The organism is Streptomyces sp. NPDC059895 (assembly GCF_042731035.1).
In the GTDB taxonomy this organism is placed as follows: domain Bacteria; phylum Actinomycetota; class Actinomycetes; order Streptomycetales; family Streptomycetaceae; genus Streptomyces.
Genome location: NZ_JBHWKO010000049.1, coordinates 1 through 47,928 on the forward strand (window position 1 = coordinate 1; position 47,928 = coordinate 47,928).

Annotated in this window: 42 protein-coding genes; 18 read left to right on the plus strand and 24 right to left on the minus strand. The window is 74.0% G+C overall.

The window, feature by feature from the left end; genetic code table 11:
* Together ACFV9M_RS35125 and ACFV9M_RS35130 are read right to left on the minus strand one after the other, a co-directional pair.
* The coding region (locus ACFV9M_RS35125; RefSeq protein ID WP_385076561.1) for a maltotransferase domain-containing protein at nucleotides 1-660 on the minus strand (660 nt) is incomplete at its 3' end.
* Between the two features lie 415 nt (nucleotides 661-1,075).
* Nucleotides 1,076-1,372, minus strand: a complete 297-nt coding sequence (locus ACFV9M_RS35130; protein WP_385076558.1) for a DUF5133 domain-containing protein — start codon at nucleotides 1,370-1,372, stop codon at nucleotides 1,076-1,078.
* 295 nt (nucleotides 1,373-1,667) lie between these two features.
* Here ACFV9M_RS35130 and ACFV9M_RS35135 point away from each other — a divergent pair, with 295 nt between their 5' ends.
* Both ACFV9M_RS35135 and glgX read left to right on the plus strand, forming a co-directional pair.
* Nucleotides 1,668-2,180 (plus strand): pep a2, encoded by a 513-nt coding sequence (locus ACFV9M_RS35135; RefSeq protein ID WP_385076556.1) that lies wholly within the window; start codon nucleotides 1,668-1,670, stop codon nucleotides 2,178-2,180.
* Entirely contained in the window at nucleotides 2,177-4,324 is a 2,148-nt protein-coding gene (gene glgX, locus ACFV9M_RS35140) for a glycogen debranching protein GlgX (protein ID WP_385076553.1), read from the plus strand. Before ACFV9M_RS35135 ends, glgX begins: the two co-directional genes overlap by 4 nt.
* Before the next feature lie 165 nt (nucleotides 4,325-4,489).
* Here glgX and ACFV9M_RS35145 read toward each other — a convergent pair whose 3' ends face one another.
* Nucleotides 4,490-5,293: a VOC family protein gene (locus ACFV9M_RS35145; protein ID WP_385076550.1), complete on the minus strand. Its 804-nt coding sequence runs from the start codon at nucleotides 5,291-5,293 to the stop codon at nucleotides 4,490-4,492.
* 109 nt (nucleotides 5,294-5,402) lie between these two features.
* Between ACFV9M_RS35145 and ACFV9M_RS35150 the strand changes: the two genes are divergently transcribed.
* The gene (locus ACFV9M_RS35150) at nucleotides 5,403-5,750 is read left to right on the plus strand and encodes an ANTAR domain-containing protein (RefSeq protein ID WP_385076548.1); all 348 of its coding nucleotides are present in this window, start codon (nucleotides 5,403-5,405) and stop codon (nucleotides 5,748-5,750) included.
* Between the two features lie 31 nt (nucleotides 5,751-5,781).
* Here ACFV9M_RS35150 and ACFV9M_RS35155 read toward each other — a convergent pair whose 3' ends face one another.
* A complete protein-coding gene (locus tag ACFV9M_RS35155) occupies nucleotides 5,782-6,573 on the minus strand; it encodes an RNA polymerase sigma factor SigF (protein WP_385076545.1) in 792 nt (263 codons plus the stop codon).
* 249 nt (nucleotides 6,574-6,822) lie between these two features.
* Here ACFV9M_RS35155 and ACFV9M_RS35160 point away from each other — a divergent pair, with 249 nt between their 5' ends.
* The 4 genes from ACFV9M_RS35160 (at nucleotide 6,823) to ACFV9M_RS35175 (ending at nucleotide 9,667) form a co-directional block, all read left to right on the plus strand.
* Entirely contained in the window at nucleotides 6,823-7,284 is a 462-nt protein-coding gene (locus tag ACFV9M_RS35160; RefSeq protein ID WP_385076542.1) for a MarR family winged helix-turn-helix transcriptional regulator, read from the plus strand.
* On the plus strand, nucleotides 7,281-8,120 hold the full coding sequence (locus ACFV9M_RS35165) for an ATP-binding cassette domain-containing protein (protein ID WP_385076539.1): 840 nt from the start codon (nucleotides 7,281-7,283) through the stop codon (nucleotides 8,118-8,120). Before ACFV9M_RS35160 ends, ACFV9M_RS35165 begins: the two co-directional genes overlap by 4 nt.
* On the plus strand, nucleotides 8,080-8,940 hold the full coding sequence (locus tag ACFV9M_RS35170; protein ID WP_385076536.1) for an ABC transporter permease: 861 nt from the start codon (nucleotides 8,080-8,082) through the stop codon (nucleotides 8,938-8,940). Before ACFV9M_RS35165 ends, ACFV9M_RS35170 begins: the two co-directional genes overlap by 41 nt.
* A gap of 205 nt (nucleotides 8,941-9,145) precedes the next feature.
* Nucleotides 9,146-9,667 carry a hypothetical protein gene (locus ACFV9M_RS35175; protein ID WP_385076534.1) on the plus strand — a complete coding sequence of 174 codons (522 nt, stop codon included), beginning with the start codon at nucleotides 9,146-9,148 and terminating at the stop codon, nucleotides 9,665-9,667.
* 88 nt (nucleotides 9,668-9,755) lie between these two features.
* On the opposite strand, the gene hemC is transcribed toward ACFV9M_RS35175, so the two are convergent.
* The 5 genes from hemC to ACFV9M_RS35200 form a co-directional block, all read right to left on the minus strand.
* Nucleotides 9,756-10,691, minus strand: a complete 936-nt coding sequence (hemC, locus tag ACFV9M_RS35180) for a hydroxymethylbilane synthase (RefSeq protein WP_385076532.1) — start codon at nucleotides 10,689-10,691, stop codon at nucleotides 9,756-9,758.
* A gap of 122 nt (nucleotides 10,692-10,813) precedes the next feature.
* The gene (locus ACFV9M_RS35185) at nucleotides 10,814-11,590 is read right to left on the minus strand and encodes an NPP1 family protein (protein WP_385076529.1); all 777 of its coding nucleotides are present in this window, start codon (nucleotides 11,588-11,590) and stop codon (nucleotides 10,814-10,816) included.
* A 143-nt stretch (nucleotides 11,591-11,733) separates the two neighbouring features.
* Nucleotides 11,734-12,693, minus strand: a complete 960-nt coding sequence (ligD, locus tag ACFV9M_RS35190) for a non-homologous end-joining DNA ligase (protein ID WP_385076564.1) — start codon at nucleotides 12,691-12,693, stop codon at nucleotides 11,734-11,736.
* 222 nt (nucleotides 12,694-12,915) lie between these two features.
* Entirely contained in the window at nucleotides 12,916-13,962 is a 1,047-nt protein-coding gene (locus ACFV9M_RS35195; protein WP_385076527.1) for a YncE family protein, read from the minus strand.
* 106 nt (nucleotides 13,963-14,068) lie between these two features.
* Nucleotides 14,069-15,892, minus strand: a complete 1,824-nt coding sequence (locus ACFV9M_RS35200) for a hypothetical protein (protein WP_385076524.1) — start codon at nucleotides 15,890-15,892, stop codon at nucleotides 14,069-14,071.
* Between the two features lie 137 nt (nucleotides 15,893-16,029).
* On the opposite strand from ACFV9M_RS35200, the gene fes (ACFV9M_RS35205) reads away from it, so the two are divergent.
* Nucleotides 16,030-17,292, plus strand: a complete 1,263-nt coding sequence (gene fes / locus ACFV9M_RS35205) for an enterochelin esterase (RefSeq protein ID WP_385076522.1) — start codon at nucleotides 16,030-16,032, stop codon at nucleotides 17,290-17,292.
* On the opposite strand, the gene ACFV9M_RS35210 is transcribed toward fes (ACFV9M_RS35205), so the two are convergent.
* The 8 genes from ACFV9M_RS35210 to fes (ACFV9M_RS35245) form a co-directional block, all read right to left on the minus strand.
* Nucleotides 17,273-21,223 carry an amino acid adenylation domain-containing protein gene (locus tag ACFV9M_RS35210; RefSeq protein WP_385076520.1) on the minus strand — a complete coding sequence of 1,317 codons (3,951 nt, stop codon included), beginning with the start codon at nucleotides 21,221-21,223 and terminating at the stop codon, nucleotides 17,273-17,275. The two genes, fes (ACFV9M_RS35205) and ACFV9M_RS35210, sit on opposite strands and share 20 nt — an antisense overlap.
* Complete coding sequence (locus tag ACFV9M_RS35215; protein ID WP_385076518.1) at nucleotides 21,220-21,447, minus strand: phosphopantetheine-binding protein; 228 nt, start codon at nucleotides 21,445-21,447, stop codon at nucleotides 21,220-21,222. The genes ACFV9M_RS35210 and ACFV9M_RS35215 overlap by 4 nt, the downstream gene beginning before the upstream one ends.
* Before the next feature lie 3 nt (nucleotides 21,448-21,450).
* The gene (locus tag ACFV9M_RS35220; protein WP_385076515.1) at nucleotides 21,451-22,083 is read right to left on the minus strand and encodes an isochorismatase family protein; all 633 of its coding nucleotides are present in this window, start codon (nucleotides 22,081-22,083) and stop codon (nucleotides 21,451-21,453) included.
* 14 nt (nucleotides 22,084-22,097) lie between these two features.
* Nucleotides 22,098-23,735, minus strand: a complete 1,638-nt coding sequence (locus ACFV9M_RS35225; protein ID WP_385076513.1) for a (2,3-dihydroxybenzoyl)adenylate synthase — start codon at nucleotides 23,733-23,735, stop codon at nucleotides 22,098-22,100.
* On the minus strand, nucleotides 23,732-24,928 hold the full coding sequence (locus tag ACFV9M_RS35230) for an isochorismate synthase (RefSeq protein ID WP_385076510.1): 1,197 nt from the start codon (nucleotides 24,926-24,928) through the stop codon (nucleotides 23,732-23,734). Before ACFV9M_RS35230 ends, ACFV9M_RS35225 begins: the two co-directional genes overlap by 4 nt.
* Nucleotides 24,929-24,971: 43 nt before the next feature.
* A complete protein-coding gene (locus ACFV9M_RS35235; RefSeq protein ID WP_385076508.1) occupies nucleotides 24,972-25,751 on the minus strand; it encodes a 2,3-dihydro-2,3-dihydroxybenzoate dehydrogenase in 780 nt (259 codons plus the stop codon).
* Complete coding sequence (locus tag ACFV9M_RS35240) at nucleotides 25,748-26,725, minus strand: ABC transporter substrate-binding protein (RefSeq protein ID WP_385076505.1); 978 nt, start codon at nucleotides 26,723-26,725, stop codon at nucleotides 25,748-25,750. Before ACFV9M_RS35240 ends, ACFV9M_RS35235 begins: the two co-directional genes overlap by 4 nt.
* Before the next feature lie 68 nt (nucleotides 26,726-26,793).
* Nucleotides 26,794-28,122 carry an enterochelin esterase gene (fes, locus tag ACFV9M_RS35245; protein ID WP_385076502.1) on the minus strand — a complete coding sequence of 443 codons (1,329 nt, stop codon included), beginning with the start codon at nucleotides 28,120-28,122 and terminating at the stop codon, nucleotides 26,794-26,796.
* A 124-nt stretch (nucleotides 28,123-28,246) separates the two neighbouring features.
* Here fes (ACFV9M_RS35245) and ACFV9M_RS35250 point away from each other — a divergent pair, with 124 nt between their 5' ends.
* The 5 genes from ACFV9M_RS35250 to ACFV9M_RS35270 all read left to right on the plus strand — a co-directional run bounded on the left by ACFV9M_RS35250 (nucleotide 28,247) and on the right by ACFV9M_RS35270 (nucleotide 32,389).
* The gene (locus tag ACFV9M_RS35250) at nucleotides 28,247-29,338 is read left to right on the plus strand and encodes a FecCD family ABC transporter permease (RefSeq protein ID WP_385076500.1); all 1,092 of its coding nucleotides are present in this window, start codon (nucleotides 28,247-28,249) and stop codon (nucleotides 29,336-29,338) included.
* On the plus strand, nucleotides 29,335-30,387 hold the full coding sequence (locus ACFV9M_RS35255) for a FecCD family ABC transporter permease (protein ID WP_385076497.1): 1,053 nt from the start codon (nucleotides 29,335-29,337) through the stop codon (nucleotides 30,385-30,387). Before ACFV9M_RS35250 ends, ACFV9M_RS35255 begins: the two co-directional genes overlap by 4 nt.
* Nucleotides 30,388-30,786: 399 nt before the next feature.
* Entirely contained in the window at nucleotides 30,787-31,308 is a 522-nt protein-coding gene (locus ACFV9M_RS35260) for a MarR family winged helix-turn-helix transcriptional regulator (RefSeq protein ID WP_385079895.1), read from the plus strand.
* A gap of 227 nt (nucleotides 31,309-31,535) precedes the next feature.
* Nucleotides 31,536-31,925 (plus strand): hypothetical protein, encoded by a 390-nt coding sequence (locus ACFV9M_RS35265; RefSeq protein ID WP_385079897.1) that lies wholly within the window; start codon nucleotides 31,536-31,538, stop codon nucleotides 31,923-31,925.
* The gene (locus ACFV9M_RS35270; protein WP_385079900.1) at nucleotides 31,922-32,389 is read left to right on the plus strand and encodes a peroxiredoxin; all 468 of its coding nucleotides are present in this window, start codon (nucleotides 31,922-31,924) and stop codon (nucleotides 32,387-32,389) included. Before ACFV9M_RS35265 ends, ACFV9M_RS35270 begins: the two co-directional genes overlap by 4 nt.
* Before the next feature lie 127 nt (nucleotides 32,390-32,516).
* Here the strand turns inward: ACFV9M_RS35270 and ACFV9M_RS35275 are convergent, their stop codons facing one another.
* On the minus strand, nucleotides 32,517-33,347 hold the full coding sequence (locus ACFV9M_RS35275; RefSeq protein WP_385076783.1) for an aldo/keto reductase: 831 nt from the start codon (nucleotides 33,345-33,347) through the stop codon (nucleotides 32,517-32,519).
* A 130-nt stretch (nucleotides 33,348-33,477) separates the two neighbouring features.
* Between ACFV9M_RS35275 and ACFV9M_RS35280 the strand changes: the two genes are divergently transcribed.
* The gene (locus tag ACFV9M_RS35280) at nucleotides 33,478-34,452 is read left to right on the plus strand and encodes a TauD/TfdA dioxygenase family protein (RefSeq protein WP_385076786.1); all 975 of its coding nucleotides are present in this window, start codon (nucleotides 33,478-33,480) and stop codon (nucleotides 34,450-34,452) included.
* A gap of 27 nt (nucleotides 34,453-34,479) precedes the next feature.
* Here the strand turns inward: ACFV9M_RS35280 and ACFV9M_RS35285 are convergent, their stop codons facing one another.
* The 3 genes from ACFV9M_RS35285 to ACFV9M_RS35295 form a co-directional block, all read right to left on the minus strand.
* Nucleotides 34,480-35,514 (minus strand): LLM class flavin-dependent oxidoreductase, encoded by a 1,035-nt coding sequence (locus tag ACFV9M_RS35285; RefSeq protein WP_385076788.1) that lies wholly within the window; start codon nucleotides 35,512-35,514, stop codon nucleotides 34,480-34,482.
* A 22-nt stretch (nucleotides 35,515-35,536) separates the two neighbouring features.
* Nucleotides 35,537-37,042, minus strand: a complete 1,506-nt coding sequence (locus tag ACFV9M_RS35290; RefSeq protein WP_385076791.1) for a metallophosphoesterase family protein — start codon at nucleotides 37,040-37,042, stop codon at nucleotides 35,537-35,539.
* A gap of 109 nt (nucleotides 37,043-37,151) precedes the next feature.
* Complete coding sequence (locus ACFV9M_RS35295; RefSeq protein WP_385076794.1) at nucleotides 37,152-37,979, minus strand: MHYT domain-containing protein; 828 nt, start codon at nucleotides 37,977-37,979, stop codon at nucleotides 37,152-37,154.
* A 315-nt stretch (nucleotides 37,980-38,294) separates the two neighbouring features.
* Here ACFV9M_RS35295 and ACFV9M_RS35300 point away from each other — a divergent pair, with 315 nt between their 5' ends.
* Nucleotides 38,295-40,700 carry a M4 family metallopeptidase gene (locus ACFV9M_RS35300; protein ID WP_385076797.1) on the plus strand — a complete coding sequence of 802 codons (2,406 nt, stop codon included), beginning with the start codon at nucleotides 38,295-38,297 and terminating at the stop codon, nucleotides 40,698-40,700.
* A 62-nt stretch (nucleotides 40,701-40,762) separates the two neighbouring features.
* On the opposite strand, the gene ACFV9M_RS35305 is transcribed toward ACFV9M_RS35300, so the two are convergent.
* The 3 genes from ACFV9M_RS35305 to ACFV9M_RS35315 all read right to left on the minus strand — a co-directional run bounded on the left by ACFV9M_RS35305 (nucleotide 40,763) and on the right by ACFV9M_RS35315 (nucleotide 43,717).
* A complete protein-coding gene (locus tag ACFV9M_RS35305; protein WP_385076800.1) occupies nucleotides 40,763-41,956 on the minus strand; it encodes a glycoside hydrolase family 64 protein in 1,194 nt (397 codons plus the stop codon).
* Between the two features lie 147 nt (nucleotides 41,957-42,103).
* Nucleotides 42,104-42,859, minus strand: a complete 756-nt coding sequence (locus ACFV9M_RS35310; RefSeq protein WP_385076802.1) for a dienelactone hydrolase family protein — start codon at nucleotides 42,857-42,859, stop codon at nucleotides 42,104-42,106.
* A gap of 237 nt (nucleotides 42,860-43,096) precedes the next feature.
* Nucleotides 43,097-43,717 carry an L-threonylcarbamoyladenylate synthase gene (locus ACFV9M_RS35315; protein WP_385076804.1) on the minus strand — a complete coding sequence of 207 codons (621 nt, stop codon included), beginning with the start codon at nucleotides 43,715-43,717 and terminating at the stop codon, nucleotides 43,097-43,099.
* Between the two features lie 137 nt (nucleotides 43,718-43,854).
* On the opposite strand from ACFV9M_RS35315, the gene ACFV9M_RS35320 reads away from it, so the two are divergent.
* The 3 genes from ACFV9M_RS35320 to ACFV9M_RS35330 all read left to right on the plus strand — a co-directional run bounded on the left by ACFV9M_RS35320 (nucleotide 43,855) and on the right by ACFV9M_RS35330 (nucleotide 47,734).
* Nucleotides 43,855-44,328, plus strand: coding sequence for a MarR family winged helix-turn-helix transcriptional regulator (locus tag ACFV9M_RS35320; protein ID WP_385076807.1), 474 nt, complete (start codon nucleotides 43,855-43,857; stop codon nucleotides 44,326-44,328).
* A gap of 109 nt (nucleotides 44,329-44,437) precedes the next feature.
* Complete coding sequence (locus tag ACFV9M_RS35325) at nucleotides 44,438-46,024, plus strand: MFS transporter (protein WP_385076809.1); 1,587 nt, start codon at nucleotides 44,438-44,440, stop codon at nucleotides 46,022-46,024.
* A gap of 186 nt (nucleotides 46,025-46,210) precedes the next feature.
* Nucleotides 46,211-47,734, plus strand: a complete 1,524-nt coding sequence (locus ACFV9M_RS35330; protein WP_385076812.1) for a helix-turn-helix domain-containing protein — start codon at nucleotides 46,211-46,213, stop codon at nucleotides 47,732-47,734.
* Nucleotides 47,735-47,928: the final 194 nt, after the last annotated feature.

A 47,928-nucleotide genomic window follows, 5' to 3' on the forward strand; every position in this document is an offset into this window, starting at 1 on the left:
CGTTCCGTGCGGGCGCTCGGGCGTCCCTTCCGAGCGGGGGAAGAACTCGTACCACGCGCCGTACAGGGCCCGTTCCCGCTCCACCAGCAGCGGCACGGAGGGGCCGGCCGAGACGAACTCCCGGAAGGGGTGGCGGTCCAGGACCTCCCGCACCTTTGGGGCCAGCGCCGCGGCGTGGCGCTCGGCCACCGGCAGTGAGTCGTCGAGCAGTTTGCGCGCGGCCTCCCGCAGCACCGCACGGGCCGGCCCGCGGGGCACCCGGGCGGCGGCCCGCTCGTGGAGCCGGCCGCCCTCCTCCAGGACGAGACCCGTGTCGACGCCCGCCGGGATCTTGATCTGGGCGGTCCGGCGCCAGGTGGTGACCGGGTCGCCCCAGGCCTCCACCGTGTACGTCCAGTGGCCCACCTCGTGGAGCGTCACCTCCGTGCCCCAGCGGTCGGTGCCGGGGGCGAGTTCCCGCATCGGCGTCCACGGTCCACGGCGGCCGTCGGGGCCCTTGAGGACCACGTTCGCGCCGACGGCGTCATGGCCCTCGCGGAACACCGTCGCCGTGATCGGGAACGTCTCCCCGATCACGGACTTGGCCGGTCGCCTGCCGCACTCCACAAGCGGCTGGACGTCCCGCACCGGGATACGGCCGATCGCTCTGGTGGACCTCACGCTGCACCTCCGCTGTACCGAAAACGCGCCATTGAATAGGGCTTCCGTCGCCCGCTGTCGCCCGCTGTCCGCCCGTTGTGGCCTCGCCCGTTGTGGCCTCACCCGCCGACGCGCCGCCCGCCGTCGCGCCGTCGCGCCGCCCGCTGTGCGTCTCGTGCCTGCCGCCGACGCGCCGCCCGCCGTCCTGCCTGCCTGTCGCGCCCGCCCGCCACCGCGGTCCTGCCTGAGCCTGACTGCCCGCCGCCGTGCCGCCTGCCGCCGCCGTGCCGCCTGCCACCTGTCGCCGCCGCCGTGCCGCCTGCCGCCGTCGCGCGCTGCCCGCGGCCGGACCGTCTGCCGCCGTCGCGCGCTGCCCGCGGCCGTACCGTCTGCCGCCGCCGTACGGGCGAAACGCCCTGGTCGGTGCGACGACCTGCTAACGCTCCGCCGCGAGATGCGGCACGGCCCTGGTCGCCGACACCCGTGCGACGCCGTTCCTGCGCTTGCGCCCGCCTCGCCGGGGGAGGGCGTCCGAAGCGCCGCGCAGATACTGCTCGGCGGCGTCCGCGGCCTCCCGGGCGCAACGCTTGCCCATCAGCACGCAGAGGGTGTAACCGCAGTCCTCGAAAGTGGCGCGCACCGCGACGTCACCCGGACAGGCGAGCATCGCGCGCTCCCAGGCGCGGTAACTGCGCAGACGTCTGGCCACTTCGGTCTTGGCTGGTAGCAGCATGGCGCTGTTCACCTTCCGGGAGTTCGAGGGGTACATCGCCCCGCGGCGAGCGGGTCGGCCCTGTACGCAGAGGTGCGAAACCGTCAAACCTCCCGAGGCCTTCACTTATGGTGCACGGCTGACCACCCAACGTCCTGTTGGATCTTGGTAGTGGTGTGCTCGTGTTGCACGAATGGCGTAGCGGTCGCACTGTGGTTGTGACTCAGGAGCGAACAACGCTCACGCTTCGTGTTCGGGGCTCGGTCCGTCCGACCGATGAGGAGGCGAGAGCCTCGCCTGTGAGGAGCCAACGACGATGAAGACCGCAGTGCCCTGCTACTACCACCTCGACGTGGACGTGAGCCCGGAACGGGCCGGACAGGTCAGGCGCATCCTGGCCGCGCACCTCCGGCACTGGAGCCTGGAGAACCTCGTCGAGCCCGTCTGCCGCGGAGCCGAGATGCTCCTGCGGGCCATCGACGAGCACGCCACGGACAAGCACACCTCGATCGAGATGTGGTGGAACGGCCAGCACCTGATCACCGCCGTCGGGGGCCGCGACCGGGACCTGCGCCCCGACCAGGACCTGCGCGGCTGCCTGGAGCACATCGCCGAGACCAGCGACGGCTGGGGCTGCTGCGCCACCGGTGCCGGCAGCGTGGTCATCTGGTTCTCGCAACGGGCCCGCGCCGGCGAGCGCGTCCCCCTGGTGCCCACCGCGCCGGAGCCCAGCCTGCGGGAGGATCTCCAGGTGCCGCGCACCGTGCCCGTGGCGGCCCTCGCCGCCCCCGCGGACGAGGCGGACGGCGTCCTGGAGGGAGCTCGGTGACCTCGCGGACCCACCGCGGCCCAGGGGTGCCCGTGTGGAGCGGGCGCCCCTACCCGCTGGGCGCCGACCACGACGGCGAGGGCACCAACTTCGCCCTGTTCAGCGAGGTCGCCCAGCGTGTCGACCTGGTCCTGGTCGACGACGACGGCGGCACCCGGGGCGTGACGATGAGCGAGGTCGACGGGTTCGTCTGGCACGCCTACCTGCCCGGGGTGGGCCCGGGGCAGCGCTACGGCTACCGGGTGCACGGGCCCTGGGCGCCGGCCTCCGGGCACCGCTGCAACCCGGCCAAGCTGCTCCTCGACCCGTACGCCCGGGCCGTCGACGGCCAGGTCGACAACCACGCCTCCCTCTTCGAACGGGCGGGCGGGCGCCCTGACCCGAGGGACAGCGCCGGGCACACCCTGCTCGGCGTCGTCACCGACCCCTCCTTCGACTGGGGCGACGACCGCCCGCCGCAACGCGCGTACGCCGACACGGTCATCTACGAGGCCCATGCGCGCGGTCTGACCCGCACCCACCCCGACGTCCCGCCCGGGCTGCGCGGCACCTACGCCGGCCTGGCGCACCCCGCGGTGACCGGGCACCTCACCTCGCTCGGCGTGACGGCGATCGAGCTGATGCCGGTGCACCAGTACGTGCAGGACGGCGTCCTGAAGGACCGCGGCCTGTCCAACTACTGGGGGTACAACACCATCGGCTTCTTCGCCCCGCACAACGCCTACGCCGCCCACGGCACCCGGGGGCAGCAGGTCGCCGAGTTCAAGGCGATGGTGAAGGCGCTGCACGCGGCGGGCCTCGAAGTGATCCTCGACGTCGTCTACAACCACACCGCCGAGGGCAACGAGAGGGGCCCCACCCTCTCCTTCCGCGGCATCGACAACGCCTCCTACTACCGCCTGGTGGACGGGGACTGGGCGCACTACTACGACACCACCGGCACCGGCAACAGCCTGCTGATGCGGCACCCCCACGTCCTCCAGCTGATCATGGACTCGCTGCGGTACTGGGTGACCGAGATGCACGTCGACGGCTTCCGCTTCGACCTCGCGGCCACGCTGGCCCGGCAGTTCCACGAGGTGTCCCGGCTGTCGGCGTTCTTCGACCTGATCCAGCAGGATCCCGTGATCAGCCGTGTCAAGCTCATCGCCGAGCCGTGGGACGTCGGCGAGGGCGGCTACCAGGTCGGCAACTTCCCGCCCCTGTGGTCGGAGTGGAACGGCCGCTACCGCGACGCGGTACGGGACTTCTGGCGCGCCGAACCGGGCTCGCTCGCCGAGTTCGCCTCCCGCCTGACCGGCTCCGCCGACCTCTACGCCCACAGCCGGCGCCGTCCGCGCGCCAGCGTCAACTTCGTGACCGCGCACGACGGGTTCACGCTCCGCGACCTCGTCTCGTACAACGACAAGCACAACGAGGCCAACGGCGAGGACAACCGCGACGGCGAGAGCCACAACCGGTCCTGGAACTGCGGGGTGGAGGGCGAGAGCCACGACCCGGAGGTACGGGAGCTGCGCGCCCGCCAGCAGCGCAACCTCCTCGCCACCCTGCTGCTGTCGCAGGGCATCCCGATGCTCTGCCACGGCGACGAACTCGGGCGCACCCAGCGCGGCAACAACAACGCCTACTGCCAGGACAACGAGATCTCCTGGATCGACTGGCGGCTCACGGGGGAGCGGCGCGACCTCGTCGGCTTCACCCGGCGCATGGTGTCCCTGCGCGCCGCCCACCCCGTCCTGCGCCGGCGCCGGTTCTTCCGCGGCGCGACGGCGACGCACGCCGGGCAGCCACTGCCCGACCTGGTGTGGCTGCTGCCGGACGCGCGCGAGATGGCCGACGCCGACTGGCGGCGCTCCGACGCGCACTGCGTCGGCGTCTTCCTCAACGGCGACGCGATCGCCGAACCCGACCCGCAGGGCCGGCCCGTCGTCGACGACTCCTTCCTGCTGCTGCTCAACAGCTACTGGGAACCGGTCGTCTTCCGGCTGCCCGGCCCCCGGTACGGGGAGCGCTGGACAGTGTGCGTCGACACGGTGCAGCCCGACGGCGGCCCGGACGAGACCGAGCACAAGGCGGGCACCGAGGTCACCGTGGAGGCCCGCAGCCTGCTCGTGCTCTCCCGGCCGCCCAGGCGCGCCGAGTAGGCGGGACGGGCAGGCCGAGTAGGCGGGGCGGGCGGCCGGGGCGACGGAGAGCGCCGGGCGCGGCGCCCGCCCCGGCTGTCTGGAGGGTGCCCGCCCCGGCTGTCTGGAGGGTGCCCGCCCCGGCTGTCCGGAGGGTGCCCGCCCCGGCCGTCCGGACGCGGGGTCTCAGCGGTCCCGGTGCGAGGTCACCGTGAACTGGGCGCCGTCGGGGTCCCGCAGCACGGCCTCGTCGAAGGCCTTGCCCAGCACGCTTCCGCCGTGCCGCTCCGCGGCCCGCGCGCAGGCCGCCACGTCCGCGACGGCGAAGTGGACCTGCCAGTGCGGCCGGATCGTCGGGTCGGGTGCCGCCTCCAGCGCGCCCGACTCGATCCGGGCCACGACGTCGCCCCGGCTGCGCAGCACCACCTCGCCGCCCTCGTAGTGGACCTGGCAGCAGCCCGGCCGGTCCGAGGCCCAGTCGAGGATCTCGCCGTAGAACATGGCGGAGTCGAAGGCGTCGCGGGTGTGCAGCCGGATGAAGGTGGGGGCCGCCTGCCGCCAGACCTCCCACTTGCTGTTCAGCGCTCCCTCCCAGACACCGAAGGTCGCGCCGTCCCGGTCGGCGAGGAGCGCCGCCCGGCCGGGCGGCAGGGAGATCGGGCCGACGGCCGCCGTGCCGCCGCGCTCCCGGGCCCGGGAGGCGGCCACGTCCGCGCTCGGCACCGCGAAGTACGGGGTCCAGGCGACCGCCATCTGCCACATCGCCGCGACGGCGGCGACGCCCGCCACCGGGACGCCGCCGACCAGCGCCGTCCGGAAGTGGTCGCCGAGCCTGCCCCGGCGCCACTCCCAGCCGAGGACGGCGGAGTAGAAGTCCTGGGTGGCCTCCAGGTCGCGGCTGGTCAGGCTCACCCAGCAGGGCGCGCCGAACACGGAGTGCGTGGAGACGACCTCCTTCGCACCGGGGCCGGGTTTCGGGTCATCGTTCATGGCACTCGCGTTCCTGATCTGTGAGCGGCGGCCGGAGGGGTCCCTTTTCCAGTGTCCGGCCGCACCCGCTCACGGCGCCTGCCGGGAGAGCCGGTGGCACGATGGAGGGGTGTCACGAGTACCGCACGGAATACCCGACGAAACAGACCGGATCTTCGCGCTCCAGCGGGAGGTCGACCAGCTCAAGGAGGCCGTCGCCTCCCATGCCGTGGTCGACCAGGCGATCGGCGTGGTCGTGGCGCTGGGCCGGATGACGCCGGACGAGGGATGGACCGTCCTGCGCGAGGTCTCCCAGCACACCAACATCAAGCTCCGCACCGTCGCCGAGCTCATCCTCCTGTGGGGGCGCGGCGGGCACCTGCCCGAGGAGATCCGGGCGGAGCTGGAGGAACTGCTCGTCCGGCACGGCCCCGCCCGGGTGCCGGGCGGGGCCGCGCCGGACGGGCCGGTGGGCTGACGTCGGTGTCGGCTCGCCCCAGGGGTGGCCGTCAGTTCGCCTCCGGCACGATTTCCTCGCGCAGCCTGGCGAAGCAGCCGCTGAGCAGCCGCGAGACGTGCATCTGCGAGATACCGAGCTGCTCGGCGATGCAGCTCTGGGTCATCCCGCCGAAGAAGCGCAGGTACAGGATGGTCCGCTCGCGCTCCGGCAGCGCCCGCAGGCTCGGGGTGACCGCCACCCGGTCGACCACCGTGTCGAAGGCGGGGTCGGGGTCGCCGAGCGCGTCCTCCAGGGCGTAGCCGTCGGTGCCGGGCATCTGCGCCTCCAGGGACAGCGCGGTGAAGCACTCCAGCGCCTCCATCCCGGTGCGCACCTCGTCCTCGCTCAGGTGCGTGAACTCGGCGATCTCGGCGATCGTGGGCGGCCGTCCCGAGGTGGTCTGGGAGAGTTCCTTGACGGCATGCCGCACCCGGTTGCGCAGGTCCTGGACCCGGCGCGGCACGTGGAGGGTCCACATGTGGTCCCGGAAGTGCCGTTTGATCTCCCCGGTGATCGTCGGCACGGCGTAGGCCTCGAACGCGCGGCCGCGGTCGGGGTCGTAGTGGTCGACGGCCTTGACGAGTCCCAGGGCCGCCACCTGGTAGAGGTCCTCGAGGGCCTCGCCGCGGCCCCGGAAACGGACGGCGATCCGCTCGGCCATGGGCAGCCACAGGCGGACCAGCTCGTCCCGCAGCGCTCGCCGTTCGGGCCCCTCGGGCAGCTGGGCGAGCCGTACGAAGGACTCGGCCGTGTCCGGGGCGTCGTCGTGGGGGTGCTGCCTGGTTCTGACGGTGGTACGCATCACGCGCGCCTCCCACAGGAAGGTGCCGGTGGATGGACGGACACCGTGGGACACGGGCCTCGGACCCGGCGGTGAGGTCACCCGGGGCGGCCGGCGCGGCAGGGTCCCACGGACGTGCCTCCTGTCCGAAGCACATCCCTGCTCATGCCCGGATTAGGTATTTCTGAAACAGTTGTACGGTTATTGACTGGTTTTGTCTTGACCTGTTCTTGGTGCAGTTGTCTCTGACACAGAGGTAATCTCGGCCGGGTGGACGCGGAGACCGAAACCTTCCCCGAAGAGCTGGCCGACGCGCTCGTCGGCGTCCAGCGGCTGCTCAGACGCCGGCTGCGCGCCGGGCTGACCGTGCCCCGGCTGCGGGGCGCCGAGGTCGAGCTGCTGCGGCTCGTCGAGGCCCGCCCCGGCGTCGGTGTCTCGGACGCGGCCAAGGAGCTCGGCCTGGCGGGCAACTCCGTCTCGACGCTCGTCAACCAACTGGTCCGCGACGGCCACCTGGTGCGGGAGACCGACCCCGCCGACCGGCGGGCCGCGCGCCTGCTGCTCACTCCGTCGTCCGAGGCCCGGCTGCGGGACTGGAAGCGGCGCCGCGCCGCGCTCGTCGGCCGGCATCTCGCCCGTCTGGACGCGTCCGACCGGGCGGCCCTGCGCGCCGCGCTCCCCGCCCTGCGCACACTCGCCGTCCACCTGCACGAGGAGGCCGAGGAATCATGACGACCACCACCCCCGACGCCGTCGCCTGCACCCGGCTCGCCTACGCCTTCGGTGACACCAAGGCCGTCGACGGGCTCGACCTGACCGTCCGGGAGGGCGAGGTCTTCGGCCTGCTCGGCCCGAACGGCGCCGGCAAGACCACGGCGATCCGCTGCGTCACCACCCTGCTGCCGGTGCCCTCCGGCATGGTCCACGTCTTCGGCCACGACGCGGCCAAGGAGCGCATGGCCGTACGACGGCTGCTCGGCTACGTGCCGCAGCAACTGTCCGCCGACGCGAGCCTCACCGGCCGGGAGAACGTCTCCCTGTTCGCCCGGGTCTTCGACGTGCCGCGCCGCGAACGCGCCGAACGGGTCGCCCAGGCCCTGGCCGCCGTCGACCTCACGGACGCCGCCGACCGGCTCGCCGGCACCTACTCCGGTGGCATGATCCGGCGGCTCGAACTGGCCCAGGCACTGGTCAGCGCGCCGAGGCTGCTGATCCTCGACGAGCCGACCATCGGCCTCGACCCGATCGCCCGGACCAGCGTCTGGGAGCACATCACCGCCGTCCGCGAGGCCACCGGCATGACCGTCCTGGTCACCACCCACTACATGGACGAGGCCGACCACTACTGCGACCGGGTCGGCCTGATGCACCACGGCCGCATCCGCGCCCTCGGCACCCCGGCCGAACTGCGCCGCGGACTCGGCGAACGCCGGGGCGCCCAGGCCACGGACCCGCTGCCGACCCTGGAGGACGTCTTCCGTGACGTCGCCGGCAGCGGCCTCGACGACCAGTCAGGAGACTTCCGCGATGTCCGAAGCACCCGCCGCACCGCCCAGCGTGTCGGCTGACCGCGCCCGGGCCCAGGGCATCGGCCTGCTGGTGCGCCCGCCCGAACCCCGGGCGGGCTGGCGGCTGGTGCCGGCCCGCGTCGCCGCGATGTGCGCGGTCGAACTCCAGAAGCTGCGCCACGACCGCACCGAGCTGTACACCCGGGCGGTCCAGCCCGCCCTCTGGCTGCTGATCTTCGGTCAGACCTTCACCCGCATCAAGGCGATCCCCACCGGCGGCATCCCCTACATCGACTACCTGGCGCCCGGCATCATCGCCCAGTCCGCGATGTTCATCGCCATCTTCTACGGCATCCACATCATCTGGGAACGCGACGCGGGCATCCTCAACAAGCTGCTCGTGACGCCGACTCCGCGCTCCGCCCTCATCACCGGCAAGGCGTTCGCGGCCGGGGTGAAGTCGGTGATCCAGGCGGTCGTCGTGATCGTCATCGCCGCCCTGCTGGGCGTCGCGCTGACCTGGAACCCGCTCAGGCTGCTCGGCGTCGCCGCGATCGTCGTCCTCGGATCGGCCTTCTTCGCCTGTCTGTCGATGACCATCGCGGGCATCGTCCTCAGCCGCGACCGCCTGATGGGCTTCGGCCAGGCGATCACCATGCCCCTGTTCTTCGGCTCCAACGCCCTCTACCCCCTCGACGTCATGCCGGGCTGGCTCCAGGCGGTCAGCCGGGTCAACCCCCTCAGCTACGAGGTGGACGCCCTGCGCGGCCTCCTCCTCGGCACGCCGGCGCACCTCGCGCTCGACTTCGGGGTGCTGATCGTGGCGGCCGCCCTCGGCATCACCGCGGCCTCCTCCCTGCTGGGCCGGCTGGCCCGCTGATCTCGCCGGGAGGTGACGGGTGTGACGTGATGTGCGGCACGCCCGCGGGCCGCCCGCGCGCGGCCCTCGGACGGATCGTGCCTGCGCACGGCTTGATCGGCGATCAAAAGGGGTGAACCGCCTGGCCACCGCGCATTCCCGCTCATTTGACAGTGCACAGAGCACACGGATAGGAAGCAGCCCGTAGCAAGTCGAGAGGTGGACCGTGTACGAGCCGAACGTGGTCGGGGACTGGCAGGAGTACGACGAGCACGCCGGTCTGCGGGTCCGCGTCCACCGTCTGGAGCGGGCCGAGCCGCCGCGCGGGCGCGACGACGCGGCCGAGGGACTGACGTACTTCTGTCTGCGGGTGACCGTCGAGAACCGCGGCGAGCGCGGCTTCGGCGTGCACCTCGAGGACGGGCAGCTCGACGTGCGGATCGGCCCCGACGGGGAGAGCGCCTTCGTCGACTGGCGCAACTCGCAGTTCATCGAGGGCTTCGACGTCTACCCGCTGCGCCGCGCCACCGCCGTCCTGTACGCCGCCGGACCGGAGGCCGCGCTCGGCCAGGTGGACATCCAGGTCCAACTGCGCGTCGACGAGGAGTGGGCCGGGCGCCGGATGTGGGCGGGCGGCCTCGGACTGCACGAGGGGACGGCCGGCGCACCGGCCGGCGCGGGCCGGGAGAGCCTGGCCCGCCAGGTGAGCAACTTCCTGCGGGACCAGGCCGAGGAGGGCACCGCCTGACGGCCCGCCCGCCGCGGTGTCCGCGCCGAGGCGGCGCCCGCCTCGGTGGCGCCCGCTCCAGCGGGGGGACGCCTCAGTGGGGGATGCCTCAGTGGGGGATGCCGTCGATGATCTCGCGGGCGCCCTGACGCAGCAGCGCGACGGCCACCGACGTGCCGAGCGTGGCCGGGTCGAGCCGGCCCGCCCACTCGTGGGCGTTCAGCCGGGTCTTGCCGTCCGGGGTGAACACACAGGCGCGCAGGGACAGTTCGCCGCTGCGGTCCACGCGCGCGTACCCGGCGATCGGGCTGTTGCAGTGCCCCTGGAGCACGTGCAGGAACATGCGCTCGGCGGCGGTCTCCCGGTGGGTGGCGGGATCCCCCAGCCCGCTGACGGCGTCGACGAGGGCGGTGTCGCCCTCCCGGCACTGCAGGGCGAGGGCGCCCGCCCCGATCGGCGGCATCATCGTCTCCGGCGAGAGCACCTCGCTGATCACGTCCGTCCGGCCGATGCGCTCCAGCCCGGAGACCGCGAGCAGCAGCGCGTCCGCCTCGCCCGCCGCCAGCTTCGCCAGCCGCCGGTTGGCGTTGCCGCGGAACGGCACGCACTCCAGGTGCGGATGGGTGGCGGCCAGTTGGGCGACCCGGCGCACCGAGGAGGTGCCGACGCGGGTCCCCGGCGGCAGCTCGTCGAGGGTGAGCCCGCCGGGGTGCACCAGGGCGTCGCGGATGTCGTCCCGCTTCAGGAAGGCGGCGAACACCGTCCCCGCGGGCAGCGGCCGGTCCGCCGGGACGTCCTTGACGCAGTGCACCGCGAGATCCGCCTCGCCGGCCAGCAGCGCCGCGTCCACCTCCTTGGTGAACGCCCCCTTGCCCTCGACCTCGGACAGGTCCCCCATCCACTTGTCACCGGTGGTCTTCACGGGGACGACCTCGGTGCGCACACCGGGGTGCAGTACGGCCAACTCGGCGCGGACGCGCTCCACCTGGGCCAGGGCCATGGGCGAGTCGCGGGAGACGATGCGGATGAGTTCCGGGACGGACATGCGGGACACCATAGACCCTCCAGGGGACGTCTCCGTGCCGGACCGCCCCGCTCCGGGCGCCGGGAACCGGTCCCGTGCCCGGGGACCGGTCCTGTGCCTGGGGACCGGTTCCCGGCGCCGGCTCAGGCGTAGGGGTCGAAGGCTAGGCCGGACGGCTCCGCCGACGCCAGGTGGGCGGCGAAATTGGCGTCCTTCAGGCCGAAGTTGGCGCTGCCGAAGTCGTAGGCGCTCAAGGTGTCGCGCAGGCCCGCCGGGTAGCCGTTCCAGCCGACCAGCGGCGGGTACTGCCAGGTGCCCTCGTGGTTCTCCGGCGGCTCGTCGCCGGAGTCGGCCAGCCGGAAGCAGTGGGTGCTGACACCGTCCTTGTGGTACACGACCTTGGCGTGCGTGCCGTCGAAACGGACCCCGGAGGCCGCGGTGACGGTGAACGAGCCGTGGTTGGACGTCGAGACGTACTGCACCTGGTTGTTCTGCACCCAGACCACGACGTGCTCCCAGTCGTGGCGGTGCCCGCCGATGCTGCTGCCCGCCACGGCCTGGTCCTTCTCGAAGTACAGGCCGTAGAGGTAGGCGCACCAGCCGTTGTTGCACTTGTAGCGCGAGTAGCTGTTGGTGTTGTCCAGGTCGGAGGCGTCGCGGCAGCTGCCGTTGAGGGCGCCGGTCGGGTTCAGGCCGCCGTTGACGGTGCCGTCGGGGCCGATCGCGGGGGTGGAGTAACAGCCGTCGGTGTCGTAGTCGAACGCCGGCTGGTAGGTCAGCTCGGCGGCCTCGGCGTTGGCCGGCAGCGCCGTCGGAGGGGCCGCGAAGGCGGCGGTGGGGAAGGCGACGACGAGCGCGGCCGCACCGGCGAGTCCGGTGAGCCATCTCCTGCGGTGGGCCTTGCTGCGGGGTGACGACACTGCGTCCTCCTCGGGGTCCGGGCGCAGCCGAACGGCTGTGGGGGAAAGGGAAGTTCAGCTTCCCTGACCCTCATGTCCACGCCAAGAGGGTGTGGGCGTATCCGCGGTGAAGCGCAGCCCAACACTTGATCGCCGAGACCGCGTCAGGACTCCGGGGCGTCCGGGAGGTCGGCCGCGGACTCCTCGGGGGTGAGGTCGGTGCGCAGCCGCAGCCAGGACGGCTGGCGCAGCAGTCCGGCCCGGGTGCGGGTGCTGAAGCGGACCTCGCCCACCAGCCGGGGCAGCACCCAGTGGGCACCCGGCGCGCGCGGCACCGGCGTGAACGGGCACACGTCGGTCGCCAGCGTCCGCAACAGGGCCGCGAGGCCGGTGCGTTCGGCCTCGCTCCAGCCGGTGCCCACGCTGCCGACGTACCGCAGGTCGCGGCCCGCCCGCTGTCCGGCCAGGAGGGCGCCGGGCAGCCCGGTGAGCCGGCCCTTCCCGGGCAGCCAGCCGCCCACCAGGACGTCCGCGGTGCGCATGTTGCGGATCTTGATCCAGGCCCGGGAGCGCACACCGGGCTCGTACACGGAGTCCAGCCGCTTGCAGACCAGCCCCTCCAGACCGTGCGCGCGGGTGGCGTCGAGGGCCTGCCGTCCGTGCCCGACGAGCGCGCCGGGCGTCGACCAGAACGGCCCGTCCAGGCCCAGCTCCTCCAACCGGGCGCGCCGCCGCAGGTAGGGCAGGCGCACGAGCGAGCGGCCGTCCAGGTGCATCACGTCGAACAGGACCAGGTGGACGGGTGCCGTCGCCGCGAGCCGCGCGGCCCTGCCCGGCGACCCGGCCAGCCCCATCCGGGACTGGAGCGACTGGAAGTCGGCCCGGCCCCGCTGGTCCAGCGCCAGCACCTCCCCGTCCAGGACGGCGGCCGTGCGGCCCAGCGCGGCACCGAGCGGGCGCAGTTCGGGGTAGGCGGCGGTGATGTCCTGCCCCGACCGGGCGCGCAGCACCAGGCTCCCGTCGCCGGCCAGGTAGACCACGGCCCGCTGTCCGTCCTGCTTGGTCTCGTAGGCCCAGCGGGTGTCCTGTGCCGCGGGCGGGAGCGAGCCGGGGGTGGCGAGCATGGGGGCGATCAGCGGCAGGGTCACGGGTGAGGTGTCGACGCGTCCGCCGCGCGCCACGCGCGCCCCTCGGGCCTTTCGCCCGAACGGAGGGGGCCGTCCCCGGCGAGGGCCGCACCAGGGCGGCCCGGGACGAGACCGCCCGGGCCGCCGTGGTGCGGACCCGCCCCCCGCCGTGCGGCGGGGGGCGGAGTGCCCCGGCGTCCGATCCGCCGGGGCTCCTTCTCAGTGCAGGTCGATGACCGTCACCGTGTCGGCGCCGTTCTCACCGGCACCCGACTTGTCGACCACGTAGGCGACGCCGTCGGCGACCTCCACGTGGTTGGGGTTCGCGCCGGTGGCGACCGTCGCCTCGACGACGCCCTTGCCCGGGTCGACGACCGTGGCGGTGGCGGCGGTGCGGTTGACCACGACGACGTCACCCGAGCGGTCGTCGGTGTCGAGCGACAGCGCGCCCGCGCCGGTGGCGATGGTCTTGGTGACCGTGCCCGTGCGCAGGTCGACGACCGAGAGGGTGCCCGCGGTCTGGTCCGCCGTGTAGGCCGTGCGGCCGTTCTTCGACAGCGCGACGGAGATCGGGCCGTCACCGGCCGGGATCAGGCGCGGGGTGTCCGAGTCGCGGGTGACCTCGATGATCCGGTCGTTGTTGAGGTCCGTGGCGTAGACCGTGCCGGTCTTCTCGTCGACGGCGAGACCGGCCGGGCCCGAACCCTCGACCGTGACGCGCTTCTTCTCCGTCAGGGTCTTGGAGTCGAACGCGACGAGTGCGGCGCCGGTGAAGGCGCTGGCCCACACGGTGTTGTGCTCCTCGTCCACCACGATCTCGCGGGCGTGGGCGACGTTCGGCAGGGTGGCGAGGTGCTCGCCGGTCTTCTGGCTGTAGACGGCGACCGTGTTCACGCGGGTGTTGGTCACCCACACGGTGTTGTGCTCGTCGTCCACGGCCACGCCGTACACGCCCTCGAGGGTGCCGGTGGTGGCGTCGGCGACCGGCGGGGTGATCGTCTGCTCGACCGCCAGGGTCTTCGGGTCGACCTTCAGCAGGGCGGTCGGGTTGGCCGCCCGGCCCACGGAGGTGGTCACCCAGAGCGCGTCGTTGCGCTCGGAGTAGGCGGACTGGTACTGGCCGGCCGCGAGCGACACGGTGGTCGCCGTCGGGGCGGCGGCCGACTGCGCCGACGCGGTGCCGGCCAGCGCCACGGAGGAGCCGGCGGTGAGGACGACGGCGATGGCCGCCGAGGTCAGGGCACGACGACGGTCGATGCTGGTCATGATGGATGTACTCCTCAGGAACAGGAACTGGTGGGAGATACGGGCGCCCCGGGAAGCGGGGCGGCCCGGCCGGCACGGGATGCGTGCCGGGGTCTGTGGGGGTCCGTCAGCTGCCGGCCGGTGCCCCGGAGGGGCGGCGGCGTACGACGAACAGCGTGGTGGCCGCGGCTCCGGCGGCCCCGCCCGCGGCGGCGGCGCCCGCCGACCAGGCGATGGTGGCGTAGGAGACCGGGGCCTCGATCGAGGCGGCCGCGGCGAGGGTCTTCTCCGTCGTGCCGGGGGCGGCGGTGGACGAGGTCTGCGCGCCGCCCGCCTCCGCCACGGTGAACTCGACCTTCAGCGAGGTCGGCGGGTTCGGCGCGAGGAAGCGCAGCCAGTGCGCGCCGGGCGCGGTGTCCGCGGGCACCGTGACATCACCCTCGTACGAGCCCTGCGCGTCGGCCGTCCACTGGCCGAGGATGGCCTCGTCGTCGAGCTTGATGGTGACGGTCTGTCCGGCGGGGAACTTCGTCACCCGGAAGTGCAGCGTTCCGCCCGCCTGCACCTCGCTCGCGGTGATCTCCGCCTTCGCGCCCGCCGAGTTGGTGGCGCTGGCGGGCTCGCCGGACGCGGCCGGTACCGGCGTCGCGGAGGTGCCCGCGGTGCCCGTGCCGGAGGTGCCGGTGCCCGAGGTGGTGCCGGAGGAGGCGGTGGGGGCGGCGGTGGAGGAGGTGACCGTGAAGGAGGCCTTCAGGCTGGTCGCCGGGTTCGGGGCGAGGAAGCGCAGCCAGTGGGATCCGGCCGGGGTGTCCGTCGGGACGGTGACGCTGCCCGAGAAGGAGCCGTCCGAGCCGATCCCGCCCTGCCACTGCCCGATGATCTCGCTGTCGTCCAGCTTGACCGTGAGCTGCTGTCCGGCGGGGAAGCCCGTGACCTGGAACGATACCTTACCGCCCGCGGCGACCTGCGAGCCCGCGGTGATGGTCGCGGAGGTGGAGGCGGACGAGGTGCCGCCGCTGCTCGAACCAGAGCCGCTGTCCGCCCCGCTGCTGCCGGTCGAGCCGCTGTCCGAACCGCCGGAGGAACTGCCGCCGGAAGAGCTGCCGCCGGAGGAACTGCCGCCGGAGGAACTGCCGCCCGACGAGCCACCGGAGGAGCCGCCGCTGCCGGTGGAGGCCGCGGTCACCTCGATGTCCGCCTTGAGGCTGGTCGCCGGGTCGGGTGCCAGGAAGCGCAGCCAGTGCGCGCCGGCCGAGGTCGACGCGGGGATCGTCACGGAGCCGCTGAAGGTGCCGTCCGCGGCCACCGCTGTCGCGAACTGCTCGAGGATCGCGCTGTCGTCCAGCTTCACCGTGACGGTCTGTCCCTTGACGAAGCCGGACAGGCTGAACGAGACCTTCGTGCCCGCCGTGACCGAGGCGCCGCCGGTGAGCTTCACCGCCGGTGTCGCCGCGGACGACGACGGCGACGGCGAGGGCGAAGGAGAGGAGGACGGCTCCGGCGAGGACGACGGCGACGGCGACGGCGACGACGCGGAGGTCACCGTGAGGTCCGCGCTGCGCACGCTGGTCCCCGTGGCGAGGAAGCGCAGCCAGTGCCCGGCCCCGGCGCTCGCGTCGGCCGGGACGGTCACCGCCCCCGAGAAGGTGCCGTCGGCGCCGAGGGTGAACTGCTTCAGCAGCGTCTTGTCGTCGAACTTGACGCTGAGCGTCCCGCTCGCCGGGAACCCGGCGACACTGAAGGACACCTCGCCCCCGGCCTGGACGGTGGTGGTGCCGAGCGTCACCGCGGGCGACGCCGCGTCCTCCGCCGCCAGCGACACGGTGTCATGGGCGTCTCCGACCGTGGGGAGGGCCATGGCCAGCCCGCCGATGCCGAGGGCCGTGCCCGCGGTCAGCGCGATCATCCGGCCGCCGAGCCGCCGGGCAGGGGTGGGTCTGTGAGAGGTCATGAGAACTGCTCCTGGCAGATGAGAGATGTGCTGCTGAGGGCGGTGCGCCGCTGAGCGCGGGAACAGGCGAGGTTAGGCTTGCCTAATCGGAAGGTCCGTATCGGAAGCAGTGCCTCACCCCACCGGAGTCCGCCCGTATGTCCTGGTCCGCGCCGCCCGAGGGCGCCCCGCACCACCCGCCCCGACTGCCGCGCCCGCACCCGCTGCCGCGCCTGACGCCACCGGCCGCCGCGCTGCCCGGGCCGGACGGCGTCGAGGAGTTCTGGGAGCGGGTCCGCCGCACCGGCACCCCGCTCGTCGCCCCCGACCCGCAGGGCACCGCCGACCACCGGGCGGTGACGTTCCTGTGGCGCGGGACCCCCGCCACGCGCGCCGTGCAGGTCCTGCCCAACAAGCTCGGCGACCCGCGCGATCCTGCCGGCAACCTGATGGAACGGGTTCCGGGGACGGACGTGTGGCACTGGACGCTCCGTCTGCGCCACGACTGGCGCGGCACCTACGACCTGTACGCCGACGAGGGCGGCGGACCCGAGGCGGGCACCCCCGCCTACTGGCGGTGGCTGCGCACCCGGCGCCGCACCGACCCGTACAACCCCCGCTCGCTGCCGCACCGCTGGGACGGCACCCCCGTGCCGTACGCCGAACTCCCCGCCGCGCCCCGGGCGGTGGACTGGGAACCGCGGCCCGGGGCGGCCCGGGGCACCGTCACCGAGCACCGGGTGCCCAGCGGCCGGCTGGGCGGCACCCGCCGGGTCTGGCTGTACCGGCCTCCCGGCGAGCACGGACCGGCGCGTGACCTTCCGGTCCTGGTGCTCCTGGACGGCGAGCACTGGGAGCCCCGGCTGGGTGTGTCGCGGCTGCTCGACACCCTGATCGCGGACGGCCGCGTCCCGCCGCTGGCCGCCGTGCTGCCGGAGGCGGTGGACGAGCCCACCCGCTGGCGGGAGATGGCCTGCCGCCCCGATTACGTCGCCCACCTCACGGACGAACTGCTGCCGTGGGCGGCCCGGCACCTGCCGCTGACCGACGACCCGGCACGGACCGTGATCGCCGGACAGAGCCTCGGCGGCCTCACCGCCGCCTACGCGGCACTGGCCGCCCCGCACCGCTTCGGCAACGTCCTGGTGCAGTCCGGCTCGTTCTGGTGGCCCGTCGGCCCGGACGCGGAGTGGCTCACCCGCGCCCTCGCCGAGCGGCCCCGGCCGCCGGTGCGTTTCCGGCTGTCCTTCGGCGAGCAGGAGTGGGTGGCGCTGCCCGCCGCGCGCCGGCTCAGGGACACCCTGGCCGCTCTCGGCTGTCACGATTCCTCCTATCGGGAGTTCAACGGCGGTCACGACTATCTCTGCTGGCGCACCGAGATGGCCGACGGACTGGTGGAGCTCATGCGTCCAGCTCCTTGAGGCGCGCGCGGAGATGGACCGCGACCTCGTCCAGCCACCGCTCCGCCATCAGCTGCGGATGGGTGCAGTCCAGGTCGTGGTTGTCGATCGCGCCGCTCACGTGCGGCCGCCACGCCTCCCGCGTCAGCCAGTCCTCGGGGCGCGGGGCGGCGGCCGTGAAGAACAGCACGTCGCCCCGGTAGGCGCGGTGCCGGTGCTCGCGCATCATGCGGGCGTGGTTCGGCACGATGTCGACGATCCTCGACAGCGTCGCGTCGGACAGGCCCGCGAGGGGGCTGCCGCCCCGGCGCAGGGTGGCCAGGACGTCCTCGCGGGTGCGTTCGCCGGTGCGGTCGAAGCCCGCCATGCGCAGCACGGCGGTCAGCGCGTCGCCCTCCTCCGGCGCGGGCCGCTCCCGCCACTGCTCGGCCGGGAACGCGTCGAGCAGCGCGAGGAGTTCGACCTCCTCACCGGCCTCCTGGAGCAGCACGGCCACGGCGTGCGCGAGGATCCCGCCCACCGACCACCCCATCAGCCGGTACGGGCCGCGCGGCCGGATCTCCCGGATCCGCCCGGCGTAGTCGGCGGCCTCCTCCCACAGGGTGGCCGGCAGCGGCTCGTCCCCGGCCAGGCCACGGGCCTGGATGCCGTACAGGGGCTGTCCGGGCCCCAGGCGCGCGGTGAGCCCCGCGTAGCACCAGGCGAGTCCGCCCGCCGGGTGGATCGCGAACAGCGGTGGCCGCCCGCCCTCGGTCCGCAGCGGCAGGACGACGCCCAGGGCGTCCCGCGCGGCCGGTCCCGCCGCGTCGACGCGCGCGGCGAGCGCGGCCGGCGTCGGCGCCTCGAAGAGCGATCCGATGGTCAGCTCGGCCCCGCACTCCTCGCGCACCCGCGCCACCAGCCGCACCGCGAGCAGCGAGGTGCCGCCGAGGTCGAAGAACGCGTCGTCGGGGCCGACCCGCTCGACACCGAGCACCTCGGCGAAGAGCCGGGTCAGCGTCTCCTCCCGCGCGGTCGCCGGGGGACGGCCGTCCGCGCCGCCCGCGAAGACGGGGGCGGGCAGCCGGCCGCGGTCCAGCTTGCCGTTCGGGCTGAGCGGGAACTCCGCCAGGGCCACCACGGCCGCCGGCACCATGTGCTCCGGCAGCTCCCGCGCCAGCGCGGCGCGCACCGCCACCGGGTCGGCGGTTCCGGTGACGTACCCGACCAGCCGGTCCTCGTGGACCAGCGCGCAGGACCCGTCGACGCCCGGCCGGGCCGCCAGCGCGGCCTCGATCTCGCCGAGTTCGATCCGCTGCCCGCGCAGCTTGACCTGGTGGTCGGTGCGGCCGAGGTACTCCACCTCGCCGTCCGGGGTCCAGCGGGCGACGTCGCCCGTGCGGTACATCCGGCCGCCGGGCGGCCCGAACGGGTCGTCCACGAACCGGGACGCGGTCAGCTCGGGCCGGTGCAGGTAGCCGTCCGCCAACTGCACCCCCGCGAGGAACAGTTCCCCCGGCACGCCCGGGGGGCACGGCTGGAGCGCCGCGTCGAGGACGTACAGGCGGGTGTTCCACACCGGCCGGCCGATCGGCACCGCACCGGCGCCCTCGGGGGCGCAGGCGTGGTACGACACGTCGACGGCGGCCTCCGTCGGACCGTACAGGTTGTGCAGCTCGACGCCCGGCAGCGCCCGCCCGAAGGCGTTCGCGGTCTCCCGGGGCAGCGCCTCGCCGCTGCAGAACACCCGGCGCAGCACCTCGCGGCAGCCGCCCGCCTCCGGCGCGCCCAGGAACACCTGGAGCATCGACGGCACGAAGTGGCAGGTGGTCACGGACTGCTCATGGATCAGCCGGGCCAGGCGGTCGGGGTCCTTGTGCGCGCCGGGCTCGGCGACGACCAGCGTCGCGCCCTCCCGCAGCGGCCAGAAGAACTCCCAGACCGACACGTCGAAGGAGGACGGCGTCTTCTGCAGCACCCGGTCGCCGGCGGTGAGCCGGTACTCGTGCTGCATCCACCGCAGCCGGTTGTCGATCGCCCGGTGCGGTACGACGACCCCCTTGGGCCGGCCCGTGGAGCCGGAGGTGTAGATCACGTACGCGGGGTGGGCGGGCGTGAGCGCCCGTGCCGGGGGCACCGCCGGGCAGTCGGAGACGTCGAGGCCGTCCAGCACCACGACCGGCGTCCTCGGGTCCGGCGGGAGCCGGTCCGCGCGGTCGGCGATCGCGCAGACCGGCGCAGCGTCCTCCAGCATGTACGCCAGCCGGGGCGCCGGGTAGTCGGGGTCGAGCGGCAGATAGGCGGCGCCCGCCTTCAAGGCCGCGAGCAGCGCCACCACCAGCTCCACCGAGCGGGGCACCGACACCGCCACCACCGCGCCCGGCCCCGCCCCGAGCCCCTGGAGGTGGTGCGCCAGCCGGTTGGCGCGGGCGTCGAGTTCGGCGTACGTCAGCCGGGTGCCGCCGTACACGAGCGCGGTGGCGTCCGGGGTCCGCGCCGCCTGTGCCTCGATGGGGCCGATCAGTGTGGTCGGCGGCACGGGGTGGTCCGTGCGGTTGAACTCCTCCACCACCAGCGCCCGTTCGGCGGGCGTCGCGATCGGGTGGGCGGCCAGCGGCCCGTGCGGGTCGGCGGCCGTCAGACGCTCCACCAGGTGCAGGAACCGGTCCTGGTGGGCGGCGAGGGAGGCCTCGTCGTACAGGGCGGGGTTGCCGTCGTGGTCGATGCGCAGCCCCCGGCCGTCGGCGCGGTCGTACACGTTGACCGTCAGGTCGTCGACCGGGCCGGCGGACAGGTTGCGGGCGCGGGCCGGGGTGCCCGCGAAGTCCACGCCGTAGTCGAAGGGCATGACGTTGACCAACGGGCCCACCAAGCCGCGCTGTTCGCCGAGCAGGCCCAGGTCGCGGCGGATGTCCTCGTAGCGGTAGCGCTGGTGGCGGCGCACCTCGCGGATGCCGAGCACGACCTGCCGGACGAGGTCGGCGAAGGTCGCCTCGGGGGTGACGGACAGCCGCAGGGGCAGGACGTTCATCACCATGCCGGGCACCCGCAGCGCCACCGAGCCCATGCGGCCCATCAGCGGCAGCCCCAGGACGACGTCCGGCCGCCCGGTCGCCCGCGCGGTGTACAGGGCCTGCGCCGCGATCAGCACGTCCGGCCAGGTGGCCCGCAGCCGTGCCGCGAGGTCGCGCAGCCCGTCGGTGACGTCGGGTGCGAGGTGGGCCGTGCGGCGGTGGAACGTGCGGGACGGCAGTGCGCCGCGGCCCGCGAGGCGGGGCGCCTCGGGGCGGTCGGCGAAGGCCCGCGTCCAGTGGTCGCGGTCGGCGGCGAAGGCTTCCGAGGACCGGTACGCGGTGTCGTCCGCGACCAGGTCGGCGAGGCGGCCGAAGGTACGGGCGGGCGGCTCCTCGCCGCGGACCAGCGCCGAGTACACCTCGGCGGTGCGGCGCACCAGCAGCGAGTAGCCGAAGCCGTCCATCACCAGGTGGTGGATGCGCTGGTACCACAGCCACCGCTCGTCGCCCACCCGGATCAGGGCGTGCCGGAACAGCGGTCCCGCCGCCAGGTCGAACGGCCGGGCGAGGTCGGCGCGCATCCACGCCTGCGCCCGCTCCTCGGCGTCGCCCGTCCCCTCGGCGTGGCCCGTCCCCTCGGCGTGGCCCGTCCCCTCGGCGTCGTCCGTCTTCCCGGTGTCGCGCAGGTCGAGCACGGTGAGCGGCAGTTCGACGTCCGGGACGAGGTGCTGGCGCGGACCGTCGGCCGTGTCCTCGACGCGGACCCGCAGTGCCTCCGCCTCCTCGGCGACCCTGCGCAGGGCCTCCGCGAACGCGCGCGCGTCCAGGGGCCCGTCGAGGTGCAGGCACTCGGCGGTGTTCTGGGCCGGGCTGAGCGGATCCAGGGCCTGCGCGAACCACATGCCCGACTGGGCCGCCGTCAGCGGCAGCACGGCCTCGGTGGGGGCCGGGGCGCTCATACGGCCCCCAGCAGCGCGGTCCAGGCCTCGACGGCGGGCCGCTCGGCGAGGTCCGCGAAGTCCGCGGTGACGGCGTGCTCGCGCCGCCAGCGCTCCAGCAGGGTCATGATGCGGACCGAGTCCAGGCCGTAGTCGAGGAGGTTCTCGTCGACCGGGATGTCCTCGGGCTCCTCGCCGAGCACGTCGGCGACGTCGGCGCGGATCAGTTCGGTGGTGAGGGCCATCGCTCAGACCTCCCCGAAGACCGCGTCGGCGGTGGTCACGACCGCGCAGCGGCCGGCGGCCCAGCGCAGCGCCATGTCGTGGTCGTCGCGGGAGAAGTCCGCGACGGCGTCGGCCACGACGAACGCCCGGATGTCCCGCGACCACGCGTCGCAGGCCGTCATCATGACCCCGATGTGCGCGTACACACCGACGATCACCAGCTGGTCGCGCCCCCAGCCGCGCATCCGCCCCTCGAGGTCGGTGCGCACGAAGGCGCTGTACTTCCACTTGGTCAGCAGCGTGTCGCCCGGCTGCGGCGCCATCGCGGCGGGCACGGCGAGCGCCTGGGGGTCGTCGGCCACGCCCGGGCCCCAGAAGTCGAGCTGGAGCCCGCGCTCCTCGGGGGTCTGGCCGCCGCGCTGGGCCGAGTAGACCACCGGCACACCCAGCCGGCGGGCCTGCTCCAGCAGCCGCGCGGTGTTGCCGAGCATGTCGCTGAGGGGCTGCTCGCCGGAAGGGTAGGCGGACAGGAAGTGGTGCTGGAGGTCGTGCACGAGCAGGACCGCGCGGGCGGGGTCCACGCCCCAGGAGACGCGGTTGGCCGGCAACTCGTCGACGGTCGGGAGCGGGTAGGGGGAGACGGCGGGAAGTGCCATGGGGAGGGGGCCTTTCAGTGCTGCTCGGCGCTGGACCGCAGCTGCTTCTTGCTGACCTTGCCGACGCCGGTCTGCGGGAAGGCGTCGACGAACTCGACGAGGTCGGGGACCTTGTAGGCGGCGATGCCGCGCTCGCGCACGAAACGCTTTACCGCGGCCGCTTTCAGCGGGTCGGCACCCCGGCGGAGGATCACGTAGGCGAGGGAGCGTTCGCCGAGGTAGGGATCGGGCACGGCGACCACGGACACGTCGTGCACGGCCGGGTGGGCGAGGATGACGTTCTCGACCTCCTCCGGCGCGATCTTCTCGCCGCCCCGGTTGATCTGGTCCTTCGCCCGGCCCTCGACCACGAGGTGGCCGGTGGGGGTGCGGCGCACGATGTCGCCTGTGCGGTAGAAGCCGTCCTCGGTGAAGGAGCGGGCGTTGTGCTCGGGGGCCCGCCAGTAGCCGCGGATGGTGTACGGGCCGCGGGTGAGCAGATGCCCGAACGCGCCGTCGGGGACCTCCGCCCCGGCGTCGTCGACGATGCGGATCTCGTCGTCCGGGGAGATCGGCCGGCCCTGCGTGGTGACCACCGTCTCCGGATCGTCGTCCAGCCGCGTGTAGTTGACCAGCCCCTCCGCCATCCCGAACACCTGCATCAGCCGGCACCCGAGGGCGGGTTCGAGACGGCGGGCCGCCTCCGCGCTGTACTTGGCGCCGCCGACCAGGGCCAGTTCCAGGCTGGACAGGTCGTGCCCGGTGCCGCCCGCCGCCTCCGTCCACACCAGGGCGAGCGGCGGCACCAGCCCGGTCATGGTGATCCGCTCGCTCTCGATCAGCGGGAACGCGGTCGCCGGGTCGGGCCGCGGGCACATCACGGCGGTGCCGCCGGCGTACAGCACGCCCAGCCAGCCCGGCGAGCTCATGGGGAAGTTGTGGGCGGCGGGGAGGGTGACGAGGAAGCGGGTGTCCGCGTCGACGCCGCAGATCTCGTTCGAGCCGCGCAGCGAGTAGGCGTAGTCGTCGTGGGTGCGCGGGATGAGCTTGGGCACGCCCGTCGTGCCGCCCGACAGCTGGAGGAACGCCAGCTCGTGCGGCTCCGGTCCGGCGAGCGGAACGGCGGGGTCGCACGGCACCTCGGACAGCGGGGTGTGCCCGCCGGGGTCGCCGGCCACGAACACGTGCCGCAGGCCCGGCGCCTCCTTGCGCACCCGCGTGGCCAGGTCGCGGAAGTCGAAGCCGGCGTGGACGTCGGGGATGACGTAGGCGACCGCCTCGGTGAAGGAGCAGAAGTAGGAGACCTCGGTGTCCCGGTGCGCGGGCAGCGCGTACACGGGCAGGGCGCCGATGCGGAACAGCGCGAAGACCACCTCGATGAACTCGCCGGTGTTCGGCAGCTGGACGACGACCCGGTCGCCCGGGCCGATCCCGCGGGCCGTGAACCCGGCGGCCAGCCGGTCGGCGCGCTCGTCCAGCTCCCGGTACGTCCAGGTGCGGCGCTCCGGCGCCGGGTCGACCAGGGCGATCCGGTCGGGATGGGCGGCGGCCCGGGCGCGCAGCACGCCGCCGAAGGTCTCGCCGCGCCAGTGGCCGGCCGCGCGGTAGCGTTCGGCGAACTCCGCGGGCCAGGTGGGGGAGTCGAGGCCGGGGGTCAGGGCGGAGGCGCTCACAGGTCGGCCCCCACGGCGTGCAGGAAGGTGCGGAACTTGGCGGCGGTCTCCGCCGTCTCCGCCTCCGGGGTCGACTCGGCGACCACACCGGCGCCCGCGAACAGCCGCAGTGTGCGCCCCTCGGCCTCGGCGCAGCGGATGGTCACGACCCACTCGCCGTCGCCGTCCGCGTCCTGCCAGCCGACCATGCCCGTGTAGGGGCCCCGGTCGAAGGGCTCTGACTCGGCGATCACGGCGCGGGCCGTCTCGGTGGGCGTGCCGCAGACCGCGGGCGTCGGATGCAGGGCGCACGCGAGGTCCAGGGCGGTCACGGCAGGGTCGGACAGCTCTCCGGTGACGGTCGTCGACAGGTGCCACAGCGCGGCGGTCCGCACCAGCGTGGGCCGCTCCGGCACCTCCAGACGCGTGCAGAACGGCGCGAGCGCCTCGCGGACGGCGGTCGCGACCACGGCGTGCTCGTGCAGGTCCTTCGCGGACTCCAGCAGCGCGGCCGCCCGGCGCACGTCCTCGGCGAGGTCGGCGCTGCGCGGGGCGGACCCGGCGAGCGGGTTGGCCGTCAGCACCCCGCCCCGCCGGGAGACCAGCAGTTCGGGGCTGGCGCCGACGAGGGTGCGGCCGGGGCCGCTGGGCAGGGCGAAGGAGTAGCCGGACGGGTCCCGCTGGGCCAGCCGGCGCAGCATGGTGGCCAGGTCGGGCTCGCGCGCGGAGGTCAGCTCCAGGGTGCGGGCCAGGACGACCTTGTCGAACTCACCGGCCCGCATCCGGGCGACGGCCGCGGCGACGGCCTGGCCGTACCGCTCGGGCGAGGGCACCTCCCGCACCCGCCAGTCCGGCCGGTGCGGGTCGGCGGCCACGGGCAGCGCGACGAGCGGGTCCTCGCGCAGTGCCGGCGCCCAGTGCACCATGTCGGGCACGGCGAGCGCGGGCGGCGCGTCGGGGGCGAAGGGGATGGAGCCCATGACGAGGGGGGCCGGCGCGCCGGTGCGGCGCAGTCCGTCGAGGACGTCGCGCACACGGTGCGTCAGCGGGTCCGTGCCGTGGGGTATCTCGGCGGCCGTTCCCCGGCCCAGCAGGGTGTGCCGGGGCGAGGAGAGGAACCGGTCGGTGCCGGGCCGGTAGGCCTCCAGCAGTGCGGTGGCCGCGCCGGGGGAGAGGAGGGCGGGAGCGGGGTGTTCGCGCAGTCGGGCAGGCATGGGTGTCTCCAGTGGGGGACGTGCACGAGGGCGGTGGGGCGGGTCAGGCCCGGAGGGTGGCGCCGCCGTCGACGTACAGGTCGTGCAGGGTGATGTGCCGGGCGCGGTCGGAGACCAGGAACACCACGGCGTCGGCGATGTCGGCGGGGTCGGCGATCCGGCCCAGCGGGATGCCGGTGCGGTGGGCGGCCAGGTCGCCCTCGACGACGCGCCGGACCGATTCCTCCGCGTCGTCGGTCCACAGGGCGCGCTGCATGTCGGTGAGGGTGGAGCCCGGGGAGACGGTGTTGCAGCGCACTCCCTGTGCGGCCACCTCCAGGCCCAGGCACTTGGTGAACATGACGGCGGCGGCCTTGGAGGCGGCGTAGGCGGCCAGGCCCGCGCGCGGGATGCCGGCCGCGTTCGAGGCGACGGTGACGATGCTGCCCGCGCCGCGGGCCGCCATCCGCCGGGCGGCGGCGCGCGAGACGTGGAAGACGCCGTCGGTGTTGACGGCGAAGGTGGCCGCCCAGTCCTCGTCGGTCAGGTTCACGACATCCGCGTTCCGCAGGATCCCGGCGACGTTGACGGCGATGTCCAGCGGGCCGAGTTCGCGCTCGGCCCCGTCGACGAGGTCCTCCACGGCCCGGGCGTCGGTGACGTCCAGCGGGCGGGCGGTGACCCGGCCCGGGTGCGCCGCGGCGAGCGCCTCGACGCCGGCCGCGTCCAGGTCGGTGGCCAGGACCCGGGCGCCCTCCTCGACGAGGGCGGCGACCACGGCCGCGCCGATCCCGCGGCCCGCCCCCGTCACCAGGGCGAGGCGGCCCTCCAGGCCCGCGCTCACGAGGCCAGCGCCTTCGTCACGTCGTCCAGGACGATCCGCGCGGCCAGCGGACCGCCGGCGCTGTTCCACGCCGAGCCCTGCACCACGACGACGTGCCCGTTCTCCTCGGCCCCGAGCTTGCCGAAGTTGGCGACCTTCCGCGCCTCGGCGTAGGCCTTCTCGCCGTCCGCCAGGTCCCCGAGCGTGCCGAAGAACAGCCAGTCGCCGTCGATGGTCGACAGCTTCTCCAGGCTGACCGGTTCGCTGTGCCCGGTGCCGGTGCCCTGCTGGTCCTTCGGCCGGGTGAGACCCAGCGCGGTGAGGGTGGAGCCGACGTGGCCGACGCCCCTGCCGACGACGGAGGGCGCGCCGTTCTGCCAGCGGACGACGCTGACGACGGCGCCCGCGTTCGCGCCGAGCTTCGCCTTGGCGGCGGCGACGTCGGTGTCGAGGTCCGCGAGGAGCTTTACGGCGTCCGCCTTCTTGTTCAGCGCGTCGGCGGTCGCGGTGAACGCCTTCTTCCAGTCCTCGTTCAGTTTCGCGGTCACCACCGTCGGCGCGATGGCCTGGAGCTTGGACACCTCGCTCTTCACGGCCGTCGTCTCGTCGAGCAGGATCAGGTCGGGCTGGAGCGCCGCCACCTTCTCCATGTCGGCCTCGGCGACGGTCGCGACCACCTGCGCCTCGGACGCCTTGTCGGCGAGGTAGGTGGAGACGCCCTTCTGGCCCCGGCCGGCGGTCGCGCCGACCGGTTCGACGCCCAGCGCGAGGGCCGCGTCCAGGGTGGGCTCGCTCAGCGTGACGACCTTCGTCGGCGCGGTGGGGACGTCGACCGTGCGGCCGGTCGCGTCGGTGATGGCGCGGGTGCCCGCCTCCGCGCCGGACGTGCCTCCGTCGTTCCCGCCGTCGCCGCAGGCGGACAGGAGGAGGGCTCCCGTCACGACGGCGGCGGCGGACGTCAGGACCGCGCGGCGGGAGGTGCGTGCAGAGGACATGTGGGAAAGCTCCTTGCGATGGTTCGGGAACTCGGGCAACGAAGGGGACGGGACGGCGGGGGAGGATCTCAGGGGCCCAGCAGGCGCGTCAGGCCGTCGGCCAGGCCCGGGTGCCAGCAGGCGTAGTCGTGGCCGCCGTTGAACTCCGTGTAGGTGACCCGGTGGCCGGAGCGGCGCAGCACCTCGTGCAGGGCGCGGCTGTGCTCGACCATCGAGCCCTCGTGGAGGCCGACGTCCAGGTGGACCGCGACCGACCGCGGGCCGGCCGCGGCGTACCGCGAGACGAGCCACGGCACGCCGAACACGGCGGGCTTGGGGCCCCGGGGCGGTGGCAGGCCCGGCCGCCACCACAGGGAGGCGGACTGGGCGAGGACGTTGCCGAAGCGCTCCGGCCGCCGGTGGGCGGCGTGCAGCGCGGTGACCGCGCCCAGGCTCTGGCCGGCGACGACCGTGCGCGCCGGGTCCGTGGTCAGCGGCCAGCGGCCGGCGGCCCAGGGCAGCAGTTCGTCCGCGAGGAAGTTCACGAACGGCTCCCGGCCGCCGAGTTCACGCCAGCGGGTGTCGCGGTCCACGGCGTCGGGCGCCAGGACGGCGAGCGGGGGCAGCGCACCGTCGGTGACGAGCGCGTCGAGCGTGCGGCCCAGGGCGAGCCGCCCGAACCACATGTCGCCGTCGCACAGCACCACCACCGGCAGTGGTTCGTGGTCGGTGGAGCGGTGCCCCGGGGGCAGGTAGACCCAGACGTCACGGTCGCCGCCGAGCGCCGGGGCGCTCACCCGGTGCCGCTCCACGCGCCCCGCCGGGGTGCCGGCGGGCCGGTCGGCCCACGGCTGCGGCGGTGCGTCGGGCAGGGCGAAGACGGAGGCGTCAGCCCCGCCCCAACGGGTCGGCGACCGGCGCCGGTTGCGCGGGTCGGCGGCGGCGTGCACGGACAGCGACCGCAGCCGCTGCTGGAGCCCGGCCGGGTCCGTGGGCGGTTCCTTGGCCGAGACGTCGGCGGCCATGCGGTAGGAGCCGCGGTGGTCGGCGCGCAGCAGCAGCCCCAGGTGCCAGACGTCGGTGCCGGGGACGTGTTCCAGGAGGGAGTCGGCCAGGTGGTCGCGGTCGACGATCCGGTTGGCGTGCAACAGCACCTGTCGGGTGGCCCGATGGCCGCGCCACAGGAAGGTGACCGCCCGGTACCCGGGCCGGCCGTCGAACTCCTCGACGAGCGGGGTGCCTTGACGGTCGGCCTCCTCCCAGAACGCCGCCGTCACGGCGGCGCGCCGCGCGCCGTCGGCGGACTCCGGGCGGTCCAGGTCCTCCAGCAGCCGTGCGATCCGCGGACCGGTGACGCGCTCCGGGCGCACGGCGTCGGAGGTGTCCCGCCGCACGGGGCGGGTCTCCAAGGCGGACATCTCTCCCCCTCCGGGGCCGTCGGTTCGCGTCGATGGGCGGCGCGCCGACGGCAGTTGGGCATGCGGGCATAAAGTGTCAACGAGATCGTCAACCGCCCTGCTTAGGTTAGCCTAAGCTAAGCACATGTTCGCTGATGTGCGCCCCCGCACCGGGGGAAAACGGCCGGCCCCGCCGGATCCGCCGACTCCGTCCGACACGCCCCACGGCGAGGAAAGCCGCAGGTCACGGGCTTCCTTGCGGGCGTGGGGCCTGCTGCTCGGCCTGGTGTTGCTCAGCGCGACAACACTGCTTTCGCTAGGTGTAGGCACCAAACAGATCGCCCCGGACCAGGTGTGGAGCGCGCTGTTCACCCCCACCGGCACCGAGAACGACGCGATCGTGCGGGAGTTGAGGCTGCCGCGCACCCTCATCGGCATCGCCGTCGGCGCAGCCCTCGGCCTCGGCGGCGGCCTCATGCAGACCCTGACCCGCAACCCCCTGGCCGACCCCGGCCTGCTCGGCGTCAACGCGGGCGCCGCCGCGGCCGTCGTCACCGCGATCAGCGTCCTCGGCATCACCACGTTCACCGGCTACCTGTGGTTCGCGCTCGCCGGAGCCGCCCTCGCCGCCACCGCCGTCCAGGCCCTGGGCGGCGGCCGGCACGCCACCCCCGTCCGCCTCGCCCTCGCCGGAACCGCCGTCAACGCGGCCCTGTTCGGCTACGTCAACGGCCTTCAGCAGTGGGACCTGAACGCGCTGGACGAGATGCGGTACTGGTCCGTCGGCACCCTCGCCAAACGCGACGCCGACCTGCTGCTCACCGTGCTCCCGCTGCTCCTGGCCGGCGCCGCCCTCGCCCTCGCCCTGGCCCGCCCGCTCGGCGCGCTCGCGCTCGGCGACGACCACGCGCGCGCCCTCGGCACGCGCGTGCGGCGCACCCGCGTGCTGTCCGTCCTCGCCATCACCCTGCTGTGCGGCGGCGCGACCGCCGTCTGCGGGCCGATCGCCTTCATCGGCCTGATGATCCCGCACGCGGCCCGCTCCTTCTGCGGCTCCGACCCGCGCTGGCTGCTGCCCTACTGCGCCCTGTACGCCCCCGTCCTCCTCCTCGTCTCCGACGTGGTCGGACGGATCGTCGTGCCCCCCTCGGAGATCGAGGTCGGCACCGTCACCGCCTTCCTCGGCGGCCTGCTCTTCATCCACCTGGTCCGGCGGCGGAAGGTGGCCCAGCTGTGAGCCTGCTCCAGGCGCCCCGCACCGCCACCGTCCTGCGCACCGGCACCTGGTCCCTGCGCTGCGTCCCGCGCACCCTGCTCACCTGCGCCGTGATCGCGGCGCTCACCGGCTGCGCCCTGATCCTCTCCCTCGGCACCGGCGGTTACGCGCTGACGCCCGTCGAGGTGGTGCGCACCCTCGCCGGGTCGGGACCGCCCGGCGCCGAGTTCATCGTCATGGACCTGCGCCTGCCGCGGGCCCTCGTCGCCGTGCTGGTCGGCTTCGGGATGGGCCTGGCCGGCGCGGTGTTCCAGTCGCTGACGCGCAATCCGCTCGGCAGCCCGGACATCACCGGCTTCGGCAACGGAGCCTCGGCGGGCGCGCTCGTCGCGATCATCCTGTTCGACGCCGGCGCCCCGCAGACGGCGCTCGGCGCGGTCTGCGGCGGCCTCGCCACGGCCGCGGCCGTCTACGTCCTCGCCTGGAAGCGGGGCGTGCACGGCTACCGGCTCGTCCTCGTCGGCATCGGGGCCTCCGCGGTGCTCGGCTCGGCGACCAGCTTCCTCTACGTGCGCGCCGACATCGGCAAGGCGGCCCAGGCCGCGAGCTGGACCATCGGCTCGCTCAACGCCCGCGACTGGACGGACGTCCGCATCGCCGCGCTGGGCCTGGCCGCGCTGCTCCCCGCCGTCCTGGTGTACGCCCGCCGGCTGACCCTGCTGGAGATGGGCGACGACACCGCCGCCGCCCTCGGCGTCCCGCCCGAGCGCAGCCGCCTGGCCCTGCTCGGCGTCGGCACCGGACTCACCGCGATGGCGGTCGCCGCGGCCGGCCCGATCCCCTTCGTCGCGATGGCCGCCCCGCAACTGGCCCGCCGCCTCACCCGCGCCGCCGGCCCGAACCTCCTGCCCGCCGCCTGGACGGGCGCCCTCCTGGTCTCCGCCGCCGACCTCGCCACCCAGCGCCTCACCGGCTCGTCCCTGCTGCCGGTCGGCGTGGTGACGGGCGTGGCGGGCGGCGCGTACCTGGCGTGGCTGCTGCGCGGGGAAAGGGGGGCGGGGCGTCTGTGAGCCGGGGCGGGGGCGCGCCCGCCTGCCGCGTCCGGTGCGCGCCGGAGTGCCGCGCCCGGCTGCCGCGTCCGGTGCGTGCCCGGCTGCCGCGCCCGGTGCGCGTGCCGCGCGTGCCGAGTCCGGCGTGACCGCCGCCTCCGCGCGCGTGCCGCGTCCGCCGCCTCCGCGCGCGTGCCGCGCTTGCCGCGTCCGCCGCCTCCGCGCGCGTGCCGCGCTTGCCGCGTCCGCCGCCTCCGCGCGCATGCCGCGCGTGCCGCCCACGCCGCGTCCGGCGTGACCGCCGCGCATGCCGCCCACGCCGCGTCCGGCACGCGCGCCGCACCCGGCACGCGCCAAGCGCCTCTGCCACGCACACGACAACTTACTTGAGTTACGCAACAAGATGGTACGGTGGGCCGCATGTCGACCGAACCGCTGTCCTCCGCCCCCGCCTCGGCGGACGTGACCGAGATCGAGCGGGCGCTCACGCGCATCACCTATCTGAGCACCCGCGCCCGTCGGCACGACCGGCTGATGGCGCTGGCCGGTGTCCCCCTGGACCGCGCCGCCGTGGCCCTGCTCCGCCAGATCGCCGACACCGAGCCGCTGCGGCCGGGGGAGCTGGCCCAGCGGCTGGGCGTGGAGGCCTCGCACGTGACGCGGACCGTGCAGCACCTCGAGAAGTCCGGCCATGTCATCCGGGTGCCGGACCCCGACGACGGCAGGGCGCAGCGGATCCAGCTCACCGCCGAGGGCCGCGCGGCCGTGGAACGGGTCCGCGACGCGGGCGCCCGCGGCATGCAGGCGGCGCTGTCCGGGTGGACCCCCGAGGACCTGGGGCAGCTGGCCGCCCTCTTCCACCGCATGGTCGACGACCTGCTCTCCCACGCAGTCGACGAGGAGACCGAGCGACCGGTGCCGCCGCCCGCGGGCGGCGCCTGACGGCCGGGACGGCGGCCGGCGGAGGTCCGAGGCACGGACCCGCCGGGCCGGCCCCCGCTCCTCCCCTCCCCGCTCCTCTCGTCCCCGCCCCTCCCGTCCCCGCCCCTCCCGCCGTACGGTTGCGGCGACTTGGGGACCCCGCCCGGGCCCCCTCCTTACTGTCCAGTAGGATCGCCCGCCAGGCCGTCGGAGCAGGCCGTTCAGAGCAGGCCGTCAGAGGAGGAACCGTGCCCCGGTCCGAACGCTCACCCCTGTTGCTCGCGGGCCTGCTGGCCGGCGCGGGCATCGCCCATGTCACGGCGCCACGCCCGTTCGACGCGACGATCCCCCGCGCGCTGCCCGGCTCGCCCAGGGCCTGGACGTACGCCAGCGCGGTCGCCGAACTGGCGCTCGCGGCGGGCCTGGCGATGCCCCGGACCCGCCGGGCGGCGGCCCTGGCCACGGCGGCGTTCTTCGTCGGCGTCTTCCCCGCCAACGTCAAGCTGGCGCTCGACTGGCGCCACCGGACCGCCCCGCTGAAGGCCGCGGCGATCGGCCGGCTTCCCTTGCAGGTGCCGCTCGTGCTGTGGGCCCGCAGCGTCGCCGGGCGCGCCGGGACCGGGGAGGGACGCCGATGAGCGGCACACCGCGGACCGGTGACCTGGTCGAGGACTTCGCGCTGCCGGACGAGACCGGTACGGTGCGCAGCCTCACGGAACTGCTCGCCGAGGGGCCGGTGGTGCTCTTCTTCTATCCCGCCGCCCTGACCGCCGGCTGCACCGCGGAGGCCTGCCACTTCCGCGACCTGGCCGCGGAGTTCGCCGCCGTCGGCGCGCGGCCCGTCGGCATCAGCGGTGACTCCGTCGACCGGCAGCAGGAGTTCGCCGGACGCCACACCCTCGGCATGCCGTTGCTGTCCGACCCCGACGGCGCGGTGCGGGAGCGGTTCGGTGTGAAGCGCGGCTTCTCCCTGGCACCCACCAAGCGGGTCACCTTCGTCATCGGGCAGGACCGCACCGTCCTGGAGGTGGTCCGCAGCGAGCTGCGCATGAACACCCACGCCGACCGTGCCCTCGAGGCACTGCGCGCCCACCGTCCCTGACCCCCGGCGCGCCACGCCGCCGCCGGGTGCGCCCCGACGCTCCCCACTGCCGGGTGCGCCCCGACGCTCCCCACCGGTCGATGGGCCCCGGCGGCCGGCGGTGGTCCGGCCGCCGGGGCCCGTCCGGTCAGAACTCCTCGTGCGCCTCCGGGTCGCCGCCCAGCCGCCGGTGGGCGCGGTCCGCGATCGCCGCCGTCTGCGCCGCGTCCAGCTCGAAGCCGAACACGTCGAGGTTGGCGGCCTGCCGCCCGGGGTCGGACGACTTCGGGATGGGCACCGCGCCGAGCTGGACGTGCCAGCGCAGCACGGCCTGGGCCGGCGTCACCCCGTGCGCCTCGGCGACGGAGACGACGGCCGGGTCCGCCAGGATGTCCGAGCCGCGGCCCAGGGGGCTCCAGCTCTCCGTGACGATGCCCTTGGCCTCGTGGACGGCGCGCAGCTCGTCCTGCGGCAGGAGGGGGTGCAGCTCGATCTGGTTGACGGACGGCAGGACGCCCGTCTCCTTCTCCAGCCGCTCGATGTGCCCGGCGGTGAAGTTGGAGACGCCGATCGAGCGGACCAGGCCCTCCTCACGGAGTTTGATCATGGCCCGCCAGGAGTCGACGTACCGGCCCACGCGGGGGAGCGGCCAGTGGATCAGGTACAGGTCCACGTGGTCGACGCCGAGCCGGCGGCGGGACTCCTCGAAGGAGGCGAGGGTCTCCTCGTACCCGTGGTGGCGGCCCGGGAGCTTCGTGGTGACGACGATCTCCTCGCGGGGCACGCCGGCCCGGGCGATGCCGCGGCCGACGCCCGTCTCGTTGCGGTAGTTCACCGCCGAGTCGATCAGCCGGTAGCCCTGCCGGAGCGCCGCGGCCACCGCCTCCTCCGCCTGCGCGTCGTCCATCGGCCAGGTGCCGAGCCCGAGAGCGGGCAGCTTCGTTCCGTCGTTGAGCGTGTGCACCGGGATGTTGCTCACCGTCGCGCCTTTCCTCGACCGTACCGTCGCTCCCAGCTTCGGTCAGGGGGCGAGGATTGATCAACCGCAGGGGTGGGGGAGGAAGCCTGCGGGCGGCACCGGGCCGCACCCGACGACGATCGGAGCACGCATGACGACGGACAGCCGGACGACGGACGAGGCCGTGCGGGCGGCCGGACTGGAGGTGCGGCCGGTCGCCGGGCACATCGGCGCCGAGATCACGGGCGTCGACCTGGCCGAGGGACTCGACGACGCCCAGGTGGCCGCGGTCCGGGCGGCGGTGCTGCGCTGGAAGGTGGTGTTCTTCCGCGGGCAGCGCCTGGACCACGCCGGGCACGTGGCGTTCGCCCGGCGGTTCGGCGAGCCGGTCGTGCTGCGCAAGCGGGGCGGCGCCTCCCCGCCCGACGTTCCGGAGATCGAGACCACCGCCGACCGGCTGGAGCTCGGCGGCCGGTTCGGCATGGAGCACGACGAGTGGCTGCGGCGCCGCCGTCACACCCTGCTGCGCGGCTGGCACTGCGACCACGGCGCCCGCATCGACCCGCCGGCCGCGACGATCCTGCGCGCCGAGACGGTACCGCCCTACGGCGGCGACACCACCTGGTCCAACCTGGCCGCCGCCTACGCCGGACTCTCCGCGCCCGTACGGGGGTTCGTCGACGGACTGCGTGCCGAGCACCGGCTCGGCGTCGGCTACCAGCCCCGCCCGGGCGACGACGCGTACCTGCGCCATCTGCTGGACCACCAGGTGGCGTCCGTGCACCCCTTGGTGCGCGTCCACCCGGAGACCGGGGAACGCGTGCTGTACGTCAACGGCTACTACGTCGAGCAGATCACCGGCCTCTCCCGCGCGGAGAGCACGGCGGTCCTGGAGATGCTCCTCGACCAGGCCACCCGGCCCGAGTACACCGTCCGCTTCCGCTGGGAGCCGGGCAGCGTCGCCTTCTGGGACAACCGGGCCACCATCCATCTCGCCCCCGGCGACAACGCCCACCTCGGCTTCCCCCGCACCATGCACCGGGTGATGCTCGCCGGTGACGTGCCGGTCGGCGTGGACGGCAGGCCGTCGGAGCCGGTGACCGGGACCGCGCCGGGCCGCTGGTGAGTGGGCGGCCCGGCGCAATCGGCTGCCTCAGCCGGTGACGCCGGGGCGCCGGCCCAGCGCCGGGCCCAGCTTCGTCGCCATGTCGGTGAGGATCTGGACGTAGTCCTCGTGGGCGAAGGTGAACGGCAGCGCGAACGCCACCTCGTCGATCTCGCGGAACGCGGCGTGCGCGTGGAGCCGTTCGGCGATCTCCTCGGACGTGCCGACCAGGTCCGGCGCGAACAGCAGGCGCGCCGGACCCTGCGGGGCCGTGGTGCGCGGCAGACGCCGGGCGGCGAACTCCCGGTACCGGTCGCGCTGTCGGGGCGAGGCCGAGTCGGTGGGGATGACGACGAGCCCCTGGGAGACCCGGGCGGCCTCGCCGTCGGGATGGGCGGCGCGGAAGGCGCGGACGTGGGACAGCTGGATCTCGGCGAAGTCCCGCGTGTCGTCCGGCCCCTCGGCCTTGACCACACTGCTGGTGAGGAAGTTCATGCCGTGTTCCCCGGCCCACCGGGCCGAGCTCAGGCTGCCTCCGCCGTACCACAGGCGACGGCCCAGGCCGGGGGAGTGCGGCTGGACCCGGTCCGAGAACACCTCGAACCCTTCGGTGCCGCTGAAGCCGGTGGCGGGCTCGCCGCGCACGAGGTCCAGCAGGCGCCGCACCCGCTCGTACCCGAAGTCCTCCGCATCGCCCGTGTCCGGGTACAGGGCCTGCCGGACCCGGTCGTAGTGCATCGGCGGGCCGACGCTCACCCCGGGGTTGAGCCGGCCCCCGGACAGGACGTCCACGGTCGCCAGGTCCTCCGCCAGCCGCAGCGGGTTCTCCCAGCCCAGCGGGATCACCGCGGTGCCCAGCTCGATACGGCTGGTGCGCTGCGAGGCCGCGGCGAGGACGGCGACGGGGGAGGAGATGCCGTACTGGAGGTGGCGGTGGCGCACCCAGGCGCTGTCGAAGCCGAGGCGCTCGCCCAGCTCGATGATCTCCAGCGTGTTCTCGTGCCCGCGTCGCGGATCGGCTCCGTCGAACAGGCCGATGGTGAGGAAGCCCAGCTTGCGCAGCGGGCGGGGGACGGCCGTCATGGTCTCCTTCTCGCAACGGGGTTCAGGCCAGGGGGACGGTGAACTCGTCCTCGACCGGCGGGTCCAGTTCCTGCGCGCGGTTGCCGGTGGCCGCGTAGCAGCGCAGCCGCAGGGTCCCGGGCGTCACGTCCAGCCGCAGGAAGCACTTGAAGAAGGGCGGGCTGTACGTCGCCGAGCTCGGCGAGAACAACTGCGTGTAGATCTTGCGCACGGGCAGGCGGACGCGTGCGGTGCGGTCGGGGCGGCGGCCCGCCCCGAGCAGGCCGGCGACCAGCCGGATCCGCCGGGTGAGCCGGACCTCCCCGCCCGGCGTCCGGGTCGGCGGGATGCCCAGCCGCTCGGCGACCACGGCCGTGGCCTCGGCCTCGGTGAGGGTGAAGAAGCGGCGCAGCCGCAGCCGGCGGCCGTACAGGCGGCTGTAGAAGGCGAGGGAGTCGCCGCGCAGCGGGTAGCAGCGGAAGTCCGCCTCGGTCACCCCGGCGACGTCGACGCGGGGAATGGTGTGGGTGGCGTGCATGAACGCGCCGCCACCGCCCGCGACGACGTACTGCAGGGTGCGGCCGTCCTCCAGCCGCACCGGGTAGCGCTGGTAGTTGTGGATGTCGCCGCCGATCGCCGCGACGTAGTGGTGCTCCGGGTCGCGCACGATCTCGTCGACCGTGCCGCCGCCCTCGATGGGGCACGGGTGGTGCTCGCCGTCCACGTACAGGGGCGAGCCGGTGACGAGGATCTTCGGCCGCGGTCCCCGCGACACCTCGCGCAGCCACGCGCCCTGTTCGGCGTCCAGGGTGCCCAGCAGGCCCGTGTCGATGCCGATGATCCGCACCGGCCCGGAGTCGATCGCCCAGTACGGTCCCGGCTGCACCGCCCGCTGGCACTCCGCGGAGCGCAGCGCGCGGGCCTCGTCCAGGCGGCGGCCGTCGTCCGGGCGGGGCCGGTGCCACAGCAGCGAGCGCAGCCAGGCGCGGGTGAGCGGGCGCGGTGCGGGCTCGGGCGCCAGGGGCGGGGCGTCGTCGCAGAAGACGCGCATGAACCCGCCGAGGTCCTCGTACCAGTCGTGGTTGCCGGGTATCGCGTAGATCGGCGCCCGGTAGTCCCGGTACGGCCGGAAGAACTTGCCGTCGTAGTCGTCCGCGCTGCCGACGGGATAGATCACGTCACTGGCCAGGACGGCGAACCGCGTGTCCTGACCGGCTTTCAGGAAGCCGGGGACGACGGCGTACTGGGGGTCGTCACCCTCTCCCGTGTCACCGATGACCATGAAGGAGAAGCTCTCCGGGTCCGTGCGCCGGATCACCTTGTCGGCCGGCGCCCCGGCGGCCTCCCGCTGCGCCACCCACCGGGCGCGCGTGCGGCCCGTGGGATCGCCGAACCAGGACGCCAGCACACCGTTGCGCGCCGCCCACAGCATCCTGGGGTCCAGCCACGAGATCTTCTGGACCCCGCCGGGCATGAGCTGCTGGTACGCGCCCCGGTCGGCGCCGCCCCAGCCGGCGCCTTCGGCGGTCTCGCGTGAGGATGTGGCCATCGGTGCACCGTAGCAATCGATCAAGGAGGGAGTGCCGGCCGGGGGGTGGTGAACCGCCTTGTCCGGGACGGTGGTTGCCGACGCGCCTGCGTGAGCGCCGCGCGTCGGCTCAGCCCCGGCTCCACGAGCGCCCGGTGGCCTTGCGGCGTGACGGCTGGTCGGCCGGGGCGGCCCGTCCGGTCCCGGTGGGCCGGTTCCACTCGCCGTCCCCGAGCACGAGGAGCGGGTCGAACATCACCACCACCCCGGCCAGCACCAGGAAGACGATCGGCCCGATGAGCATCGGCAGCAGCAGGGAGGACGGGGTGTCGCCGGCCCAGGACGACGTCGTGCCGTGCACATGGACGCTGACGGCGGCCATGGCGGTGTAGTGCATCCCGGACACGGCGACGCCCATCACGAGGCTCGCCCCGAGACTCATCACGAAACCGCGGATCGTGACGGCCGCCCACAGGGCCGCCGTCGCGGCGACGATCGCGATCAGCACGGAGAGGGCGACCGTGGCCGGGTCGTAGCCGATGCTGCCGTTGAGCTGCATCGCCGCCATGCCGAGGTAGTGCATGGCGGCGACCCCGACCCCGGTGACCGAGCCCGCGAGGCACAGGACCGTGCCGCCCGCGCCGCGGTACCCCACGATGAACACCCCGATGCCCACGACCACGACCGCGACGACCAGACTGAGCACGGTCAGTCCGACGTGGTAGCCGATCCGGGTCTCCTCCACCTGGAACCCGATCATGGCGATGAAGTGCATCGTCCAGATCCCGCAGCCGATCGACACGGCCCCCAGCGCCAGCCAGCCCGGCCTCCACGCATGCCCGTGGATCAGTGAGCGCACGATGCAGCGCAGACCCAGGGCACCTCCCAGACAAGCCATCACATAGGCCGCCACCGGGGTCACCGCCCCGTACCGGAAGCCGTCAAGCGTACCTTCCATCGCCAACTCCCCCCAGAGCGACGTCTGTTGTAGGGGAAGGTCTACGTGTGATCCACCGGTGAAAGCAAGCCCCTTCCCCTGAGCCCGCCGGGAGGCGGAGCTGTCCCGCACCGAGGGATAACCCTCGAAGCGCCGGACTGTGGATGACATGCCCCGGACAACACTGTCATCCTCCACCCAACTGCCGCTCGCACGCGGCACGTCGCCCCCCCACAACGCTGTAGGTCCCGCACACCTCAGCTCGTCCCGGACAGCACACCCGTCTGCCCGGTCTGTCACCGGCCGCCACCCGCGGCCGCCGCAGGAGGAGTACGAGTGAGACCCAACCCCCGTAAGCGGACCGCGGCCGGAGCCGCCCTGCTCTCCACGCTCGCCGTCCTCGCTCTCGGTGTTCCGTCGACCCCCGCGGCGGCGCAGCCCGCCGCCCCCCACCCCAGCCCCCTGCGCGCCGGCGGCCTGCCCGCCGAGCTCACGCCCGCCCAGCGCACGGCACTGATCAGGAGCGCCGAGGCGAGCACCGGGCGGACGGCCGACACCCTGGGCCTCGGCGCCCAGGAGAAGCTGGTCGTCAAGGACGTCGTCAAGGACAACGACGGGACCGTGCACACCCGCTACGAGCGCACCTACGCGGGCCTGCCCGTCCTCGGTGGCGACCTCGTCGTGCACACGCCCCCGGCCACGGCGGCCGCCGGCACGGTGAGTACGACCTTCAACAACGACCGCCGTACCGTCTCGGTCAAGTCCACCACGCCCACGTACAGCAAGGCGGCCGCCGAGACCAAGGCCCTGAAGGCCGCCGAGGCGCTCGACGCCCAGGACCCCGCCGCCGACAGCGCCCGCAAGGTGATCTGGGCGGGCGAGGGCACCCCGAAGCTCGCCTGGGAGACCGTGGTGAGCGGGCTCCAGGACGACGGCACGCCGAGCCGGCTGCACGTCGTCACCGACGCCACCACCGGCGCGGAGCTGCACCGCTTCGAGGACATCAAGACCGGCACCGGCAACAGCCAGTACAGCGGCACGGTGACCATCGGCACCACGCTGTCCGGCTCGACGTACCAGCTGTACGACACCACGCGCGGCGGCCACAAGACGTACAGCCTCAACAACGGCACGTCGGGCACCGGCACCCTGATGACGGACTCCGACGACGTCTGGGGCACCGGCTCCGGCTCCAACACCCAGACCGCCGGGGTCGACGCCCACTTCGGCGCCCAGGTGACGTGGGACTTCTACAAGAACACCTTCGGGCGCAGCGGCATCAAGAACGACGGCGTCGCCGCCTACTCGCGCGTCCACTACAGCTCGGCGTACGTCAACGCCTTCTGGGACGACGACTGCTTCTGCATGACCTACGGCGACGGCTCCGGCGGCACGCACGCGCTGACCTCGCTGGACGTCGCCGGCCACGAGATGACCCACGGCGTCACCTCCAACACCGCGAACCTCAACTACACCGGTGAGTCCGGCGGGCTGAACGAGGCGACCTCCGACATCTTCGGCACGGGCGTGGAGTTCTACGCGGCCAACTCCACCGACGTCGGCGACTACCTCATCGGCGAGAAGATCGACATCAACGGCGACGGCACCCCGCTGCGCTACATGGACGAGCCCGACAAGGACGGCTCCTCCGCCGACAGCTGGTACTCCGGCATCGGCAGCCTCGACGTCCACTACTCCTCGGGCCCGGCGAACCACATGTTCTACCTGCTCTCCGAGGGCAGCGGCAGCAAGACCGTCAACGGCGTCACCTACAACAGCCCGACCTCCGACGGCGTCGCCGTCGCCGGCATCGGCCGGGCCGCGGCCCTGCAGATCTGGTACAAGGCGCTGACGACGTACATGACGTCCAGCACCAACTACGCGGGCGCCCGCACCGCCGCCCTGAACGCGGCCACGGCGCTCTACGGCTCCGGCTCCACCCAGTACGCCGGGGTCGGCAACGCCTTCGCGGGCATCAACGTCGGCAGCCACATCACGGTCCCGTCGACGGGCGTCACGGTCACCAACCCGGGCAGCCAGTCCGCCACCGTCGGCACCGCCGTGAGCCTCCAGATCGCGGCGAGCAGCACCAACGGCGGTTCCCTGACCTACGCGGCGAGCGGCCTGCCCGCCGGCCTGTCGATCAGCGGCTCCACCGGGCTGATCTCCGGTACGCCGACCACGGCCGGCTCCTCCAGCACCACCGTGACGGTGACCGACTCCACCGGCGCCACCGGCACCGCGTCCTTCACCTGGACGGTCAGCTCCTCCGGGGGCGGGGGCTCCTGCACCTCGACGCAGCTCCTGGGCAACCAGGGCTTCGAGTCGGGCAGCACCACCTGGACGGCGACGAGCGGTGTCATCACCAACTCCAGCAGCCAGGCGGCCCGCACCGGCTCCTACAAGGCCTGGCTCGACGGCTACGGCTCGACCCACACCGACACGCTGTCGCAGTCGGTGACGATCCCGAGCGGCTGCACCAGCACCACGTTCACCTTCTGGCTGCACATCGACACGGCCGAGACCACCACCAGCACCCAGTACGACAAGCTGACGGTCACCGCCGGGTCGACGACCCTGGCGACGTACTCCAACCTCAACGCGGCCTCCGGTTACGTGCAGAAGTCCCTGAGCCTCGCGTCGTTCGCGGGCACCACGGTGACCCTGAAGTTCACCGGCGTGGAGGACTCCTCGCTCCAGACCAGCTTCGTGGTCGACGACACCGCCGTCACGACCGGCTGATCCGCACCCCCTGACCGACGTCCCGCACACGGGCTAGCTCCGGGTGCGGGACGTCGTCGCGTTCAGCTCAGCGGGTCCAGCGTCAGATACGCCTGGACCGGGGAGCCGTCGTGGACCAGCGACTCCTGCTGTCCGACGTCGTCGAACGCGAAGGCGTACGCCTTGCCGTCCGCCATCTGCGCGTGGACGGCGCGGGCGTAGTGGTTGGTCACCGCGTCCTGGTAGAAGGCCGCCGGCGAGGTGTCCGGCTGGTTGGGGTTGGTCAGGAGCGTGGAGCGGTTGAAGCCGGCGCACAGGGTGCGGGAGATCGGCCCGCGCACGGCGTCGTTGGGGGCGTCCAGCAGCTTGTGGCACCCGAAGACGCTGGACGCGTCCGGCTTCTGGAAGCTCGTCACGACGGCTCCGGAGGCGTCGGTGAAGTTCAGGACGCCGCCCGAGACCCGGCCGTGGTACGTGGTGCCGGGCCGGTCGGCGAACGGCGTCACGGTCAGGGTCGTCGTCGTGTACTTCTGCCAGACGCGGTCGACGTAGTCGTCCATGACGTTCGCCGGAAGGGCCCCGGTCTCCACCCCGTACAGCGGGGAGAGCGCCCGCAGGACGGTGCCGTCGGACCGGGTCTGGATCAGGTTCGCCCAGCCCCCGGGCTGACCGCGCAGGGCGGTGAGGACCCCGTTGTAGCCGCCCGCCCGGAGGTGCCCGGTGCTGACCGTGCTTCCGTCCGCGCGTTGCACCCCGACCGCGTACGGAGCGGAGAACATGTCGACCTGTGTGCTGTTCAGCCACAGCCCGGAGTCGTTGAGTGTGTACTCCGACCAGTTGAACAGAATGTTCCGGTTCGGGTCGCTCGGGTTCTGCACGGCCGGCTGCACCAGCCCGCCGGTGGTCAGCCGGAAGGCCAGCTTCTGGCCGTACGAGAAGTAGATCCGCCCGGAGAACCGGGGGATCCGGATCGTCGCCGACCGGCCGGCCGCCGGGCCCGCGATCGAGGCGTCCGGAGCCGGGGTGGGCGGGCTGCCGCCCGCGGGCCAGGCGTGGAACGTGCCGTTCGCGTCCGCCCAGCCCTGCTGACCGGTCGACAGGAGGGTGCCGAGGTCGTAGACGTACAGCGGTTCGCCGCGGCCGGAGTTGTTGGTGATCGTGAGGGGGATGGTGTCGGGGACGGCGGCCCGGGCCGGTGGACCCAGGGTGAGCAGGGTGCAGACGAGGGCGGCGGCTCCCGCCGCTGCCGTCAGCCGGGACCTGAGGGTGCGCAGCACGCTCCACCTCCGTGCGGGTAGACCTGTGGGGGGTTGGTCCATACCTGAGTGAGAGCGCTCTCAAAGTCGCACGCGGATGTGAGCATGTCAATGATGTGGGGCGGGGGGAGGCGCCCGGGGAAGGTGCCCGGGCGCCTCGACGCGGCGTCAGAACGTGCGCTTGAGCAGATCCAGGAGAGCCGCCCAGTGCCGCTCCGCCCCCTCCTCGTGGTACGCGGCGGTGTCGGCCTGGGTGAAGCCGTGGTGCGCGCCGGGGTAGACCTCGCAGTGGTGGCGGACCCCGGCCTCGGTCAGCGCGTCGTCCAGGCGCTCCATCTGCTCGGGCGGCAGGGACGGGTCGTCGTCGGCGTGGCCGAAGTACAGCTCGGCGGTGACGCGGCCGGCCACCAGGTGCGGGCTGTCCGGCGTGTCCGTCGCCAGCCGGCCGCCGTGGAAGCCGGCCGCCGCGGCGACCCGGTCCGGGTGGGTGCCGGCCGTCAGCAGGGCGAGACGGGCCCCCATGCAGTACCCGGTCAGCGCCACCGGGCCGTCCGCGACCAGCGGGTTCTCCGCGAGCCAGCGCAGGTACGCGCCGGCGTCCCGCATGGCCAGGTCGTTGGTCAGGGACTGCATGACCGGCCGCAGCCGCTCGAAGATCTCCGGGCGCGCGGAGGGGTCGATGAACTCGGGCAGCTCCACGACGGGGGCGCGCCCGTGGCGGTAGAACAGGTTCGGCACCAGCACGGTGTACCCGGCCCCCGCCAGCCGGTCCGCCATCGCCCGCAGATGCGGACGCAGCCCGAACGCGTCCTGGAACAGCAGCACGCCCGGACGGGGCGCCCCGTCACCGGGGTGGGCGAGATAGGCGTCGGCGACGCCGTCCTCGGTGGGGACGTCCACAGCGGTTCCCTGTACGGAGGTCAAGGGGGTGCCTCTCTGCGCGGTTCACGGCGAGCAGTCGATCGGCCCGGCGGGGCCGGGCCGCGACCATCGTTGCACGTACCATCCAACCGGCCGCGAGGACCCCCGGCGGGCAGGGCGTCCCTTTGCGGACGGGCAGGGCTTCCCTCTACCGGCGGGCAGGGTGTCTCCTTACCGGCGGGCGGGGTGTCCCTTTACCGGCGGGCGGGGTGTCCCTTTACCGGCGGGCAGGGCGTCCCGCTACTCGAACCGCGAGGTGTCACCCGCCCCGTGGCGCACGATCTCCGCCTCGCCGCCGGAGAAGTCGATGACCGTCGTCGGCTCGGTGCCGCAGTCCCCGGAGTCGAGCACCCCGTCCACGGCGTGGTCGAGCCGGTCCTTGATCTCCCAGCCCTGGGTCAGCGGCTCCTCCTCGCCGGGCAGCAGCAGGGTGCTCGACAGCAGTGGCTCGCCGAGTTCGGCGAGCAGGGCCTGTGTGACGACATGGTCCGGGATGCGCACGCCCACGGTCTTCTTCTTCGGGTGCTGGAGCATGCGCGGCACCTCCTTCGTCGCCGGGAGGATGAAGGTGTAGCTGCCGGGCGTCGACGCCTTGATCGCGCGGAACACGTCGTTGTCCACCCGCACGAACTGCCCGAGCTGCGCGAAGTCCTGGCAGACCAGGGTGAAGTGGTGCCGGTCGTCCAGCTCGCGGATGGACCGGATCCGCTCGACACCGTCCCGGCTGCCGATCCGGCAGCCGAGCGCGTAGCAGGAGTCCGTCGGGTACGCGATGAGCGCGTCGCCCCGGATGGCCGCCGCGACCTGGCCGATGGTGCGGGGCTGGGGGTTGTCGGGGTGCACGTCGTAGTACTTCGCCATCCGCCGAGCTTATTGCGTGCCGCGGGGCGCGCGGCGCAGGCGGTCGGCCCCCGCGCCGCTTCCGGGTCGGCCGGGGCCCCGGGCCGGCGGCAATACCTCTTTTGACATAGGTATCTTCAGATACTTATACTGGCCGCATGTCCGACACCAGCGCGCCTTCCCGGGGCACCGACCGCGTGGCCTGCGAGCTCGCGGCCTGCCTCCCCGCGCTGCACCGGGCCCTGGACCGCCGTGTCGCGTCCACCTACCCCCTGCCCAAGCCCCCCGAGGGGCAGCTGCTGCTGCTGAAGTTCGTCGCGCAGCAGGAGGGCGCCACCGTCCGCGAGGCCGCCGAGGCCCTGCTGATGAAGCCCAACAACGTCAGCGCCCTGGTCTCCCAGCTCACCGCACAGGGCCTGCTGGAACGCCGGCAGGACAGCGCCGACAAGCGCGTCGCCCATCTGTACCCGACGGCGACCTCGCGCCGGCGCCTGGGCGAGGTCCGCGACCTGGAGACCGCCTACCTCGCCGAGGCGCTGGACGCCCTCACCGACGGCGAGATGGACGCCCTCGGCTCCGCGCTCGGCGCGCTCACGTCGCTCACGCGCCACCTGCACGCCGCCGCGCACTGACACCTCCCTCCGCGGGTCCCTTCGCACGCCCCTCGCCGCATGGCGCCGCCGTGCGACACGGCCGTGCCCCGCCCGCTTTCCACCCCACGCACACAGACAAGGCCTCTCCATGTCGTCCACGACCGTGGATCCCTCCGGCGTGCCCGCGCGCAGCGCGGAGCAGCCCCCGGCCCCCGGCCGCTTCCGCTCCAACCCCTGGCTCACCCTCTGCGCGGTCGCCTTCGGCCTGTTCATGGTCCAGCTCGACGGGTCCGTCGTCGCCATCGCCAACCCGGAGATCGGGCGCGACCTGAACGCCTCCACCGCCGACCTCCAGTGGGTGACCAACTCCTACCTGCTCGCCCTCGCCGCCACCCTGATCCTCGGCGGCAAGCTCGGTGACCGCTTCGGCCGGCGCACCTTCTACCTGGTCGGCGTCGCCGGGTTCGCCCTCTCCTCGGTCGCCATCGGCCTGTCCGGCTCCATCACCGGCGTCATCGTCTTCCGCGCCCTCCAGGGCGTCTTCGGCGGTCTGCTGATGCCCAACACCCTCGGACTGCTGCGCGCGGTGTTCCCGCCCCGCAAGTTCGGCATGGCGGTCGGCATCTGGGCCATGGTCTCCGCCGTCTCCACCGCGCTCGGCCCGATCGTCGGCGGCCTCCTCGTGGAGAACGTCAGCTGGGAGTCCGTGTTCTACATCAACCTCCCCATCGGTGTCGTCGCCTTCGTCTTCAGCGCCGTCGTCCTCCCGCAGTCGAAGAACTCCACCGGGCACCACCGCTTCGACGTCCCCGGCGTGATCCTGCTGGCGGCCGGCCTGCTCAGCCTCGTCTTCGGCGTCGTCAAGGGCGAGACCTGGGGCTGGACCGCGGCCGGCACCTGGGGCGCCGTCCTCGCCGGACTCGTCCTCCTCGCCGTCTTCGGCCGGCACGAGACCCGCGTCGCACACCCGCTGTTGCCGATGCGCCTGTTCCGCAGCCGCGCGCTGACCGTCGGCGCGGTCATCACCGCGCTCAACTTCTTCGTGATGCTCGGCGCGATCTTCTTCATCATGCTGTACCTGCAGAACGTGCGCGGCTACACCCCCGTCGAGGCCGGTGTCCGCACCCTCCCGCTGAGCCTCGCCTCGCTCGTCGCCTCCCCGCTCGGCGCCGCCCTCACCGGCCGCTTCGGCGCCCGCTTCTGCATGCCGCTGGGCATGGTCCTCCAGGCCGCCGCCTGCTTCGGCATGCTCACCTGGTCCACCGACTCCTCCTACGCCACCATGTGGCCGCCGTTCGTCGCGCTCGGCCTCGGTGTCGGCATGGTGATGGCGGCCTCCTCCGACGCCATCGTCGGCAACGCCCCGGTCCAGGACGGCGGCGTGGCCGGCGGCCTTCAGGCCACCACCCTCCAGATCGGCGGCGCCCTCGGCACCTCCGTCCTGGTCTCCGTGATCAGCGCCGAGGTCGGCTCGTCCCTGGGCGGCGAGCTCACCCGCGCCGGGGTCCCCGCCGCCGCGGCCGCCGGACTCCAGGAGGCCAAGGACGCCGTCGCCATGGGCGTGGCCCCCGTCTCCGAGGGCATGCCCGCGCAACTGCGGGCGGCCGTCGTCGAGGGCAGCGGCCAGGCCTTCATGAACGGCCTGCACACGGCCTCCGTGGTCACCGGCCTGCTGTGCGTCGTCGGCGCGGTCCTGGCCGCCGTCGGCCTACGGAGGTCCACACCGGCCGAGTGACCGGCCCCCTCCCGGCCGCTCCCTCCCTCGACGGCCACCACCCGCTCCGTCGCCCGCGCCCGCCCGCTCCGCCCGCACCCGCGGGCGCGGTGGGCGGGCGCGCGGCCCGGGTGAGGTAACGTCCCTGACCGATATGACGGGTTCGGCCCCGACGGGGGCCGCGAGGGACGAGGAGAGCGCCGACACATGGCTGGCCGGGACGACGAGAAACGTCACACGGACGTGACGGACTCCGCCGAGTCGACATGGGCGCAGGAACTCCTCGACCACCTGCGCCCCGCCGCACGCGACGTCCGCAGGATCGTCGACTGGCTGGCCGCCACCGTCGACGCGACCGTCTCGCTGCGCGACGACACCGGCGCCCCCCTCGCCGGCCGGACCGTCCCCCTGGACGAGGACCTGGCGGCCGACATCGTCGCCGGCCGCATCGCCTCCGCCGCCTGCGACGCCGACGGACGCCACCTGCGCCTGCTGCGGGTCGACCTGCCGCCACCCGCCGGCGCCGCCGTCCTCGCCGTCTCCCGCACCGCCCCCTTCGACCGGCGGACCTCCGAGGTCGTCACCCACACCACGGCCGCCCTCGCCCTGCTGCTGTGCGCCGAACGCACCACCGCCACCGGACACCGCCTCGCCCGCGCCACCTCCGACCTGCGCCTGGCCATCCTCCAACTGCTCATGGTCGAGGACACCGTCGCCGCCCGCCGCGTCGCGGCCGGCCTGTGGCCCGGCCTCCTCGACACCGACACCGCCTGCGTCTACGTCGTCGAGAGCACGCCCGAGGACCGCGACCGCCTCGCCGAGGCCTGCATCGCCGCCACCCGCGACCACGCCCTGGTCGTCCGCTGCCCCGCCATGGACGCCCACGTCATCGTCGTCGCCCCGCACGACACCGCCGGCCCCGCCCTGCACGGCCTGTGCGACCGGCACCCCGACACCTTCCTCGGCGGCAGCCTCCCCCAAGGGCTCGCCCACACCGCCACCGCCTACGGGCAGGCCGTCAGCGCCCTCGCCGTCGCCCGCTTCCGCCCCGGCAAGGCGGCCGTCCACGCCGAACGCACCCACCCCGAACGCCTGATGGACCCCGCCCTCGTCCACGCCTGGACGACCCGCCTGCTGCGCCCCCTCGACACCCTCCCGCACCACACCCGCGCCGAACTCCTCGCCACCACCCGCCTCGGCCTGGAGTTCACCGCCGTCAACGCCGCGAAGATCCTCGGCGTCAGCCGGAACACCGTCCGCGCCCGCATGGAACGCGTCGAGAACCTCCTGGGCACCGACTTCGCCGACCTCACCGTCCGCGCCGCCGTCCACCTCGCCCTCACCGCGCAGGCCGGCCTCGACGGGCAGCACACCGGCCCCGCCACGGCCCCCGCCCGCCTCGACGACCTGCTCACCGGGCCCGCGCTGCGCTCCTGGGCCGGCGACCTGCTCACCCGCCTGGACACCGACCCCCGCGACCTGCGCCGCACCCTGCGCACCTGGATCGCCGCCGGCGGCAACGCCGAACGCGCCGCGCACCTGCTCGGCGTCCACGCCCAGACCGTCCGCGAGCACGTCCGCAGCGCCGAACCCGTCCTCGAACGCCAACTCCTCGCCGCCGGCAGCGACCTCTACGAGGTCGTCCTCGCCCACCTGATCACCGAAGACCTCGAACCGCCCCGCCTCCACCCGGCGCAATCGGGCCTTCCGGACGCACCTGTGCACAGGTGAGCCCCCCGGCCGGACGAGCGGGCACCGGCACGATTCCCAAGTCGCCCGCCGAGCACGTAGGTTCGAGGCGTCGCGGGGTCACGACCGGAGCGGGGGACCGGGGCGGGACCCCCCCGGCCCCCCCCGCCCCCCCCCGAAGCCGGGCGGCCCCCCCCGCCCCCCCCGGGCTCCCGGGCCGGAGGCCGGGCAGGGCA

Excerpts from the sequence above, each read along its gene's own strand:
- ACFV9M_RS35260 (WP_385079895.1), top strand. The coding sequence starts at position 30,787 with ATGTCGACCGAACCGCTGTCCTCCGCCCCCGCCTCGGCGGACGTGACC.
- ACFV9M_RS35285 (WP_385076788.1), bottom strand. The coding sequence starts at position 35,514 with ATGACGGCCGTCCCCCGCCCGCTGCGCAAGCTGGGCTTCCTCACCATC.
- ACFV9M_RS35230 (WP_385076510.1), bottom strand. The coding sequence starts at position 24,928 with ATGCCTGCCCGACTGCGCGAACACCCCGCTCCCGCCCTCCTCTCCCCC.
- ACFV9M_RS35195 (WP_385076527.1), bottom strand. The coding sequence starts at position 13,962 with ATGACCAGCATCGACCGTCGTCGTGCCCTGACCTCGGCGGCCATCGCC.
- ACFV9M_RS35240 (WP_385076505.1), bottom strand. The coding sequence starts at position 26,725 with ATGTCCTCTGCACGCACCTCCCGCCGCGCGGTCCTGACGTCCGCCGCC.
- ACFV9M_RS35145 (WP_385076550.1), bottom strand. The coding sequence starts at position 5,293 with ATGAACGATGACCCGAAACCCGGCCCCGGTGCGAAGGAGGTCGTCTCC.
- ACFV9M_RS35155 (WP_385076545.1), bottom strand. The coding sequence starts at position 6,573 with ATGCGTACCACCGTCAGAACCAGGCAGCACCCCCACGACGACGCCCCG.
- ACFV9M_RS35295 (WP_385076794.1), bottom strand. The coding sequence starts at position 37,979 with ATGGAAGGTACGCTTGACGGCTTCCGGTACGGGGCGGTGACCCCGGTG.
- ACFV9M_RS35215 (WP_385076518.1), bottom strand. The coding sequence starts at position 21,447 with ATGGCCCTCACCACCGAACTGATCCGCGCCGACGTCGCCGACGTGCTC.
- ACFV9M_RS35280 (WP_385076786.1), top strand. The coding sequence starts at position 33,478 with ATGACGACGGACAGCCGGACGACGGACGAGGCCGTGCGGGCGGCCGGA.
- fes (WP_385076502.1), bottom strand. The coding sequence starts at position 28,122 with ATGTCCGCCTTGGAGACCCGCCCCGTGCGGCGGGACACCTCCGACGCC.
- hemC (WP_385076532.1), bottom strand. The coding sequence starts at position 10,691 with ATGTCCGTCCCGGAACTCATCCGCATCGTCTCCCGCGACTCGCCCATG.
- ACFV9M_RS35250 (WP_385076500.1), top strand. The coding sequence starts at position 28,247 with ATGTTCGCTGATGTGCGCCCCCGCACCGGGGGAAAACGGCCGGCCCCG.
- ACFV9M_RS35290 (WP_385076791.1), bottom strand. The coding sequence starts at position 37,042 with ATGGCCACATCCTCACGCGAGACCGCCGAAGGCGCCGGCTGGGGCGGC.
- ACFV9M_RS35330 (WP_385076812.1), top strand. The coding sequence starts at position 46,211 with ATGGCTGGCCGGGACGACGAGAAACGTCACACGGACGTGACGGACTCC.
- ACFV9M_RS35165 (WP_385076539.1), top strand. The coding sequence starts at position 7,281 with ATGACGACCACCACCCCCGACGCCGTCGCCTGCACCCGGCTCGCCTAC.
- ACFV9M_RS35210 (WP_385076520.1), bottom strand. The coding sequence starts at position 21,223 with ATGAGCGCCCCGGCCCCCACCGAGGCCGTGCTGCCGCTGACGGCGGCC.
- ACFV9M_RS35170 (WP_385076536.1), top strand. The coding sequence starts at position 8,080 with ATGTCCGAAGCACCCGCCGCACCGCCCAGCGTGTCGGCTGACCGCGCC.
- ACFV9M_RS35130 (WP_385076558.1), bottom strand. The coding sequence starts at position 1,372 with ATGCTGCTACCAGCCAAGACCGAAGTGGCCAGACGTCTGCGCAGTTAC.
- ligD (WP_385076564.1), bottom strand. The coding sequence starts at position 12,693 with ATGCTCGCCACCCCCGGCTCGCTCCCGCCCGCGGCACAGGACACCCGC.
- ACFV9M_RS35135 (WP_385076556.1), top strand. The coding sequence starts at position 1,668 with ATGAAGACCGCAGTGCCCTGCTACTACCACCTCGACGTGGACGTGAGC.
- ACFV9M_RS35200 (WP_385076524.1), bottom strand. The coding sequence starts at position 15,892 with ATGACCTCTCACAGACCCACCCCTGCCCGGCGGCTCGGCGGCCGGATG.
- ACFV9M_RS35325 (WP_385076809.1), top strand. The coding sequence starts at position 44,438 with ATGTCGTCCACGACCGTGGATCCCTCCGGCGTGCCCGCGCGCAGCGCG.
- ACFV9M_RS35270 (WP_385079900.1), top strand. The coding sequence starts at position 31,922 with ATGAGCGGCACACCGCGGACCGGTGACCTGGTCGAGGACTTCGCGCTG.
- fes (WP_385076522.1), top strand. The coding sequence starts at position 16,030 with ATGTCCTGGTCCGCGCCGCCCGAGGGCGCCCCGCACCACCCGCCCCGA.
- ACFV9M_RS35320 (WP_385076807.1), top strand. The coding sequence starts at position 43,855 with ATGTCCGACACCAGCGCGCCTTCCCGGGGCACCGACCGCGTGGCCTGC.
- ACFV9M_RS35315 (WP_385076804.1), bottom strand. The coding sequence starts at position 43,717 with ATGGCGAAGTACTACGACGTGCACCCCGACAACCCCCAGCCCCGCACC.
- ACFV9M_RS35220 (WP_385076515.1), bottom strand. The coding sequence starts at position 22,083 with ATGGCACTTCCCGCCGTCTCCCCCTACCCGCTCCCGACCGTCGACGAG.